Origin of the sequence: Mesorhizobium sp. BR-1-1-10 (assembly GCF_020165595.1) — a bacterium.
In the GTDB taxonomy this organism is placed as follows: domain Bacteria; phylum Pseudomonadota; class Alphaproteobacteria; order Rhizobiales; family Rhizobiaceae; genus Mesorhizobium; species Mesorhizobium australicum.
Genome location: NZ_JAIUIL010000012.1, coordinates 57672 through 114832, shown reverse-complemented (window position 1 = coordinate 114832; position 57161 = coordinate 57672). Strand labels below are relative to the sequence as shown.

At 63.2% G+C, this 57161-nt stretch carries 52 protein-coding genes and 1 other RNA gene; 18 read left to right on the top strand and 35 right to left on the bottom strand.

Going from position 1 to position 57161, the window contains the following annotated elements; all coding sequences use genetic code 11:
• Nucleotides 1-65: 65 nt before the first annotated feature.
• The 14 genes from LB555_RS24120 to mraZ all read right to left on the bottom strand — a co-directional run bounded on the left by LB555_RS24120 (nt 66) and on the right by mraZ (nt 15941).
• Nucleotides 66-1007, bottom strand: a complete 942-nt coding sequence (locus tag LB555_RS24120; protein ID WP_224683957.1) for a cell division protein FtsQ/DivIB — start codon at nt 1005-1007, stop codon at nt 66-68.
• Nucleotides 995-1921 (bottom strand): D-alanine--D-alanine ligase, encoded by a 927-nt coding sequence (locus tag LB555_RS24115; RefSeq protein WP_015317213.1) that lies wholly within the window; start codon nt 1919-1921, stop codon nt 995-997. The genes LB555_RS24120 and LB555_RS24115 overlap by 13 nt, the downstream gene beginning before the upstream one ends.
• A gap of 301 nt (nt 1922-2222) precedes the next feature.
• Nucleotides 2223-3188 (bottom strand): UDP-N-acetylmuramate dehydrogenase, encoded by a 966-nt coding sequence (gene murB / locus LB555_RS24110; protein ID WP_224683956.1) that lies wholly within the window; start codon nt 3186-3188, stop codon nt 2223-2225.
• A complete protein-coding gene (gene murC / locus LB555_RS24105) occupies nt 3185-4585 on the bottom strand; it encodes a UDP-N-acetylmuramate--L-alanine ligase (RefSeq protein ID WP_015317211.1) in 1401 nt (466 codons plus the stop codon). The genes murB and murC overlap by 4 nt, the downstream gene beginning before the upstream one ends.
• Nucleotides 4582-5709, bottom strand: a complete 1128-nt coding sequence (murG, locus tag LB555_RS24100) for an undecaprenyldiphospho-muramoylpentapeptide beta-N-acetylglucosaminyltransferase (RefSeq protein WP_224683955.1) — start codon at nt 5707-5709, stop codon at nt 4582-4584. Before murG ends, murC begins: the two co-directional genes overlap by 4 nt.
• A 1-nt stretch (nt 5710) precedes the next feature.
• A complete protein-coding gene (ftsW, locus tag LB555_RS24095; RefSeq protein WP_015317209.1) occupies nt 5711-6862 on the bottom strand; it encodes a putative lipid II flippase FtsW in 1152 nt (383 codons plus the stop codon).
• Nucleotides 6862-8262: a UDP-N-acetylmuramoyl-L-alanine--D-glutamate ligase gene (gene murD / locus LB555_RS24090; protein ID WP_224683954.1), complete on the bottom strand. Its 1401-nt coding sequence runs from the start codon at nt 8260-8262 to the stop codon at nt 6862-6864. Before murD ends, ftsW begins: the two co-directional genes overlap by 1 nt.
• Before the next feature lie 8 nt (nt 8263-8270).
• Nucleotides 8271-9353 (bottom strand): phospho-N-acetylmuramoyl-pentapeptide-transferase, encoded by a 1083-nt coding sequence (gene mraY, locus LB555_RS24085; protein WP_015317207.1) that lies wholly within the window; start codon nt 9351-9353, stop codon nt 8271-8273.
• A gap of 17 nt (nt 9354-9370) precedes the next feature.
• Entirely contained in the window at nt 9371-10828 is a 1458-nt protein-coding gene (locus LB555_RS24080) for a UDP-N-acetylmuramoylalanyl-D-glutamyl-2,6-diaminopimelate--D-alanyl-D-alanine ligase (RefSeq protein ID WP_140660916.1), read from the bottom strand.
• Nucleotides 10825-12279, bottom strand: coding sequence for a UDP-N-acetylmuramoyl-L-alanyl-D-glutamate--2,6-diaminopimelate ligase (locus LB555_RS24075; protein ID WP_224683953.1), 1455 nt, complete (start codon nt 12277-12279; stop codon nt 10825-10827). Before LB555_RS24075 ends, LB555_RS24080 begins: the two co-directional genes overlap by 4 nt.
• A gap of 54 nt (nt 12280-12333) precedes the next feature.
• Nucleotides 12334-14058, bottom strand: coding sequence for a peptidoglycan D,D-transpeptidase FtsI family protein (locus LB555_RS24070; protein WP_140822259.1), 1725 nt, complete (start codon nt 14056-14058; stop codon nt 12334-12336).
• Nucleotides 14055-14450, bottom strand: coding sequence for a hypothetical protein (locus tag LB555_RS24065; protein ID WP_015317203.1), 396 nt, complete (start codon nt 14448-14450; stop codon nt 14055-14057). Before LB555_RS24065 ends, LB555_RS24070 begins: the two co-directional genes overlap by 4 nt.
• 4 nt (nt 14451-14454) lie before the next feature.
• Entirely contained in the window at nt 14455-15471 is a 1017-nt protein-coding gene (gene rsmH / locus LB555_RS24060) for a 16S rRNA (cytosine(1402)-N(4))-methyltransferase RsmH (RefSeq protein ID WP_224683951.1), read from the bottom strand.
• Nucleotides 15468-15941, bottom strand: a complete 474-nt coding sequence (gene mraZ / locus LB555_RS24055; RefSeq protein WP_140714571.1) for a division/cell wall cluster transcriptional repressor MraZ — start codon at nt 15939-15941, stop codon at nt 15468-15470. Before mraZ ends, rsmH begins: the two co-directional genes overlap by 4 nt.
• A 406-nt stretch (nt 15942-16347) precedes the next feature.
• On the opposite strand from mraZ, the gene LB555_RS24050 reads away from it, so the two are divergent.
• Entirely contained in the window at nt 16348-17463 is a 1116-nt protein-coding gene (locus tag LB555_RS24050; RefSeq protein WP_140714569.1) for a cystathionine gamma-lyase, read from the top strand.
• A gap of 110 nt (nt 17464-17573) precedes the next feature.
• Here LB555_RS24050 and LB555_RS24045 read toward each other — a convergent pair whose 3' ends face one another.
• The 7 genes from LB555_RS24045 to LB555_RS24015 form a co-directional block, all read right to left on the bottom strand.
• The gene (locus tag LB555_RS24045; protein ID WP_140726094.1) at nt 17574-17876 is read right to left on the bottom strand and encodes a type II toxin-antitoxin system RelE/ParE family toxin; all 303 of its coding nucleotides are present in this window, start codon (nt 17874-17876) and stop codon (nt 17574-17576) included.
• A complete protein-coding gene (locus LB555_RS24040) occupies nt 17873-18148 on the bottom strand; it encodes a type II toxin-antitoxin system ParD family antitoxin (RefSeq protein WP_140615618.1) in 276 nt (91 codons plus the stop codon). Before LB555_RS24040 ends, LB555_RS24045 begins: the two co-directional genes overlap by 4 nt.
• Nucleotides 18149-18327: 179 nt before the next feature.
• Nucleotides 18328-18727: RNase P RNA component class A (gene rnpB, locus LB555_RS24035), an RNA gene on the bottom strand.
• A gap of 64 nt (nt 18728-18791) precedes the next feature.
• Nucleotides 18792-19529, bottom strand: a complete 738-nt coding sequence (locus LB555_RS24030) for a lytic transglycosylase domain-containing protein (protein ID WP_015317197.1) — start codon at nt 19527-19529, stop codon at nt 18792-18794.
• A 212-nt stretch (nt 19530-19741) separates the two neighbouring features.
• On the bottom strand, nt 19742-20497 hold the full coding sequence (locus tag LB555_RS24025; RefSeq protein ID WP_140615614.1) for an N-acetylmuramoyl-L-alanine amidase: 756 nt from the start codon (nt 20495-20497) through the stop codon (nt 19742-19744).
• Entirely contained in the window at nt 20494-21213 is a 720-nt protein-coding gene (locus LB555_RS24020; RefSeq protein ID WP_041163805.1) for a J domain-containing protein, read from the bottom strand. The genes LB555_RS24025 and LB555_RS24020 overlap by 4 nt, the downstream gene beginning before the upstream one ends.
• Nucleotides 21214-21373: 160 nt before the next feature.
• Nucleotides 21374-21586, bottom strand: coding sequence for a hypothetical protein (locus LB555_RS24015; RefSeq protein ID WP_224683947.1), 213 nt, complete (start codon nt 21584-21586; stop codon nt 21374-21376).
• A gap of 182 nt (nt 21587-21768) precedes the next feature.
• Here LB555_RS24015 and LB555_RS24010 point away from each other — a divergent pair, with 182 nt between their 5' ends.
• The 5 genes from LB555_RS24010 (at nt 21769) to LB555_RS23990 (ending at nt 28189) form a co-directional block, all read left to right on the top strand.
• A complete protein-coding gene (locus tag LB555_RS24010) occupies nt 21769-25419 on the top strand; it encodes a hydantoinase B/oxoprolinase family protein (protein ID WP_224683946.1) in 3651 nt (1216 codons plus the stop codon).
• 32 nt (nt 25420-25451) lie between these two features.
• On the top strand, nt 25452-26750 hold the full coding sequence (locus tag LB555_RS24005; RefSeq protein WP_224683945.1) for a DUF3419 family protein: 1299 nt from the start codon (nt 25452-25454) through the stop codon (nt 26748-26750).
• On the top strand, nt 26747-27412 hold the full coding sequence (locus LB555_RS24000; RefSeq protein ID WP_224683944.1) for a class I SAM-dependent methyltransferase: 666 nt from the start codon (nt 26747-26749) through the stop codon (nt 27410-27412). The genes LB555_RS24005 and LB555_RS24000 overlap by 4 nt, the downstream gene beginning before the upstream one ends.
• Before the next feature lie 163 nt (nt 27413-27575).
• A complete protein-coding gene (locus tag LB555_RS23995; protein WP_140615608.1) occupies nt 27576-27872 on the top strand; it encodes a type II toxin-antitoxin system RelE/ParE family toxin in 297 nt (98 codons plus the stop codon).
• A gap of 8 nt (nt 27873-27880) precedes the next feature.
• A complete protein-coding gene (locus LB555_RS23990; protein WP_015317189.1) occupies nt 27881-28189 on the top strand; it encodes a HigA family addiction module antitoxin in 309 nt (102 codons plus the stop codon).
• Between the two features lie 28 nt (nt 28190-28217).
• Here the strand turns inward: LB555_RS23990 and LB555_RS23985 are convergent, their stop codons facing one another.
• Nucleotides 28218-29597 (bottom strand): serine hydrolase domain-containing protein, encoded by a 1380-nt coding sequence (locus tag LB555_RS23985; protein ID WP_141907107.1) that lies wholly within the window; start codon nt 29595-29597, stop codon nt 28218-28220.
• Between the two features lie 288 nt (nt 29598-29885).
• Here LB555_RS23985 and LB555_RS23980 point away from each other — a divergent pair, with 288 nt between their 5' ends.
• Together LB555_RS23980 and LB555_RS23975 are read left to right on the top strand one after the other, a co-directional pair.
• Nucleotides 29886-30686: a GH25 family lysozyme gene (locus LB555_RS23980; RefSeq protein WP_015317187.1), complete on the top strand. Its 801-nt coding sequence runs from the start codon at nt 29886-29888 to the stop codon at nt 30684-30686.
• A gap of 402 nt (nt 30687-31088) precedes the next feature.
• Nucleotides 31089-32267, top strand: coding sequence for a lytic murein transglycosylase (locus tag LB555_RS23975; protein WP_224683943.1), 1179 nt, complete (start codon nt 31089-31091; stop codon nt 32265-32267).
• Nucleotides 32268-32367: 100 nt separating this feature from the next.
• Here the strand turns inward: LB555_RS23975 and LB555_RS23970 are convergent, their stop codons facing one another.
• The gene (locus LB555_RS23970; protein ID WP_224683942.1) at nt 32368-33588 is read right to left on the bottom strand and encodes an alanine racemase; all 1221 of its coding nucleotides are present in this window, start codon (nt 33586-33588) and stop codon (nt 32368-32370) included.
• A 307-nt stretch (nt 33589-33895) separates the two neighbouring features.
• On the opposite strand from LB555_RS23970, the gene LB555_RS23965 reads away from it, so the two are divergent.
• Nucleotides 33896-34813, top strand: coding sequence for a DMT family transporter (locus LB555_RS23965; RefSeq protein ID WP_224683941.1), 918 nt, complete (start codon nt 33896-33898; stop codon nt 34811-34813).
• 433 nt (nt 34814-35246) lie between these two features.
• Here the strand turns inward: LB555_RS23965 and metF are convergent, their stop codons facing one another.
• Both metF and LB555_RS23955 read right to left on the bottom strand, forming a co-directional pair.
• Entirely contained in the window at nt 35247-36158 is a 912-nt protein-coding gene (metF, locus tag LB555_RS23960) for a methylenetetrahydrofolate reductase [NAD(P)H] (protein WP_023769638.1), read from the bottom strand.
• Nucleotides 36158-37180: an ArsR/SmtB family transcription factor gene (locus LB555_RS23955; RefSeq protein WP_140726066.1), complete on the bottom strand. Its 1023-nt coding sequence runs from the start codon at nt 37178-37180 to the stop codon at nt 36158-36160. Before LB555_RS23955 ends, metF begins: the two co-directional genes overlap by 1 nt.
• A 175-nt stretch (nt 37181-37355) precedes the next feature.
• Here LB555_RS23955 and tsaA point away from each other — a divergent pair, with 175 nt between their 5' ends.
• The 3 genes from tsaA to LB555_RS23940 all read left to right on the top strand — a co-directional run bounded on the left by tsaA (nt 37356) and on the right by LB555_RS23940 (nt 39183).
• Nucleotides 37356-37880 carry a tRNA (N6-threonylcarbamoyladenosine(37)-N6)-methyltransferase TrmO gene (gene tsaA / locus LB555_RS23950; RefSeq protein WP_411970791.1) on the top strand — a complete coding sequence of 175 codons (525 nt, stop codon included), beginning with the start codon at nt 37356-37358 and terminating at the stop codon, nt 37878-37880.
• Nucleotides 37877-38191, top strand: a complete 315-nt coding sequence (locus LB555_RS23945) for a DUF2293 domain-containing protein (protein WP_140714547.1) — start codon at nt 37877-37879, stop codon at nt 38189-38191. The genes tsaA and LB555_RS23945 overlap by 4 nt, the downstream gene beginning before the upstream one ends.
• A 152-nt stretch (nt 38192-38343) precedes the next feature.
• Nucleotides 38344-39183, top strand: coding sequence for an SDR family oxidoreductase (locus LB555_RS23940; protein ID WP_224683939.1), 840 nt, complete (start codon nt 38344-38346; stop codon nt 39181-39183).
• A 39-nt stretch (nt 39184-39222) separates the two neighbouring features.
• Here LB555_RS23940 and LB555_RS23935 read toward each other — a convergent pair whose 3' ends face one another.
• Complete coding sequence (locus LB555_RS23935; RefSeq protein ID WP_015317178.1) at nt 39223-39852, bottom strand: MOSC domain-containing protein; 630 nt, start codon at nt 39850-39852, stop codon at nt 39223-39225.
• Nucleotides 39853-40032: 180 nt separating this feature from the next.
• Here LB555_RS23935 and LB555_RS23930 point away from each other — a divergent pair, with 180 nt between their 5' ends.
• The gene (locus LB555_RS23930; RefSeq protein WP_015317177.1) at nt 40033-40599 is read left to right on the top strand and encodes a methyltransferase family protein; all 567 of its coding nucleotides are present in this window, start codon (nt 40033-40035) and stop codon (nt 40597-40599) included.
• A 12-nt stretch (nt 40600-40611) separates the two neighbouring features.
• Here the strand turns inward: LB555_RS23930 and LB555_RS23925 are convergent, their stop codons facing one another.
• Together LB555_RS23925 and tam are read right to left on the bottom strand one after the other, a co-directional pair.
• Nucleotides 40612-41733, bottom strand: a complete 1122-nt coding sequence (locus LB555_RS23925; protein ID WP_015317176.1) for a beta-ketoacyl-ACP synthase III — start codon at nt 41731-41733, stop codon at nt 40612-40614.
• Between the two features lie 139 nt (nt 41734-41872).
• Entirely contained in the window at nt 41873-42658 is a 786-nt protein-coding gene (gene tam / locus LB555_RS23920; protein WP_015317175.1) for a trans-aconitate 2-methyltransferase, read from the bottom strand.
• 149 nt (nt 42659-42807) lie between these two features.
• Here tam and LB555_RS23915 point away from each other — a divergent pair, with 149 nt between their 5' ends.
• Nucleotides 42808-43584 (top strand): DpnI domain-containing protein, encoded by a 777-nt coding sequence (locus LB555_RS23915; protein WP_015317174.1) that lies wholly within the window; start codon nt 42808-42810, stop codon nt 43582-43584.
• Between the two features lie 320 nt (nt 43585-43904).
• On the opposite strand, the gene ettA is transcribed toward LB555_RS23915, so the two are convergent.
• Complete coding sequence (ettA, locus tag LB555_RS23910) at nt 43905-45554, bottom strand: energy-dependent translational throttle protein EttA (RefSeq protein ID WP_015317172.1); 1650 nt, start codon at nt 45552-45554, stop codon at nt 43905-43907.
• A 253-nt stretch (nt 45555-45807) separates the two neighbouring features.
• Between ettA and LB555_RS23905 the strand changes: the two genes are divergently transcribed.
• Nucleotides 45808-47094, top strand: a complete 1287-nt coding sequence (locus LB555_RS23905) for a sensor domain-containing diguanylate cyclase (protein WP_224683938.1) — start codon at nt 45808-45810, stop codon at nt 47092-47094.
• 169 nt (nt 47095-47263) lie between these two features.
• Here LB555_RS23905 and LB555_RS23900 read toward each other — a convergent pair whose 3' ends face one another.
• Entirely contained in the window at nt 47264-48271 is a 1008-nt protein-coding gene (locus tag LB555_RS23900) for a ribonuclease T2 family protein (protein ID WP_140615578.1), read from the bottom strand.
• Between the two features lie 185 nt (nt 48272-48456).
• Here LB555_RS23900 and LB555_RS23895 point away from each other — a divergent pair, with 185 nt between their 5' ends.
• The 3 genes from LB555_RS23895 to LB555_RS23885 all read left to right on the top strand — a co-directional run bounded on the left by LB555_RS23895 (nt 48457) and on the right by LB555_RS23885 (nt 52310).
• A complete protein-coding gene (locus tag LB555_RS23895) occupies nt 48457-49389 on the top strand; it encodes an alpha/beta fold hydrolase (protein WP_224683937.1) in 933 nt (310 codons plus the stop codon).
• A 99-nt stretch (nt 49390-49488) separates the two neighbouring features.
• The gene (locus LB555_RS23890; protein ID WP_224683936.1) at nt 49489-50664 is read left to right on the top strand and encodes a CaiB/BaiF CoA transferase family protein; all 1176 of its coding nucleotides are present in this window, start codon (nt 49489-49491) and stop codon (nt 50662-50664) included.
• A complete protein-coding gene (locus LB555_RS23885; protein WP_140615572.1) occupies nt 50661-52310 on the top strand; it encodes a thiamine pyrophosphate-binding protein in 1650 nt (549 codons plus the stop codon). Before LB555_RS23890 ends, LB555_RS23885 begins: the two co-directional genes overlap by 4 nt.
• A 64-nt stretch (nt 52311-52374) precedes the next feature.
• Here LB555_RS23885 and LB555_RS23880 read toward each other — a convergent pair whose 3' ends face one another.
• The 5 genes from LB555_RS23880 to LB555_RS23860 form a co-directional block, all read right to left on the bottom strand.
• On the bottom strand, nt 52375-52818 hold the full coding sequence (locus LB555_RS23880) for a CHRD domain-containing protein (RefSeq protein WP_224683934.1): 444 nt from the start codon (nt 52816-52818) through the stop codon (nt 52375-52377).
• Between the two features lie 188 nt (nt 52819-53006).
• Nucleotides 53007-53978 carry an ABC transporter substrate-binding protein gene (locus tag LB555_RS23875; RefSeq protein WP_015317165.1) on the bottom strand — a complete coding sequence of 324 codons (972 nt, stop codon included), beginning with the start codon at nt 53976-53978 and terminating at the stop codon, nt 53007-53009.
• Between the two features lie 39 nt (nt 53979-54017).
• Nucleotides 54018-55172, bottom strand: a complete 1155-nt coding sequence (locus LB555_RS23870) for an ABC transporter permease (protein WP_224683932.1) — start codon at nt 55170-55172, stop codon at nt 54018-54020.
• Entirely contained in the window at nt 55169-56047 is an 879-nt protein-coding gene (locus tag LB555_RS23865; RefSeq protein ID WP_224683931.1) for an ABC transporter permease, read from the bottom strand. The genes LB555_RS23870 and LB555_RS23865 overlap by 4 nt, the downstream gene beginning before the upstream one ends.
• Before the next feature lie 320 nt (nt 56048-56367).
• Entirely contained in the window at nt 56368-57159 is a 792-nt protein-coding gene (locus LB555_RS23860) for an ABC transporter ATP-binding protein (protein ID WP_015317161.1), read from the bottom strand.
• Between the last annotated feature and the right edge of the window lie 2 nt (nt 57160-57161).

Genomic DNA, 57161 nt, shown 5'->3' with positions numbered 1-57161 from the left:
GACATCCAGCACCGTCAGGGTGCCCGACCGGCGCGACGAGGCATCGCCAGAACCGCCAAGCCAGCTCATATCTTCGTCTCCGGCTTGCGCTTCAGGGTTTTCGGCTTCTCGTTGAGCGCGGCTTCGCGCTGCGTCGCCGCCTGCGGCGTCAGCTCCACGACCAGCCGGTCTGTCAGGCGCATGTCGACGGCGGCGATGTCGCGCGACAACAGTCCCTTGTCATGGTCCATCTTGACGAGTTCGGCGAGCGCCTGGTCCTCGTCATCCTCGGGCAACTTGATGGTGATGCCGTTGTCCAGCTTCAGGTCCCAGCGCCGCTCGCCAACACGGACATAGCCTTTGATGCGGCCGGCGAGGTCGGGATAGTGTTCGACCCTGGCCAGGAAATCGGGCGCCTTGGCGGGCGCGCCGGTGCCGATCAGCAGCGGCAGGAGCACCTGCTTGCCGCCCGAGAACGGCGCGATGACGGCGCCATCCTTCTCGATGACGGAGAGATCGTTGCCCTGCTGCCAGAGCGCGAAAGCCGCACGCTCCTCGACGCGCACTTCCAGCGTGTGCGGATAAACCTTGCGCACCGCGGCAACCTGGATCCACGGCAGGGTGGCGATACGCTCCCGTGCGGCTTCGGCATCGAAGCCGATCAGCGACGTCCAGCCATCGAGTTCCAGCCTGTCGAGAATGTCGATCTCCGAAGTCTGGCGGTTGCCGACCACCTTGACCTGGTCGACCGCGAAGCCGGTGCGGGCGGTGATGCTTTGAATGATGCCGTCGGCGTGACCACCCAGGTAGGCGCCATAGGCGCCACTCGAGACCAGCAGCACCGACGACATGATCGCGGCGGAGAAGCGCGGCGCCTGGAATTCACCATCGCTCAGACGCGTCAGGATGCGTACCGGGCGGCGAAGCACGCGCGGCAGAACGAAATGGTCCAACGACAATGGCAGGCCGAACAGCGACGGCCCGGCCGCGCCCCTCACCTTACCCTGTCCCCATTTCAACGCAGACACGAAGCGTCCTCCACCATCCAACTCAACAATTCACCAAACGAATGCCCGGCATGGGCGGCAATTTCAGGCACCAGAGACGTCGGCGTCATGCCCGGCTGAGTGTTGACCTCGAGCCATACAACCTCGCCATTTTCGGAGTGACGATCGTCATAACGGAAGTCCGACCGGGAAACGCCCCGACAGCCGACAGCTTGGTGAGCCTTGAGCGCCAGTGTCTGTATTTTTTGGTAAATATTCGGTGAAACTTTTGCGGGGCATTCGTGTTTTGATCCGCCCGCGACATATTTTGAATCATAGTCGTAGAAGGAATGGCCCGTCGGGATGATCTCGCAGACGCCAAGCGCCACATCGCCCATGACGGCGCAGGTCAGCTCGCGCCCATGGATGTAGCGCTCGACCATGACGGTATCGCCATATTTCCATTCGGACGACCCGATCACCTGCGGCGGGTGCGACTGCCCCTCCGACACGATGACGACGCCAAAGCTCGACCCCTCGCTGACCGGCTTGACCACATAGGGCGGCTTCATCGGATGCTTGTTCTGGATGGAGAACCGATTGGAGACCTTCGATTCAGCAACGGGGACGCCGACCGATTTGACGATCTTCTTCGCCTGCTCCTTGTTCATGGCAAGCGCCGAGGCGAGCACGCCGGAATGGCTGTAGGGAATGCCGAGATATTCGAGGATGCCCTGGATGGTACCGTCCTCACCAAAAGGCCCATGCAGCGCATTGAAGGCGACGTCAGGCTTGAGCTCGGCAAGCACCGAGCCGACATCGCGCCCGACATCGACGCGGGTGACCTGGTAACCCTCCTGCTCCAGCGCATCGGCACAGGCCTTTCCGGAAGACAGAGACACGGGCCGCTCGGACGAGAAACCTCCCAGCAATACGGCCACATGCTTGCTTTTCATTCCCCGTCATCCCCTCTCACCGCGGACCAAAAACACAAGATTTCCGCAACATTGAGTCTGAGTCTCCCGGCAGGTTGCCCCCCCAGACGGAAAACGCTGAAACGCGTCGAACGACTCAAATCAGGAAACGCTTCAGGGCAGAGAATCAGAGAGTTGATTCACTGGCAAGCACTTATGATTCCGAGAGATTCACTTTCTGAGAAAATGGATGCGAAAACCGTGTCGCTGAGTCTTTGCGGCAACGATTTCACGGTATTTCGATCCGGTTGAAGTTCACGCATCACGTGAACTTCAAGAGGCGCTAGAGAAGCTGGCCGAGGAACTCCTGGACGGCATATCCGGAACGGAAATTGCCGATGCGCTTGATCTCCCACTGCAACCGGATGCCGGAATGCTCGAGCACCCGCGCGCGCACCGTCTCGCCGAGATATTCGAGGTCGTAGCCGGTCGCCGTTCCGGTGTTGATCATAAAGTTGCAGTGCATCGGCGACATCTGCGCACCGCCGATCATCAGCCCGCGGCAACCCGCCTTGTCGATCTCCTTCCAGGCCGACGTGCCTTCCGGATTCTTGAAGGTCGAGCCGCCCGTCTTCTCGCGGATCGGCTGCACGGTCTCGCGATGGTTCTGCACCGCATCCATCGCCGCCTTGATCACCGCCCTGTCCTCGACAAAGCCTTCGAAAACGGCCGAAGTGAAGATCAGCCCGGCGGGCGCCGCCGAATGGCGGTAGGCATAGCCCATCTCGGCATTGCTCAGCGTTTGGGCGTTGCCCGCGCGGTCGAGCGCCCGCACCTCGACGACGCGCTCGCACGTCTCGACCCCGTTGGCGCCGGCATTCATCCTGAGCGCGCCGCCGATAGCGCCTGGAATGCCGTGATAGAAATGGAAGCCGCCAATGCCGGCCTCGAGCGCCACCGCCGCCATGCGCTTGTCTGGCGTGGCGGCACCTGCCTTGATCCTGATCGGGGAAACGACTTCGGCCTCGCCAAAGCCCTTGGCCGAAAGCCTGATAACGAAACCCGGAATGCCGCCGTCGCGGACCAGAAGGTTCGAACCGACGCCAACGATGGTCAGGGGTATCTCTTCGGGAACGGCTCTGAGGAAGGCCGACAGATCCTCCTCGTCCGCAGGCTGGAACAGCGCCTCGGCAAGGCCGCCAGCCCGGAACCAGGTGATCTTGTCCATCTCGGCATTCGGCGTGATGCGGCCGCGCAGACCGGCTAGCCGGCCGCCAAGTCTGTCGATCAGGGCCTGGCCGTTCATCATGGGGCGGCAAGCTCCTTCGGCAGCGCATAGGCCCACTGAGTGATATTGCCGGCGCCGAGAAAGACGACGAAGTCGCCGGGCTTGGCGATGTCGCGGATGACGGGCGCGATGTCGGCCGGTCCCTCGATGTAGCGGGCGTCGCGATGGCCGCCGGCGCGGATACGCGACACCAGCGCGTCCGATGTCACGCCGTCCATCGGCTCTTCGCCGGCGGCGTAGACCGGGGCGACCATCACCGTGTCGGCATCGTTGAAGCAGGCGGAGAACTCGTTGAACAGATCATGCAACCGGGTGAAGCGGTGCGGCTGGGCAATGGCGATGACACGCCCGTTGGTGGCGCTGCGCGCCGCCTTCAGCACCGCCGAGATTTCGACCGGGTGGTGGCCGTAATCGTCGAACACGTCGACACCGTTCCAGGAACCGGTGTGGGTGAAGCGGCGCTTGACGCCGGCGAAAGACGACAGGCCTTTCTTGATCGCCTCGGCCGACAGGCCGAGTTCGTGCGCGACCGCGATCGCGGCGGTCGCGTTGGAGACATTGTGGCGGCCGGGCATCGGCAGGCGCAGGCCCGAAATCGCCGTCTGGCCGCGCCCCTTGCGGTCGCGGATGATCACGTCGAACTCCGAGGTCGCCCCCGCCATGCGATGGTTGGTGAAGCGCACATCGGCCTGTGCGTTCTCGCCATAGGTGATGACACGCCGATCCTCGATGCGCCCGACCAGCGCCTGCACTTCCGGGTGATCGGTGCACATCACCCCGAAGCCATAGAAAGGCACGTTCTCGACGAACTGGCGGAACGCTTCGCGCACATTGTCGAAATTGCCATAATGATCGAGATGCTCGGGATCGATGTTGGTGACGACGGCGATGTCGGCCGGCAGCTTGAGGAAGGTGCCGTCGCTCTCGTCGGCTTCGACCACCATCCACTCGCCATCGCCCATGCGCGCATTGGTGCCGTAGGCGTTGATGATGCCGCCATTGATGACGGTCGGGTCGAGCCCGCCGGCCTCCAGCAGCGTCGCCACCATCGAGGTCGTCGTCGTCTTGCCATGCGTGCCGCCGATCGCCACGGCCTGGCGGAAACGCATCAGCTCGGCCAGCATCTCCGCGCGGCGCACGATTGGCAACAGCTTTTCACGCGCCGCCTTCAGCTCCGGATTCGACTTCTTGATCGCCGTCGAGACGACGATGACCTCGGCGTCACCGAGATTCTCCGCCTTGTGGCCGACGAAGCATTCGATGCCCTTGTCGCGCAGCCGCTGCACATTGGCGCTGTCGGCCTGGTCGGACCCCTGCACCTTGTAGCCGAGATTGTGCAGCACCTCGGCGATGCCGCTCATGCCGATGCCGCCAATGCCAATGAAATGCACGAGGCCGATGGTCTGCGGCATCTTCATGGGTGCGTCCCCTTCCTGAAATCCGATACTGTTTTGCGGGACGCAATAGCCTCTGTGAGGTCGGCGAGCAACCGCGCCGCGTCGGGCCTGCCGACCGACTTGGCCGCGGCAGCCATCGTCGCCAGCCGCTCCGGTTGGTCTATCAGGGCGCCGAGCAGTGCCGCGATGCGCTCGGGCGAAAGCGAGGATTGCACATGCACCTCGCCACCGCCGGCGGCCGCAAGGGCGGCTGCATTGGCCGCCTGGTCGTGGTCGAGCGCGAAGGGATAGGGCACCAGCAGCGCCGGCCGGCCGATGACGGCGATTTCCGACACGGTCGAGGCGCCGGAACGAGAGATTACAAGATGCGCCGCCGCTATGCGCGCCGCCATGTCGGTGAAGAACGGCGAGACCTCGACGGCGACGCCGAGCGTGGCATAGGCCGCCTTCACCCGCGCCACGTCGTCCGCGCGAGCTTGTTGGGTCACGACAAGGCGCTTGCGCTGTGCGTCGGAAAGCAGCGCGATGGCCCCTGGCATGGCATCGGAAAAGAATTGTGCGCCCTGGCTGCCGCCGAACACCAGCAGGCGGAAGGGCTCATCCCCGGTCGAAGCCGCGTAAGGCGTCCTGGCCGCTTCGAGCACAGCCGGCCGGACCGGATTGCCGGTCGTCACCGTTTTGGCGCCGGCCGCGCTTTCATCCTGCGGCAGGAAGCCGCCGGCGATCGCGTCGACACGGCCGGCCAGCGCCCGGTTGGCGCGTCCCATCACCGCGTTCTGCTCGTGGATCAGCGTCGGCACCTTGCGCCGCGTCGCCGCGTAGAGCGGCGGCAAGGTCGGATAGCCGCCAAATCCAACGACGGCCTCCGGCTTGATCCTGCCGATGACGGCGGAGGCCTGACGCACGCCGCTCCAGATTTTCCAGAAGGCGCCGAGCAGGGCGAAGGGATTTTTCGAGCCTAACGTCGCCGACTGGATCGGATGGACGGCCGCCGCAGGAAAATGGGCGGCAAACCGTTCGGCCCGGGTGTCGGTCGCCAGATGCACCGCCCAGCCGCGATCGAGGAGTTCATGCGCCAGCGCTTCGGCTGGAAACAGATGTCCGCCGGTTCCGCCCGCCGCGAGAAGGATAACGCCTCTGGCCATGTCACTCCGCCGGCATGGCGCGCTGCGGCAGGGTAAAGCCCATCTGCTTGCGCTTTTCCGGCCGCTTGCGCGTCAGCGCCAGCACCATCCCCATCGAGATGGCGATGGCGATCTGCGAGGAGCCGCCATAGGAGATGAAGGGCAGCGTCATGCCCTTTGCCGGCACCAGTTGCAGGTTGACGCACATGTTGATGACGGCCTGCAGGCCGAACACGGTGACCAGACCGCCGACCGCATAACGGGTGAAGTCGTCATGCTCCTTGAGCGCCGTGTTGAGACCGCGCAGCACGATGAAGGCGAAGATCGACATGATGAAGAAGCACATGATCAGCCCGAACTCCTCGCCCGCGACCGAGAAGACGAAGTCGGCATGGCTGTCGGGGATGACCCGCTTGACCGTGCCCTCGCCCGGCCCGACGCCGAACCAGCCGCCATTGATCAGCGCATCGCGGCCCATATCGACCTGGAACGTGTCGCCTTCGCCGGTGAGGAATTTGTCGATGCGCAGCGCGACGTGCGGAAACACCGTATAGGCGGCGAAGACGCCGCCGACGCCGGCAGCGCCCAGCACGATGATCCAAAGCCATGGCAGCCCCGCCATGAAGAACATGATGCCCCAGGTGCCGGTGGTCAGCATGGTCTGACCGAGGTCCGGCTGCGCCACCAGCAGCGACACGACCAGCACCAGGAGCAGCATGGCGAACAGATTACCCGGAATGTCGGGCTGGCGCTTGTGCTCGGCGAACAGCCACGCGCACATGATGACGAAGGCCGGCTTGAGGAACTCGGACGGCTGGATGGACAGGCCGGCAAGCGACACCCAGCGGCGCGCGCCCTTCACCTCGACGCCGACATAGAGCACCGCCACCATCAGCACCAGCATCAGGCACAGCATGATCAGCGACATGCGCCGGATCTGCCTGGAATCCAGGAACGAGACCGCCAGCATCACGCCGAGCGCAGGCACGGTGAAGATGATCTGCCGGGTGGCGAAATGGAAACTGTCGAGGCCGATGCGTTCGGCCACCGCGGGACTTGCCGCGAAGGACAACACGATGCCGAGCCCCATCAGCGACAGAAACGCCGCCAGGAACCAGCGATCGATGGTCCACCACCAGGTTGCGACCGGACTTTTGTCGAGACGGCTCTGCATTATCGTGCCCCTCCGATGGGTTTGACGCCATCCATAGCGCTCGCAGCTTGCCTGAAGGCTTCGCCGCGGACCTCGAAATTCTTGAACTGGTCGAAACTGGCGCAGGCCGGCGACAACAGCACCACCGCCTCGCCACTGTCGTCCTTGGCCGCGTCATGCGCGGCATGCTCGACCGCCGCCGCCAGCGTACCCGAGATCTCGTAGGGCACGGCCTCGCCGAGCGTCGCCGAAAAGGCGGGCGCCGCCTCGCCGATCAGATAAGCCTTGGCGATGCGCGGGAAGAAACCGCGTAGCGGCTCGATGCCGCCTTCCTTGGGCAGGCCGCCGGCGATCCAGTAGATGCGATTGAAGCTGGACAGCGCGGGTGCGGCGGCATCGGCATTGGTCGCCTTGGAATCGTTGACGAACAGCACATGGTCCTTGCGGCCAACCTGCTCCATGCGGTGCGCCAGACCCGGGAAGCTTTCCAGCCCAGACTGGATCTCGCCAAGGTTGAGCCCGACCTTGAGGCAAGCGGCGACGGCGGCCAACGCGTTTTGCGCATTGTGCTGACCACGCAGCGAGCCAATGCCTTCGAGGAAGGCTACCCGGCTGTAGCGGCCGTGCACGGCTTCCATCAGATTGGTGCCGTCGGCGAAATAGCCGTCGGTCAGCGGCAGGCGCTTGGAAATGCGGACGACCTGCCGCCCTGCCCGCTCCAGCCGATCGGCGATCTGCGCGCACCAGGAATCGTCGATGCCGATGATCGCCGTCTCGCTGCCCGCCACCAGCCGCTCCTTGATCGAAGCGTAGTGCTGCATGGTGCCGTGGCGGTCGAGATGGTCGGGCGTTAGATTGAGCAGGATGCCGGCCGTCGGATTGATCGAGGGCGCAAGGTCGATCTGGTAGGACGAGCATTCGACTACATAATGCCGGCCAGGCTTCGGCGGATCGAGCGTCATCACCGCACGGCCGATATTGCCACCCATCTGCGTGTCGCGCCCGGCGGCTTGAAGGATATGCGCCGTCAGCGCCGTCGTCGTCGACTTGCCGTTGGTGCCGGTGATGGCGATGAAGGGAGCATCCGGCGCACGCTGCGCCCGTTCCCTGCAGAACAGCTCGATGTCGCCGATGACCTCGACGCCGGCCCCACGCGCCAATTCCACGGTCCAGTGCGGCTTGGGGTGGGTCAGCGGCACGCCGGGTGACAGCACGAAGGCGGAAAAACCGGCCCAGTCAGCGCCACGCAGATCGCCGGTGGCGATGCCGGTGGCGGCCGCCTTGGCGACGCTGCCGGGATTGTCGTCCCAGGCCAGCACCTCGGCGCCGCCCTCGATCAGCGCGCGCGCCGTGGCGATCCCCGAGCCGCCGAGCCCGAAGAGCGATACACGCTTGCCAGCGAAGGATGCGGCGGGGATCAAGTGGCGGCCTATCTGAGCTTGAGGGTGGAAAGACCGACCAGCGCCAGGATGACGGCGATGATCCAGAAGCGGATCACCACCTGGCTTTCGGTCCAGCCGAGCTTTTCGAAATGATGGTGGATCGGCGCCATCAGGAACACGCGCTTGCCGGTCATCTTGAAGTAGCCGACCTGGATGATGACCGAGAGAATCTCGACCACGAACAGGCCGCCGACGATGACGAGCACGATCTCGTGCTTGGTGGCGACCGCGACCGTGCCGATCAGGCCGCCCATGGCCAGCGATCCGGTGTCGCCCATGAAGATCGCCGCGGGCGGCGCGTTGAACCACAGGAAGCCGAGGCCGGCGCCGATGACCGCGCCAAGCACGACCGCCAGTTCACCAGTGCCGGGCACGAAATGGATCTGCAGATATTCGGCGAAAACCGCGTTGCCCGAGAGATAGGCGATGACGCCGAAGGACGCCGCCGCGATCATGATCGGCACGATCGCCAGGCCGTCGAGGCCATCGGTCAGGTTCACCGCATTGCCGGCGCCGACGATGACGAAGCAGGAGAATGGAATGAAGAACCAGCCGAGGTTGATGATGAATTCCTTGGCGAAGGGGAATGTCAGCGACGACGAGAAGGGCGCCTGGCCATTGTGCATGATCGCCCAGGCGGCGATGCCGGCGATAACGAATTCCAGCGCAAGCCGCGCCTTGCCGGAGAAGCCGAGATGCGACTGCTTCGTCACCTTCAGATAGTCGTCGTAAAAGCCGATCGAGCCGAAGCCGAGTGTCACCAAAAGCACCACCCAGACATAGATGCTGGACAGGTTCGCCCATAAAAGCGACGAGCCGATGATGCCGGACAGGATCATCAGTCCGCCCATGGTCGGCGTACCTGCCTTTTTGAAATGGGTCTGCGGCCCGTCCGCGCGGATCGGTTGGCCCTTGCCTTGCCTGAGCCGCAGCGAATTGATGATGGTCGGCCCGAAGATGAAGACGATCAGGGCGGAGGTGATCAGCGCCCCGCCGGTGCGGAACGTGATGTAGCGGAAGACATTGAAGACAGAGACCTTGTCCGCGAAATCGACCAGCAGTGTGAACATGCGCTTTCGTCCCCCGACTAGGTCTGGTTGCTTGTTGTCGTTTCAGCCGGGAATTTGCCCAGCAGCGCATCGACCAGTTTTGCAAAACCGATGCCCTTCGACGATTTGATCATCACCACGTCGCCCGGCTTCAGCGCGGCGAGCAGCACCGGCTTCAACTCCTCGACGCCGGCGCGGTATTCCGTCCTGATATCGTCCGGCAGCGCTTCCGCCAGCGACCGCATTTCCGGGCCGCCGAGAAAGACCGTCCGCGTGCCGGTGCCGACGATGAGATCGGCAAGAGCGGCGTGCAGCTTGGCCGAGTGATCGCCGAGTTCGAGCATGTCGCCAAGCACGGCGATGCGCCTGCCCTCGCCCGTCACCGGCGTCGCGTTGAGCAGCGCCATCGCGGCCGCCATCGAGGCAGGATTGGCGTTGTAGCTCTCGTCGATCAGCGTGATCGAGCCCCCGGCCCGGCCCGAAATCGGGCCACCGGGATGCCGCAGCACGTGGCGCTTGCCGCGCCCGCGCTCGGCCGAGAGATCGGCCAGCGCCAATGCAACCTTGTCGAGATCGGCGCCAACCAGATGGGCGGCGCCAAGCACCGCCAGCACGTTCTGCACCATGTGCCGGCCGGGCGCGCCGATACGGGCGATGATATCGTGGCCGCTGATCCTGGCGGCGATGTCGGAATGGTCGGCATGCAACTCGCACTTGACCAGCTTGAAGGTCGAGCGCGCATTCTCGCCGAAGCCATGGATATGCTCGACGCTGGCAGCCTGTGCCATCTTGTACAGCAGCTTGAAACGCGCATCGTCGCGGTTGAGGACGGCAGCACCATCGGGCTCCAGGCCCTCGAAAATCTCGGCCTTGGCCTTGGCGATCTCGTCCAGGTTGCGGAAGAAGCCAAGATGCGCGGCCGCGATCATGGTGACGATGGCGACATGCGGCCGCACCATCTTCACCAGCGGCCGGATCTCATCGGGATGGTTCATGCCGATCTCGAACACGGCATAATCGCAATCGGCGGGCATGCGCGCCAAGGTCAGCGGCACGCCCCAATGGTTGTTGAAGGACTGCGCCGAGGCATGCACCTTGCCGACAGCCGAAAGCACGTGGCGCAGCGCCTCCTTGGTCGTGGTCTTGCCCGCCGAGCCGGTCACCGCGATGATCTTGGCTTGCGAGCGGGCGCGCGCCGCGACACCGAGCTTTTCCAGCGCAACCAGGACGTCGTCGACGACGATGATCGGCGCGGTCAACCGGCCAAGTGAGGGCAGCTTGCCTTCGGCCACCACCAGCACGCCGGCGCCGGCCTTGATGGCCGCGGTGACGAAGTCATGGCCGTCCATCGCCTCGCCCTTGATGGCGAAGAAAGCATCGCCCGGCTGCAGGCTGCGGCTGTCGATCGAAATGCCCGATATGCCTTCGGGCATGGGGCCGAGCGGCCGTCCGTCCGTGGCGGCAACCAGAGCTTCCGACGTCCACAGCAAGCTCATGCGGCATGCTCCCGGAGCGCGGCGCGCACTTCCTCGTGGTCGGAGAAATGCAAGGTTTCCGAGCCGATCGTCTGGCCTTCCTCATGACCCTTGCCGGCCACGATCAGCGTATCGCCGGCATGCAGCATGCCGACAGCCTCGTGGATAGCCTTGCGCCGGTCGCCGATCTCCATGGCGCCGGGCGCGGCCTCAAGAATGGCGGCGCGGATGGTTTCGGGCACTTCCGAGCGCGGATTGTCGTCGGTGACGATGACGACATCTGCAAGCCGTGTCGCGATCTCGCCCATGATCGGTCGTTTGCCACGGTCGCGGTCGCCACCACAGCCGAAGACGACCATGACACGGCCGGTGGTGAACGGACGCACCGAGGCCAGCACGTTCTCGAGCGCATCGGGCTTGTGCGCGTAATCGACATAGACCGGCGCGCCGCTCGCCGTGGTGCCGACGAGATCGAGCCGGCCCGGCGCCCCTTTCAATTTCTCCAATGCCGCCAAGGCTTTGGCGACAGGCGTTCCAGTGGAAATGGCCAGCCCCGCCGAAACCAGCGCATTCGCGATCTGGAAATCGCCGGCGAGCGGCAGGTCGATCTCGTGGATCACACCGTCGGCCTCGACCTCGGCACGCTGGCGATGACGCTCATGCTCGACCCGCTTCAGCCTGAGGAAATCGCCATGGCGGCCAACCGTCAGCACGTCGAGCCCGGCGGCCCGCGCCGCCTTTATCGTCGGTTCCGACCACGGATCGTCGGCGAAGACGATGGCGGGTGCGCCCTTCGGCAGCAGCGTGTCGAACAGGCGCAATTTGGCGCGATGATAATCCTCGATCGTCGGATGGTAATCCATGTGGTCGCGGCCGAGATTGGTGAAGCCCCCGGCCGAGAGCTTCACCCCATCGAGGCGGCGCTGGTCGAGCCCGTGGCTGGAGGCCTCCATCGAGGCGTGGGTAACGCCGGCATCGGCCAATTCCCTGAGCAACCGGTGCAGGGCGACCGGATCGGGTGTCGTCAGCGAACCATATTCGTTGCGGCCGGGCGCGACCACGCCAGTGGTGCCGATCGAGGCGGCGGCGTATCCCGCCTGCTCCCAAATCTGCCTGGTGAAGGCGGCAACCGATGTCTTGCCGCTGGTGCCGGTAACCGCGACCATGGTTTGCGGCTGTTTGCCGAAGTAGCGGGCGGCACTCAACGCCAGTGCCAGGCGCGGATCATCGACCGCCAGCACCGGAACCGGCAAATCGGCAAGGGCGCTGCCTTTGCCCAGGACGATCATGGCGGCGCCACGCCGGGCCGCATCAGCGGCGTAGCTCGCGCCATCGGCCTTGGTTCCGGCAAGCGCGAAAAAGACGACGCCCGGTTTTACCTGGCGGGAATCGGACGAGATGCCGGTGACCTCCAGATCGGCGGAAGCTGTTCCTTCGACTGGCAGGATACCGGCTAGATCTTTGAGCTTCATCGAGTCCCGTTCACCGCAACAAAATAGCGCGCAGTTGCCGGCGCGCCCTAAGAATCACTGATAGGAAACCAGCGTTGCACCATTTTCATGGCTGAAATCTGGCTTCACGCCAAGCATGGCCGCTGAACGCCTGATGATATTGCCGGCCATAACCCCAGCATTGTTGGCGGCGACGTCGGTCATCCCAGGCTTTTCCGGATGCGGGGCGTCGGCGATCGTGAACACCAGATATTGCGGATCGTCCATCGGGAAGGCGGCGACGAAGGTGTTGAAATTCAACTCCTTAGAGTACCGGCCGTTGATGACCTTCTCGGCCGTTCCGGTCTTGCCGCCGACGCGGTAGCCGGGAACGCGGGCGTTTCTGGCCGAGCCCTTTTCGGCGTTGAGCGTGTAGAGATAGCGCATGCCCTCGACGGTTTTGTCGGCGACCACTTTCTTGGCTGCCGCCATCGCGTCCTGCTGGCTGCGGACCAGGAATGTCGGCTCCATCAGATATCCGCCATTGACCAGCGCTGCGCAGCCGACAGCCGCCTGCAGCGGCGTCGTCGACACGCCATGGCCGAAGGCGATGGTGAACGAGTTGACCTGCTTCCAGACTTTCGGCTCGGTCGGGCGGGCGACTTCGGGCAGTTCGGTCTGCATCTTCTCCAGAATGCCGAGGCGGTGCAGGAATTCGCGGTGCGCCTCGATGCCGACCAACTCTGCCTCCCTGGCCGATCCGATGTTGGACGAATAGAGGAACACCTCCGGCAACGACAGCACGCGGTTCTTGCCGTGGAAATCGTGAATGGCCTGGTGGCCGACGCGGATTGGATGCGAAGCGTCGAAGCGGCTCGACATCGTCGCCTTGCCGGAATCGAGCGCCATGGCCGAGGTGAAGCTTTTGAACGTCGAGCCCATTTCATAGAGCCCCGCCGACATCCGGTTGAGCCGGTCCTTGTCCTGCGCATTGTAGGGATTGTTCGGATCGAAATCCGGCACCGAGGCCATGGCCACCACTTCGCCGGTCTTGACGTTGAGCACGACCGCGCCAGCGCCCATGGCGCGATAGCGCTCCAGGCCGGCGGCAATCTCGTCGCGCACCACATGCTGGACGCGCAGGTCGATCGAAAGCTTCACCGGCCTGAGATCCTTCGCCACCGCCAGGCCCGACGCCTGCAGGTCGCTCAGGCCCTGCTCATCGATATATTTCTCCATGCCGGAAATGCCCTGGTTGTCGATGTTGGTCAGACCGACAACGTAGGACGAGGTTTCGCCGCTTGGATAGAAACGGCGCTTTTCGGTGCGGAAGCCAAAACCGGGAATGCCGAGCTGCATGATGTCGGCCTGCTGCTTGGGCGTCAGCTGCCGCTGCAGCCAGACGAAGCCGGCGCCGCTCTTCAGCTTGTGATAGGTCTGCTCGTAGTCGATTTCGGGCAGCACCGTCGACAGCTTCTCGATCGCCTCGTCGGCATCGACGATGCGGCGCGGCTCGGCGAACAGCGACGCCGTCTTGATGTCGGTGGCCAGCACTTCGCCGTTGCGGTCGACAATGTCGGGCCGCGAGGCGGTCACCCGGCTCTGCGGCCCGCCCGACAGGTCGGGTGTCTGGAAACCGAGATAGACCAGCCGCCCGGATATGGTCGAGAAGATGCCGAAGAACACCGCCATCGTCATCACGATGCGCGCCTTGCCCTTGCCACCTGTTGCCTTGCGGGCGCCTTCGACCACGATCGATCTGTCCTCGCCCGTCCTGGCGCGGCTTACCGACGCGAAGCGCTTCAGCAGTTTGCCGATCATTGGGCGATGTCTCCGGTCACGACGGGATCCTTGTCGCCTGAAGGCGCCTTATCGGAATTGTCGGCCATGGCGCCCTGGCGCCCGTTCAGGATGTCCTGGATATCGAGGGCCTTGGCCGGCAGGTCGCCCAGGCCCACGATCTGGCGAGCACTGACCGGCTCCAGCGCGAGCTGCGATTTATAGAGTTCGGCCAGCTTCTGCAGGCGCGACGGCTGGGTGAGCAGGCTCCAGTCGGCCTTGAGCAGGTCGATCGTGTCCTCCTCGTAACGGATCTCGGCATGGATCTTCTGCACGGCCGCCAACTGGTCCTCGGCCTCGCGCTTGGCCTTGTAGGTCAGGGCCGCCGCCGAAACCATGACGGCGATCAGGACAATGTCGCTGGTACGAAACACGTGCTTACCTCTCTCCCGGCCGGTCGATGCCGGGAAGCTTTGGAAGGCCGAAAATCGAAAAATCGTCGCCGCGCGCCGGAGCCTCGGTGCGGATCGCGGCACGCAGCCTGGCCGAGCGGGCGCGCGGGTTGGCTGCAATCTCGGCGTCGCCTGCGGTCACGCCGCCACCAGCCTTGCGGAATGTCGCGGTGCGCGCCTGCGCCTCCGGCATGTGGCGCGAGCCGGTCATGGCGTCGGCGCGGTCGGCGATAAAGCGCTTGACGATGCGGTCTTCCAGCGAATGGAACGTCACCACGGCGAGCCGTCCACCGGGCTTCAGCGCGCGTTCGGCCGCGAACAGCGCCCTGGCCAGTTCGCCGAGCTCGTCATTGACGAAGATGCGCAGCGCCTGGAAGACGCGGGTCGCCGGATGGATCTTGTCCTTCGGCGCGCGTCCAATATGGGTTTCGATCGCATCGGCGAGTTCGAGCGTGCGCTCGAATGGGCGTTTTTCCCGGCGCGCCTCGATCATGCGGGCGATGCGGCCGGCGTGACGCTCTTCGCCGAGGAAGCCGAAGATGCGGGCAAGGTCGCCCGGCTTGAAACTGTTGACTACATCGGCAGCACTCAGGCCCGCCTGCGCCATGCGCATGTCGAGCGGTCCGTCGCTGCGGAAGGAAAAGCCACGCTCGGCCTGGTCGAGCTGCATGGAAGAAACGCCGATGTCGAGCACGACGCCGTCGACGCTTTCGACGTGTTCGTCGAGCGTCGAGAACGGCGCCTGCACCAGCTTCAGCCGGCCGCCGGATTGCGCCTCGAGGTCGCGGCCGGCCGCGATGGCATCCGGATCGCGATCGATGGCGACAACGGACGCGCCGGTCGCCAGTATCGCCTTGGTGTAGCCGCCGGCGCCGAACGTGCCGTCGATGACGATGTCGCCCTCCGCCGGCGCCAGCGCTTCCAGCACTTCGCCAAGGAGGACCGGAATGTGGCGGACCGATCCGCCAACGGCGTTGATATCATCGCCGTGGCCCACCGTCATTCCGGTCGCTCCCCAGCTTTGGCCTCGTGAGTCTTCGTCCCCTGCCGAAGCTGCAAAAGCCTGGCCCGCGCCTGCGCGCCGTAGGTCGCAAGCCGTCCCGGCTCCCAGATCTGAAAGAAATTTCCGCGCCCGACAAAGGCCACCTCCGCGGAAATGCCGGCATGTTCGCGAATGAAATCGGTCATGGTGATGCGGCCGTCCTGGTCGAGTTTCAGGAACGCTCCGTCGCCATGGCAGAAGAACGACATGTCGTCCGCAGCCTGCAGGAACGGGTCTTCCCGCGCGATGCGTTGTTCGTAGCGATCGAGCAGATCGAGCCCGCCGACATCCATCGCCGGCAGATCCAGGCACCGCAGTGCATAGAGTTCCGAATAGCCGCGCTTCTGCACCACGGCACGGAAATGCGCCGGAACGGACACCCGCCCCTTCGCATCGATCCTGCTCACCGTGTTCGACAGAAACCGGTCCATCACACGTTGCAGCCGCCTGCGCGGCCGCACCCCTCTTCATCGTGTCGCACGCGCCACCGCAGCGCTGCGTCTGCCCCGCACCAACCTCGTCCACACGGGCAAAAAACGGCAAACGCGCAGCCGCCGCGGCTGCCCGATTGGCGTACGCTTTACCCTGACGCGGAACGAAGGCTTTGATGTCGAAATGGGATACCATGGGGCACTATGGGCGTCAACGGGAATAGGGCTTCACAACATGCGCATCACGGCGACGAGAAGGCTTTGACGGCACGTCTCGTCTTTATGGTCTATTAAGCCTAACGAACCGTTTAGAGCCGCGCTGGTCCAACTGGAGGCGCCTTGCCGCGAGCCGCGGCCGGGCATAGCGTCTCCCCATATCACCGATCGCCAAGGGACTTGAAACTCGATGTCTGAAACTGCCAAATCGCGCGCTGCGGCCCTTCCTCATTTGCGTCGCAGCGGGTTTGCCATGGGCGATTCCATTCCCCTGCCACTGACCATGGCCGCCATCTTCCATGCACCGGGCGATGCCACCGGCTTCAACCAGTACGGCCGTTTCAGCAACCCGACCTGGGATGCCGTCGAACACATGTTGTCCCATTTGGAAGACGCGCCCTGCGTCGGCTTTCCCTCGGGAATGGCAGCGATCTCGGCGGCATTCTTTGCCGTGCTCAAGGCCGGCGACCATGTCCTGCTGCCTTCGGACGGTTATCACACCACCAGGGCGCTGGCTGATCGCTTCCTGAAACCGCTCGGCGTCTCCTACGATGTCCGGCCGACATCGACTTTCCTTGACGGCGGTTTTGCGGGCTATCGCCTGGCCTTCGTCGAAACGCCGGCCAATCCGGGGCTGGACATCTGCGATATCGCCGCTGTCGCCGAAGCCGTCCACAAGGCCGGCGCGCTGCTGGTGGTCGACAACACGACGATGACGCCCTTCGGCCAGCGTCCTCTCGATCATGGCGCCGATATCGTTGTCGCCGCCGACACCAAGGCACCCAATGGCCATTCCGACGTGCTGTTCGGACATGTAGCCAGCCGCAATGCGGATATCATCGCCGCCGTGACCGGCTGGCGCGAGGTCTCGGGCAGCATCCCCGGGCCGTTCGAAGCCTGGCTGGTGCATCGCGGCCTGGAAACATTGGATGTGCGCTTCGACCGCATGTGTTCGTCGGCGGAAGTGATCGCGCGGCGCCTGCAAGGCCACCGGGCGATCAACGGCCTGCGCTATCCCGGCCTCGAAGGCGATCCCTCGCACAATCTTGCCCGCGCCCAGATGGAGCGCTTCGGCTTCCTCATCTCCTTCGAACTCGCTTCCGAGCAGAAAGCCGAGGATTTCATCAACAATTGCGACCTGATGCAGGCCGCAACCTCCTTCGGCGGCGTCCACACCTCGGCCGAGCGGCGCTTGAAGCGAGGCGACGCGGTTCCGGCTGGCTTCGTTCGCCTGTCGGTCGGTTGTGAGCCCGTGGAAGAACTCTGGAAGGCGATCGAGGCCTCGCTGGACAGGATCAGCGACTGACAAATCGACCACGAGCGGGTCAGCGTTTGATGGGATCGCTGAACCGCCCTAACTCCTTGTTTTACGCAATTACGCGATTCCGCAAAGCACTAGCGCTTCTCCTGGATTGCTTAGGAGCCGAGGTCATTGGCTTCGATGTTACGACGACCATGCAGCACGCGAAGAACTTCGATCGCATCACCGCCGACCCGGTACAAGGTGAGATATTCGCCGACAATCAGATGGCGGATACCCGGCGCAATGTCGTCGCGTGGCGCACCTGAGAAGGGATAAGTCGACAATTGCTGCCATCTTGCCGCTAAACGATCAAGCAACCGGTCCGCTGCTGCCTCGTTGTTGCCCGCAATATGAAGCCAGATCGCAACCAAATCCTCTTCCGCACGAGCGCTGCGGTCGATTGGCAGCAACTTCATGCCGCGTCGTCAGATCGCAGACGCCTGCGGGCCTCCGCCTTGATTTCGTCCATCGAGGCAAACCGACCAGGCCCGCTGTCGATCCCCTCCTGCACCAGCTTGCGCAGTTCCTCAACCGTGTAGCCCATCAGGTCGCGGCGGTCCTTCCATTGCCTCAACGCATCGCGGATCACCTCGCTCGCCGAAGCGTATTCTCCAGCCGCGACCACATCGTCGACGGCCTGAGCCAACTCCGGCGAAAGCGTGATGCTGCGTTTGTCGACCTGACCCACGATAGGCTCCTGATGATGAGCCGTGATGGTACGATTTAATCGCACCAGTTTCAAGAAAAGTCGGCGGATATCTCTGTCTTGCGGCGGGGCAAATGAGCGCCATGCGTTGAATCAGAAGCTGCGCCCATGGGCGTAACCTTCTGGCACCAAAGGCTTTATCCCAGATGTCGTGGAGAGGAACTGCCAGCTGGCCTGTAAGCCGGGTTTTGTATGGCCCTCGCCCCTTGCGAGGCGAGAACGTGGCGGCCATTCATCTTGGGCGCATGTTGCCATGCGCCTCACGCAACCTACCCGGACGGTGGGCCGGAAACAGCCCTCGAGGGTTCCCCCTCGCACCGCCCCTATTCGGTCTTGCTCCCGGTGGGGTTTACCGTGCCGCTCCTGTTGCCAGTCGCGCGGTGGGCTCTTACCCCACCCTTTCACCCTTACCCCGACAAAGTCGTGGCGGTTTGCTTTCTGTGGCACTTTCCCTGGGGTCGCCCCCGCCGGCCATTAACCGGCACCGTGTTTCCATGGAGCCCGGACTTTCCTCACCCGCGGCCTTTCGGCGTTTGCGGGTGCGGCCGCCCGGCCAGCTGGCAGGGCGTATAAAGGGGTTCACACCGCAAAACGCAACCGAAAAAGCCGTCGTGCCCGGTTCTTGTCAAGCCGGTGCGCCGACAGCCGCCAACTGGACCTTGACCTTGCTGCAATAGGCCGCCGAAACCGGGTTCATGCGGGTGGCGCCATGGCCGGCATTGTATTTCAGGATGGTGCCGCAGGTCGTGCCGCCGCCGAGGTCGCGCGCCATGGCGAGGTACTTCATGCCGTATTTGATGTTGGTGTCGGGATCGAACAGGCCCTTGGCCGACCCGCTGTAACCCATCATGCGCGCGGTTGCCGGCTTGATCTGCATCAGTCCGATCTCGCCGGCGCCGCCGACCATATTCGGCCGGTAGTTGCTTTCGATCTTGATCACGGCCTGGGCCAGCGACACCGGAACCCCGTAGGTCGCCGCGTAGCGGCCGACAATCGCGGAATACTGGCCACCGCTCGTCACCGCCGCGGTCGCCGCAGCGAGGTTGCCGAGACCGATCGATGCCGTCGTCGTCATGTCCACGGTTTTGCGGCCGCGCTTTGTCTGCCTCTTGGCGGAGGATTTCCCTGCCCCGGTCTTACTTGCCTTGGTCCCACTTGCCTTGGCCCAGCTTGCCTTTTCCACTTTCGCGGAAACCTGCTTCGTCGTCTTGTTGCTTTTGGCCGAAATGGCCTTGCCTTTGGCGGATGCCGCGACGAGGCCCTGGTCGGCCCGTGGACTTAACGGCGCGGCGTCGGCCGCACTGAAGGCAAAACTCATTACCCCGGCAGCAAGAGCTGCCGTTAAAACGGTCAATTTCTGCATGTGATCCTGTTCTGTTGGGGCCACGCGAAGATCTTCGCGTGGCATCGCTTGATCAATATCGGAACACCCGGGGGGATGGACGTCCGACAAACTGTACGAAACGCCCTTTGAAGTCCGATTTGGCGCCAATGAAGGCGAGGCAAGTCACTTTCAGTGACAGTTTGTAACTTTATGACCAGCGAGGATTACTTGGACCCGCTCTTGACCTGAGGTCAATTCCTCGCGGAAGCAAGCAGTTTCTGCAGCGTGCGCATCGTCGAGCCGTCGGCGATTCCGTCGATCCGGCGCGGTCGAAAATGCCGTTGAAAGGCCTCAACGACAATTCGTGTCCGGTCGTCGAAAATGCCCGATATCTCGACGCCATAGCCATAAAGCGACAGCATCGACTGCAGCGTCTCCACATCGGCACCGCGGTCACCGGACTTCAGCGCGGCTCCGCGCCTGACGGGAGCGGCCGGCACGAGATGACCGACACCGGCCTTAAACAGCGCGGCCCATGGGAACTTCTCGCCGGGATCGATCTTGCGCCCCGGCGCCACGTCGGAGTGCGCCAACACCCGCTGGGGGGTGATCGCGTGCCGCGTGACAATCCCCTTGCACAGCTCGATGACCGCCGTGATCTGACGTTTCGGAAAGCCGGGATAGCCCAGTGAATGGCCGGGATTGACGATTTCGATGCCGATCGAGCAGGAATTGATGTCGGTGCGTCCGAACCAGGAACTCTGGCCGGCGTGCCACGCGCGATCGCTTTCCCGCACCATCTGCACGACGTGACCATTCTCATGGACGAGATAATGCGACGAGACTTCACTCGCCGGATCGCACAGCCAGGCTTCGGCCGCGGCCCCGGTAGCCATGCCCGTGTAGTGCAGCACAATCATGTCGGGCTTCTGCGCGTCGCGCCTTGGCCCGAAATTCGGCGATACCCTGACCTCGGCGCTTGGCTCGTCGGGCAGGAAGCCGCTCATGCGTGCCGCAGACCCCGCTCGATCATCTCGTAGGCGGCGTTGATCGCCGCGACCCTGGTCGTCGCGATCTTGATGAATTCCTGCGGCAGCCCGCGCGCGATCAGCCGATCCGGGTGGTTGTCCGACACCAGCTTGCGATAGCGTTTCCTGACCTCCTCGAACGGCTTGCCCCGCTCGATGCCGAGGACGACATAGGGGTCGCCGGCACCAAGATTGACGTGCCGCGCCATGATCGATTCGTAATGCGTCTCGTCAATGCGGAAGATCTCGGCGATACGGTGCAGGAAGATGCCTTCGCGCTCATGCACCAACCCATCGGCCTTGGCGATGTGGAACAGGCCATCGAGTATGTCTTCCAACATCACGCAATTGGAGTGCCCGGAGCCGCAGAGCTGCGCCATGCGCTCGGCATAGGTCTCGAAACCGGCCACATCCCGCTGGGCCAGATCGAACAGCCGCGCGACGTTGCGCGTCTCCTTCGGCGGCACTTCGAAAATTTCCTGGAAGGCGCGCACCTCATCCTGGGTGACGATACCGTCGGCCTTGGCCATCTTGGCCGACAGCGCGATCATCGCCACCGAGAAGGCGACGCGGCGGCGCAGGTCGGCATCGCCGGAGAAAACCGTGCGCACAGCTTCAACCACGTCGGCGACGCCTGACGTGGTTGAAGACGAAACCCGCGTGATGAAGTCGCCGAGGCGGTCCCAAATCGACATGGCCAGCTTCATAGAGCCAACCGGTCCCCGCTATCAAGCCAATAACGGCCACTCTCTATCGGGTCCGTGGCCACCGACGATCCACGGTCCCGAGCGCGGTCTCCACGAGAAAGGCCGGCATGAAGCCGGCCTTCCTCCCAAGACACCTACTGCTTACAAACTACTGCGCGGGCGCAGGAGCGGGCGTTGCCGGAGCCGGCTCGGCAGGCTTAGTCGAATTATCGGCCGGGGCCGCGGGCTTCATCGGCTGCTCGGCAGCCGGCGGATTGGTGCTCTGCGTGGTGGTGTTGTCAGTGCCTGTGCCACTGTCGCTGCAGGCGGCAACGCCCAGCAGGGCCAGGGTGGACACCGAAGCAAGAATGAGCTTTTTCATTACGTCTCTCCTTCAACACACGTTCACGTTGCGGTGAACGGTCGAAGGAGAAATGCCCCGGACGGCCATGGGTTTCATAACGTTGCGTTTCCGCCTGTAACATCAATGGCATGCAGGCGACATTGCTGCCGGCGCTTGGGCGCTTTAACAACGATAACGAAACGAATACCGGAGACAGCCGCATGACCGCGAAATGGGATTTCTGGATCGATCGCGGCGGCACCTTCACCGATATTATCGGCCGTGACCCGCAAGGCGGGCTGCATCCGCGCAAATTGCTGTCGGAGAATCCTGAAGCCTATGCCGATGCGGCCATTCAGGGTATCCGCGACCTGCTCGACCTTGAAGCGACCGCCGCGATCCCGTCCAGCCTGATCGGCGACATCAAGATGGGCACGACCGTGGCCACCAACGCCCTTCTGGAGCGCAAGGGCGACCGCGTGTTGTTGCTCATCACCAAGGGGTTTGGCGATGCGCTAGGGATTGCGTACCAGGCGCGACCGGACATCTTCGCCAAGGAGATCATCCTTCCCGAACAGCTCTATGAGCGCGTCATCGAGGTCGACGAGCGCGTGCTCGCCGACGGCCGCGTCGAGCGGCTGCTCGACATATCAGCCTGCCGGCCGGCCATAGAACAAGCGAAAGCCGATGGCATCGACGCCGTGGCGATCGTCTTCATGCATGCGTGGAAATATCCCGATCACGAGAAGGCGGTGGCCAAGGTCTGCCGCAAGCTTGGTTTCGGACAGGTCTCGGTCAGCCACGAGGTCTCGCCGCTGATCAAGCTGGTCGGCCGCGGCGACACCGCGGTGGTCGACGCCTATCTGTCGCCGATCCTGTCGCGCTATGTGCAAAGGGTGGCGGGAGAACTGGGGGTGGCGGGAGAACCGGGTGCGGCGGGAAAAAACAACGAATCCCCTCGCCTGATGTTCATGATGTCTTCTGGCGGGCTCACCGCCGCCGACATGTTCCAGGGCAAGGACGCATTGCTGTCGGGCCCGGCCGGCGGCGTGGTCGGCATGGTCGAGACGGCGAAGCTCGCCGGTTTCGACAAGGTCATCGGCTTCGACATGGGCGGCACGTCCACCGACGTCGCCCACCATGACGGCGAGTATGAACGGGCCTTCGACACGGAAGTCGCCGGTGTGCGCGTCCGCGCGCCGATGATGCGCATCCACACGGTCGCCGCCGGCGGCGGCTCGATCCTGCACTACGAGCCCGGCCGTTTCCGCGTCGGACCAGACTCCGCGGGCGCCAATCCCGGCCCCGCCGCCTACCGGCGCGGCGGCCCGTTGGCGGTGACCGATGCCAATGTGATGCTCGGCAAGCTGCAGCCCGACTTCTTCCCGTCGATCTTCGGTTCCAGCCAGGACGCGCCGCTCGACGCGGAAACCGTGCATGCGAAATTCGCGGCACTTGCCGCTGAGATCGGCGATGGCCGGCCGCCCGAATCGGTCGCCGAGGGCTTCGTCACCATCGCGGTCGAGAACATGGCCAACGCGATCAAGAAGATTTCCGTGCAGCGCGGCTACGACGTCACCGAATACCTCCTGAACTGCTTCGGCGGCGCCGGCGGACAGCACGCGTGCCTGGTCGCGGACGCGCTTGGCATGGAGGCCGTGCTGATCCATCCCTTCTCCGGCCTGCTTTCGGCCTATGGCATCGGCTTGGCCTCGGTGTTCGCCTCGCGCCAGCAGGCGCTGCTCAAGCCGCTCGCCGAAGAGTCCAGAACGGAGATTGGCGGCCTCGTCGCCACCTTGAAAAAGGCCGTTATCGCGGAGCTGGCGGCGCAAGGCATCGCCGAGGACGTGGTTGCCACCAGGCCGGTGCTGCACATTCGCTATGACGGCACCGATACGACGCTGCCGGTAAATTTTGAGAACGACTCGATTTTCCAAGCAAAGCGCGATTTCGAAATCGCCCACAAAGCGCAATTCGGTTTCGTCTATGACGACAAGCCGATGATGGTCGAGACCGTCGGCGTCGAGGGCACCGAAACCGGCCAGACCAACGCCGAAGCCCATGCGCCTGCCGGACCGGCAAGGGTCCATCCAGCCGCTTCCGAGACCCGGCTAATCTACACGGAAGGCCAGTGGCATGAAGCTGGCGTCTACCGTCGCGAGACCCTCGGACCGTCCTATCTGGTCGCCGGCCCCGCCTTGATCATCGAGCCAAACCAGACCATCGTCGTCGAGCCGGGCTGGCGGGCCGAAATCACCAACCTCAATCACGTCGTTATACGCCGCACGGAAAAGAAAGCGCGCGCCGCTGCCCTGGGCACGCAAGCCGATCCGGTGATGCTCGAAGTCTTCAACAATCTCTTCATGTCGATCGCCGAGCAGATGGGCGTGACGCTGCAGAACACCGCCTATTCCGTCAACATCAAGGAAAGGCTGGATTTTTCCTGCGCCGTCTTCGACCACACCGGGGCGCTGGTCGCCAATGCGCCGCACATGCCGGTGCATCTCGGCTCCATGGACCGTTCGGTCGAAACCATCATCCGGCTGAACTCCGGCGACATCCACCCCGGCGACGTCTTTGCCTTGAATGCCCCCTATAATGGCGGCACGCATCTGCCCGACATCACCGTGGTGACGCCGGTGTTCGACGACATCAGGAAAAACATCCTCTTCTGGGCGGCCTCGCGCGGCCACCATGCCGACATTGGCGGCACCGCCCCGGGCTCGATGACGCCGCTCGCCACCACGGTCGACGAGGAAGGCGTTCTGTTCGACAATTTCCGCATCGTCGACGGCGGAAAATTCCGCGAGACGGAGTTGCATACGCTGCTCACCGATCATCGCTACCCCGCCCGCAACCCGCACCAGAACATCGCCGATCTCAAGGCACAGATTGCCGCCAACGAGAAGGGTGTCGCCGAACTGCGCAAGATGGTCTCCCATTTCGGGCTTGATGTCGTCGAGGCCTATATGGGCCATGTCCAGGACAATGCCGCCGAGAGCGTGCGCCGGGTGCTGGAGCGGCTGCCGGACACGTCGGAATATGAGTATCCGACCGATACCGGCCAGGTCATCAAGGTGAAGATCACGGTCGATCGCCAAAAGCGCGAGGCGACCGTCGACTTCACCGGCACGTCGCCTGTCATGAAGAACAATTTCAACGCCCCTGAGCCGGTGGCGCGCGCGGCCGTGCTCTACGCCTTCCGCGTCATGGTCGAGGACATGATCCCGATGAATGCCGGCTGCCTCAGGCCGATCAACATCGTCATTCCCGACGGCTGCATGCTGAAGCCCGCCTATCCTGCCGCCGTCGTCGCCGGCAATGTCGAGACCTCGCAGCACGTAACCAATGCGCTGTTCGGCGCCATGGGCGCGATGGCCAATGCGCAGGGCACGATGAACAACCTGACTTTCGGCAACAAGAAGTACCAATATTACGAGACCATCTGTTCCGGCTCGCCGGCCGGCCATATGAACTCCGGCCGCGGCTTTGCCGGCACCTCCGGCGTGCACACCCATATGACCAATTCGCGCCTAACCGATCCGGAGGTGCTTGAACTGCGCTTTCCCGTGGTGCTGGAGGATTTTCACATCCGCGAAGGCTCGGGCGGCAAGGGCAAATGGAACGCCGGCGACGGCACCAAACGCACCATCCGCTTCCTCGAGAAAATGGAATGCGCGATTCTGTCCTCGCACCGCAACCGCCCGCCACGGGGGCTGGATGGCGGCGGCGACGGCGAAGTCGGCTCGACCAAGGTCCGCCGCAACGACGGCACGGTCGACGTGCTGAAGGCCTGCGACCAGACCGTTCTCGACGCTGGCGAGGCCGTCATCGTGACGACGCCGACGCCGGGCGGGTTTGGCAAGCTGTAAGAGAGACGTCAACAGGCTGTCACCGGCCTGTCATGACCCTGCGGTACCCGCTTGCGGCAAAGCAAATGGGGAATCACTTTGCCATGACGGACGTCTCCTCGGACCTGGTTTTTCGCCGCGGCAAGGAAGTTGGAAAAGCCGTCTACCAGAACCGCCCGCTTTCGAAAGCTGGCATTTCCGAGCGGCTGTTCGCCTTCCTGTTTTCCGGCCTTGTCTATCCGCAGATCTGGGAAGATCCTGACGTCGACATGGACGCGATGCAACTTGGCCAGGGTCATCGCGTCGTCACCATCGCTTCCGGCGGCTGCAACATCCTGGCCTACCTTACCCGTTCGCCGGCACGGATCGACGCTGTCGACCTCAACGCCGCTCACATCGCGCTGAACCGCATGAAGCTTGAGGCAGTCCGCCATCTGCCTTCGCAGAGCGACCTGTTCCGCTTCTTCGGCGCCGCCGACACCAGCCACAATTCGGAAGCCTACGACCGTTTCATCGCGCCGCATCTCGACCCGGTCAGCCGCCACTATTGGGAACACCGCAACTGGCGCGGCCGCCGGCGTATTGGTGTCTTCGACCGCAATTTCTACCAGACCGGCCTGCTCGGCCTGTTCATCGCCATGGGCCACCGCACGGCGAAATTGTTCGGCGTCAACCCGGCCCGCATGATGGAAGCCAGGAATATCGGCGAACAGCGCCGCTTCTTCAATGAGGAGCTGGCGCCGGTCTTCGACAGGAAGCTTCTGAAATGGGCGACCTCGCGAAAAGCCTCGCTGTTCGGTCTCGGCATTCCGCCGGCGCAGTATGATTCGCTGATCACCTCCGGCGACGGCACCATGGCCAGCGTGCTTAAGGCCCGCTTGGAAAAGCTTGCCTGCGACTTCCCCTTGGAAAACAATTACTTCGCCTGGCAGGCCTTTGCTCGCCGCTACCCGGAACCAGGCGAGGCCGCCCTGCCCGCCTATCTGGAAAAGCACAATTACGAGACCATCCGCGGCAATGTCGACCGCGTCGCCATCCATCACGCCAACCTGATCGAATTCCTCGCCGGCAAGGATGCCGGCGCCGTCGACCGCTTCATCCTGCTCGACGCGCAGGACTGGATGACCGATGACCAGCTCAATGCACTGTGGTCGGAAATCACCCGCTCCGCCTCCACTGGGGCGCGCGTCATTTTCCGCACCGCTGCCGAGCCCAGCCTGCTGCCGGGCCGCGTTTCCACCTCGCTTCTCGACCAGTGGGATTACCAGAACGAGGCCTCGCGCGAATTCTCGGCCCGCGACCGCTCGGCCATCTATGGCGGCTTCCACCTCTATGTGAAGCGCGCCGCATGAGCACGACGGAGCTGCCGGCCAGCCACGCCGAACTGATGGACGGCGTCTACCGCTGGCAGCGCCACATCTACGACCTGACCCGCAAATACTACCTTCTCGGCCGCGACAAGCTGATATCGGGACTGAACGTGCCATCGGGCGGCACCGTGCTTGAACTCGGCTGCGGCACCGGCCGCAACATCATCCTCGCCGCCCGCGCCTATCCAGACGCGCGCTTCTTCGGCCTCGATATTTCGGCCGAAATGCTGGAGACGGCAGGCGCCGCGGTTGCCCGCGAAGGCCTCTCTGATCGCGTCATGCTGGCAAGGGGCGATGCCACGGATTTCAACCCGAAGGCGCTGTTTGGCCAAGGCAGCTTCGACCGCGTCTTCGTATCCTATTCGCTGTCGATGATCCCGGGCTGGGAGAAGACGGTATCGGCAGCACTTGCCGCGCTGGCCCCGATGGGCTCGCTGCACGTCGTCGATTTCGGCCAGCAGGAAGGTCTGCCAGGCTGGTTCCGTACCTTGCTGCGCGGCTGGCTGAAAAAATTCCACGTCACGCCGCGTGAATCCCTGCGCGACGTTCTGGAATCGGAAGCCGAGCGAACCGGCGCAACCTTCCGTTTCCGCACGCTTTATCACGGTTATTCCTGGCTGGCTGTGATCAAGCTCGGCACCTGACATCGCAGACAAAACAGCCGTAGAACCCGGCGCGCTTTCGCCATCGGCGGCCCAACGCTCCAATTCCAAGGTCAATCCGGTGAACGCGATCAGCAGGGTTCGCCCTTCGCGATTGCAGAATGACCCAAAGGGTGGTACACTATCTCCATGCTGGAGATAGAAAGTGATCGTCGGGTTTCGGGACGGATGGCTGCGAGCCTTTTTCGTGGAAGACATCCATTCCCGCAACATTCCGTCCGATCTTGAAGGCCGGTTGTTCCGCAAGCTCCAGATGATCGATGACGCGACGACCGATCAGGATTTGCGCGTACCGCCGAGCAATCACTTCGAAAAGTTGCGTGGTAGTCTCGATGGCTTCCACTCAATCCGCGTCAACAACCAATGGCGGCTGATCTTTCGGTGGAATGGCGGCCGTGGTGAAGCGTCGGATATCCATCTCGACGATCATAGCTACAGATGAGACGACACATGTTGATGACCACACGCAAGCCGGCAACGGTGGGTGAAATCCTCACGGAAGAATTTATGCAACCACTTGGCCTGACACAGGCTGCTTTGGCGGAAGCGATGGGGGTTCAGCGCAAGCATGTCAACGAATTGTGCAACGACCGCCGCAACGTGACGGCCGCGACCGCGCTCATTCTGGCGCGGGTCTTTGGCAACAGCCCGGATTTCTGGCTCAACGTGCAGCGCCGCAGCGATCTTTGGCAGGTCATGAATTCACCCGAGGAGCGGGCGCGGATTGATCGCGCCAAGCCTTTGGCGACCGCGGCCTAGAAGAAACTCTACAGCAACCGACTGCCGCTTAATGCAGCGCCTTCACGAGCGCTCCCACCATTGCTTGCGGGCGGTAGTTGAACTTGGCCGGCGTTAGCCCGAGCCGCACCACCACCAATTGCTCAGACGGAATGATGGCGACGGTCTGTCCGTCATGGCCCTCCATCCAGTAAGTGTCCTTCGGCAGCCCGGCCGCGACGCCGGCGCCGGGGTTTTCCTCGTCGCCCGGCGCTTCGATCCATAACTGGCCCTTGCCGTAGACCTTCGAGGCGGATGCCGGCTCGCGCATCCATTCCACGAAGCCGGCCGGCAGGATTTGGTTGCCGTTCCATACACCGCCCTGCAGCAGGAACTGGCCGAAGCGGGCCCAGTCATGCGCTGTGGCGTAGAGATAGGACGAGCCGACGAAAGTGCCCTGCTCGTCGGTCTCGAGCACCGCGCTACGCATGCCGAGCGGCTCGAACAGCGCCATGCGCGGCCACGTCAATGCCTTGGCCTTGTCGCCGATCGCGTCCTGCCAGAGGCGCGACAGCATCACCGCCGTGCCACTCGAATAGGAAAACGTCTTGCCGACCTCACCGGTGAGGGGTTTGGTTGCGGCAAAGCCCGCCATGTCAGGTTCGAGATAGAGCATGCGCGTGACGTCGGCGACGTCGCCATAATCCTCGTTGAACTCCAGCCCGCTCGACATCGCCATCATGTCGGCAAGGCTGATCGCGGCGCGGCCGTCGGCCTTCCACGGCGTGAACAGGCCCTTGTTGTCGACCGTCATCTTCCCATCCTTGACCAGCGTGCCGACGATAGCGGCATTCACTGTCTTGGTCATCGACCAGCCGAGCAGCGGCGTCTTGGCCGAAAAACCGTCGCCGTAGCGTTCGGCGACGACGCGGCCGTTCTTGATCACCACGATCGCGCGCATGCCGGTGCCGGCCAGCGCGGCGTCCCCGACAATCTTCGAGACCTCGGGCTTCTGCGAGGCATCGACTCGCTCGCCCTCGGGCCACAGCGCGTCCTGATTGGTCGGCGATGGCGAGGCATGGATTGCCGTGCGCCGCGCCTTGCCGACATCGCCGTCGGGGACGGAGGCGCAGCCCAGCCCGTCGCGGGCAACCGCCTCGCTCTTGCCGAGGAAGCCGAGCAGGCCGGCCGAAACCGTCCCCCGGTTCTTGTCGACCGAGACCCGCATCAAGCGCAGCAGCGGGTGGCCCGGCGCCTGCACGTCGACTGCCAGCACCTCGTTGGCATCGCGCCCGGCGATGAAGACGTTGGAGCAGACGATCTTGGCCGAATAGCCCGAGCCGACGCGGATCAGTTCCGGCGGCGCGATATAGAGCCAGGCAAACAGCGCGGCGATAGCCAGCACGATCAGGCCAAGCAGCCATTTGACGATCTTGACGACGAACCGCATCCCTTGCCTCCCAGGCATTCGCCTGACGCTTATGTCATCGAATTGCCGCCATTGCTTCCGCAAAATCGGGCCTCTTGTCGAGCGCCATAAACCAGATATCAACCATGATCGGCGATCACAGGGATGCATGTCGCCCAAAAGCGCGCAGCGGTTTTGGGACACGACATGCATGAAAAACGAATATGCCAGGCGATGCGTGGGGCGATCGCCTGGAGGGGGCCAGACCAGCTTCGGCCATCAGTGCACAGACCCATCAGCGACCGGCTGATTCCGGCTTGGAAGTTGCGGATGCGCCGTCTTGCGGCCCTTTTCATGCTGACGCTGCTCGGCGCCTGCTCGACCGTGGACGATCTCTCGCCGTTATCGCCATCCGCGTCGAGCAGCCCGACGGTGGCCGTGCGCGCGCCGCGCTTTGCCGATTCAAAGCCGCATGAGTGGGACAGCGGTGCGCCGTGGAATTATGCCGTCCATGGTACCGACGTCTCCAAATACCAGACCTCGGTCGATTGGCCGGCGGCCAAGGCCAGCGGCATCTCCTTCGCCTTCATCAAGGCAACGGAAGGCGGCGATCGTTTCGATGAGTATTTCAGCGAGCACTGGGCGCGCACGAAAGCCAACGGGATTCCACGCGCGGCCTATCATTTCTTCTATTTCTGCACGCCGGCAGCCACCCAGGCGCGCTGGTTCATCCAGAATGTCCCCGTCGACCGCTCCGCCATGCCGCCGGTTCTCGACATGGAATGGAACCCGAACTCGCCGACCTGCCGGCTGCGCCCCGACGCCGCCACGGTGCGCGCGGAGATGACGACCTTCCTCGAAATCGTCGAGCGGCATTACGGCAAGAAGCCGATCATCTACACCTCCGTCGACTTCTTCGACGACAATGAACTGTCGACCTTCCGCGGCTATCCCTACTGGCTGCGCTCAGTCGCCGGACACCCGCGCGAGAAATATGGCAGCCACCCTTTCACCTTCTGGCAGTACACCGGAACCGGCATCGTTCCCGGCATGACCGGCAAGTCCGACATCAACGTCTTCAACGGCTCCGAATCCGCCTGGAACAAGTGGCTGCGGCAGAACACGCGCTGACGCCGTGGCAACGGCAGCAAGCCGCGGGAATGGGGGTTGCGGCAGATCACCCGTTGACACCGTGGCAACGGCAGCGAGGCCGCGGGAATGGGGGTTGCGGCAGAACACCCGTTGACACCGTGACAACGGCAGCAAGCCGCGGGAATAGTGATTGCGACAGATCAGCCGTTGACACCGTGGCAACGGCAGCGAGGCCGCGGGAATGGTGGTTGCGGCAGAAGACCCGTTGACACCGTGACAACGGCAGCAAGCCGCGGGAATAGTGATTGCGACAGATCAGCCGTTGACACCGGGCCTGCCGCCTGCTTTCGACACAGCCAGCGCTAAAGAGTGCAACCGCTGGTAATTCAGGGCGTTGCGCTTTCAGGCACGACAATGCCCTCTCGTTTCGAAAGGAAGCTGATGCGACTGCGTTCCCAAGCCCTCGCGGCGCTGTTCTTGTGCGCCACGGCCTTGCCGGCGATGGCGCAGGAATGCGGCGGCGATTTTGAAACCTGGAAGCAGGGTGTGGCGGCGGAAGCCAAGGCTGCCGGTGTCGGCGCGGTCGGTCTTGATGCGCTGGAGGACGCCAGGATCGACGAGAGGGCTCTGGCGCGCGACCGTGCGCAGGGCGTCTTCACGCAGACCTTCGTCCAGTTTTCCAACCGCATGATCTCGGCTTACCGGCTGAAGCAAGGTGCGGCGAACATGAAGAAATACGCCGACATCTTCGCCCGCGCCGACCAGCAGTTCGGCGTCCAGGCCCCCGTCATCACCGCCTTCTGGGCGCTTGAAACGGATTTCGGCGCCGTGCAGGGCGATTTCCATACGCTGAGCGCATTGGTGACGCTGTCGCATGACTGCCGCCGCCCGCAGCTTTTCCGCCAGCAACTGGTGCCGCTCCTGGAACTGATCGATCGCGGCGTGCTGCCGGCCGACGTCACCGGCGCCTGGGCCGGCGAGATCGGCCAGACGCAGATCCTGCCATCCGACTATCTCGCGCGGGGCATCGATGGCGACGGCGACGGCAAAATCGATCTGCGCGGCTCCGTGCCCGACGTGATCATGACCACGGGCAATAAGGTGCTGTCGCGCGGCTGGAAACGGGACGAACCCTGGATCCAGGAAGTGCGGGTGCCCGAAGAGATGCCGTGGGACCAGACCGGGCGCACCAACAAGCTGCCGCTGACGCAGTGGGCGCAGTGGGGCGTCACCAATCCCGACGGCTCGCCGCTGGTCGACAAGGGGCTGAAGGCCGGCCTGGCGCTGCCCATGGGCCGCAAGGGCCCGGCGTTCCTCACCTACGAGAATTTCGACGTCTATCTCGAATGGAACCAGTCCTTCACCTACGCGCTGACCGCCGCCAATCTCGCCGCGCGGCTGGCGGGCGCGCCGTCGCTCGACCCGCGCAATCCCGAGCCCGGCCTCACCAATGAGCAGATGAAAGAACTGCAGACCAAGCTCGAGGCCAGGGGCTACGACGTCGGCACCGTCGACGGCATTTTGGGCACCAACACCCGTGAAGCCATCCGCAAGGAGCAGATGCGCCTCGGCATGCCGGTCGATGGCTGGCCGACGCCGGAGCTTTTGGGAAAATTGTGAAGAGAGCGAGTAGTGGGTAGTGGGTAGTGAGTAGTGAGATATAGAGATTCCCTGCTGACGACTGACTACTCATGACTACTGACTACTCACCCCTTTTTTCCTAATCCGCCATCGTCTCCAAACTCGCGAACCCCACCGGCGCGTCGCCCTCGTCGAAGGGCGTCGTGACCTCGACGAAGGTGTCGGGATAGAAGCCGTTGAAGCGGGTTCTGAGCGACAGCGAGTAAGCGCCGATATGGCCGATCTCGATCCAGTCGCCGGTGTCGACGGTTTCCGGCAGCCAGAACGGCCGCGACAGGATGTCGACGGAATCGCAGGTCGCGCCGCAGACCTTGAACGGCACGATGTTCTTCTCATCGCCATTGCGCGTACGGATCGCCGGATCGGGAATGAACCGCGCCGGCAGCGTGATCTTGCCGGTCCACGAATCCGACAGCGACGCCCAGATACCGTCATTGATGTAGAGCCGCTTGCCCTTGCGCAACAGCACGCGCACGATCAGCGACAGGCAGCGCGCCACGACCACCCGGCCCGGCTCCGCCACCAACGACATCTGGTCGAACTGATATTCCTTCAGGTCGCCGGAGAGCCGCGACATGATCTGGCCGAGCGACGGCATCTCGATCTGCTTGCGGTTGGGATCATGTCCGTATTCGGCGGGAAAGCCGCCGCCGACGTCGAGCCCGGCAATGTCGAAGGTCAGCCGGTTGCGAACCCAGTCGGCCGAGGCCAGCGCCCGCTCATAGGTGTCGGGATCCTCGATCTGACTGCCGACATGGAAACACAGGCCGACCTTGTAGCCGGTGCGGTTCAACCGCTCGGCGAGTTCGACCGCATAGGCAGGCCCGGCGCCGAATTTCTTGGACAGCTCGTAGGCGGCATGGCCCTTTGTCTGCACACGCACGAAGACGCTGACCGCGCCCGGGTCAATATCGAGCGCCCGCACCACGCGGGTCAGCTTGGTGATCTCGTCCTCATGGTCGAGCGAGATGACGCGAATGCCGTATTTCTCCAAAGCCAGCTTGATGTCCGACTGCGCCTTGACGGGATGCATGTAGAGCATCTCCGCATCGGGCGAGACGGCGCGCACGGCGGCGAACTCGCCTGGTGAAGCGACGTCGAAGGCGGTGACGCCGGCCTCGACCAGCGTCTTCAGCACGATCTGCTCGCCATTGGTCTTGACCGCGTAGGCGGTCTTGCCGGGGAACATGCCCATGAATTGCTTCGCATCCGCCTTCAAGACCTGCGGGCGGAAGCAGTAGACCGGGTCGTCCGGGCGAAGCGCCAGTGCAGCCTCGCTTGCATTCTCGAATCGCTGCATGGACGAATCCTCGACTTCAGCTCGCACAATTAATCCAAGCTAGCGGCTAGCGCATGACCCCGAAAGTTAATTTCGACTTCGGAAGGGATCATGCGCCAGGGATGAGCCTTGCAAGCGTCCTTTGCGCATCTCTGGAGGCGCGCGGTGCTGCAACGAAAACAATTCTGTGTCTCGTGCTCCTGCGGCACAGCACTGGCTTTTGCCGAAAGGCTTGGCTGCCGGTCGGGTTTCGGGTGGCCCTTGCCGCCGAACCAGATATGGCTTCCGCCTGTCGGCTGGCATTCCGGCTGTCTGGGGTAGGATTTATATGGCAGTGACCGCTGCATCTGCGCCACGCGGACCGATGACGCTCAGGGACTGGGGGCAGTTGCTGTTGCTCGGCGCCATCTGGGGCGGCTCGTTCTTCTTCGCCCGCATCGCGGTGGCGGAACTCCAACCGCTGGTGCTGGTGCTGTTTCGCGTCGCCATCGCGGCGATAGCCCTGCAGCTCTATCTCGGCTTGCGCAGACCGTCCTTCCGCCTCGCTCTGCCGCATGCCGGCCTGTTCTTCCTGCTGGCCTTCACCAACAATGTCATCCCCTTCTCGCTGATCTTTGCCGGTCAAACCCAATTGGGGGCCGGCGTCGCCTCCGTCCTCAACGCCACGACGCCGTTCTGGACGCTGATCCTGGCCAACGCGTTGACATCAGATGAAAAGCTGTCCTGGAACAAGCTCGCCGGCATCGGGCTCGGTGTCGCCGGCACGGCCGTGATGATCGGTCCCGGCCTGCTGGCGGGGCTCGGCGGCCCTGTCTGGGCCAAATTCGCGCTGATCGGCGCCTCGCTTTCCTATGGCATCGCGCTGATGGTCGCCCGCCGTTTCAAGGGCGTGCCCTCGCCGGTCGTCGCCACCGGGCAGTTGACGGCTTCGACCATCATCATGATCCCGATCGTGCTCTTCGCCCATGGCCCGGCCGGCCTGTTCTCCGCCTCGCCGCCGGTGTGGGCGGCAGTGCTGGCGCTGGCGCTTCTGTCGACAGCCTTCGCCTACATCCTCTACTTCAACCTTGTCGCCTCGGCCGGAGCCACCAACGCCTCGCTGGTCACGCTGATCGTGCCGGCCAGTGCCATGCTGCTCGGCTTTCTTTTCCTTGGCGAGCGGCTGGAATTGTTCGAGATCGGCGGTGTGGTGCTGATCGGACTTGGTCTTCTGACAATCGACGGGCGAGTGTTCGGACGGCGTTAGAGCTCGGCATGTGCAATCGCGAAAGTCGAAGGCGACTTTCGCGAGGGTAGCGCTGCCATGACACAGCATCGACACGCCACCGCCATAATTTATTCACAGGCATGAAGCGGGTTTTGCCAAGGAGTTTCAACGGCTAACGGCGAAACCGAAGTCGCAAAATCCACAATCACGTCGCAATGCAGCACATTTTCCGCTTGCCTGTGGCACAAATGAACCTAGACTCCAGGGCATAGCTCTTTAAGAGGAGGCTATGTCATGGGACTTACGAGGCCAATCAACGCATTGATGATTTGTGCTGCGTTTGCTTTCATCGGCGCCCTCATTATGGGCGTCCTTCCCTGAACCCGCCAAGACGGGGAAGACCAGCAGCAAATAGTCCAACCGATTCGAAAGGCCGGGTTTTTACCCGGCCTTTTGCTTACCTGACTGACCCTCAGGCAGCAGCGGAGCCCGCCACCTCATGCGAGCGGATGCCGATCATATGGCAGACGGCGAAGACGAGGTCGGCCCGGTTCATTGTGTAGAAGTGGAAATCGCCCACGCCACGCTCGACCAGGTCCAGAACCTGCTCGGCGGCGACGGCGGATGCCACCAACGCATGCGTCTGTGGGTCGTTCTGCAGGCCGTCGAAACGCTCGGCCAGCCATGCCGGCACCAGCGCGCCGCAGCGCGCCGAGAAATTGGCGACCTGGGTGAAATTGTGCACCGGCAGGATGCCGGGAACGATCGGGATGTAGATGCCGGCGCGGCGCGCGCGCTCGACGTAACGTTCGTAGAGATCGTTGTCGAAGAAGAACTGGGTGATCGCCCGCGTCGCGCCGTTGTCGACCTTGCGCTTCAGCATGTCGATGTCGGTGGCGAAGTCAGGGCTTTCCGGATGCTTTTCCGGATAGGCCGAAACCGAGATGTCGAAATCGCCGGCGTCCTTCAGCGCCCCGACCAGCTCGGCGCCGTTGGCGTAGCCGTCCGGATGCGGTCGGTAGGCGGCGCCGACGCCTTCCGCCGGATCGCCGCGCAAGGCGACGAAGCGCTTCACGCCCATGTCGGTGAATTCCTGGATCACGGCGTCGACCTGATGGCGAGCGGCATCGACGCAAGTCATGTGCGCGGCCGGCGTCAGGCTGGTCTCTTTCAGGATACGGCCGATGGTGCGAGCCGTGCGCTCACGCGTCGAACCGCCGGCGCCATAGGTCACCGAGACGAATTTCGGCTGCAGCGGCTCGAGCCTTGTGACCGTATCCCACAGCCTTGCCTCCATCTCGTCGTTCTTCGGCGGGAAGAACTCGAACGAAACCCTGACCTTGTCGCCGATATCGGGCCGGCGGGAAAAACGAAACTGGTTCATCAGGCGATTTCCCCTATCGAGCTCACTCTGGTCTGCTGGCTGGCATTGGCAGGATCGGCGATCAGCAGGCGCCGGTCGCGGCCAAGCCAAAGCTTGACGGTGAGCCTGGCCTCGTTGCCGCCGCGCGGTTCGAACTCCTGGGCATCCTCGAGATCGAGGCCGGCTTCGGAGAACCACTCTCCGATCTGCCGGTCGGAAAAGCCCAGCCGCATATGCGCATGCTCGTCGCGCAGGAATTCCAGTGTGTGCGGCGCGAAATCGACGATGACGAGACGGCCGGCCGGCCGAAGCAGCCGCGCCGCCTCATGGATGGCGCGGGCCGGGTCGTCGAGATAGTGCAGCACCTGGTGGATGGTGACGAGATCGAAGGCATCGCGCTCGACCGGCGGCGAAAAGATATCGCCCTGCCGCACCTGCGCGTTCGAAACGCCGGCCTTGTCGAGATTGGCGCGCGCCACGGTCAGCATCTCTCGCGACATGTCGATGCCGATCCCCCGCCGGTAGAGCGGCGAGAAGATTTCGAGCAGCCGCCCGGTGCCGGTGCCAAGGTCGAGCATGGACTGGAACGGCCGCTTGCCGACCAGCTTCAGCATCGCGGCCTCCACCGCACGATCGGGCACATGCAGCGAGCGGATATGATCCCAGCTTGCGGCGTTCTGCGAAAAGTACGCGGTGGCGCGGTCCTGGCGCTTGCGCTTGACCGAGGTCAGTCGCTCCAGATCGCGCTCGATCTGCGGATCGGCGCCGCGAATGCCGGCAACCAGCCTCATCACGAAGTCTCGCGCCGAATCGGCGTCCGACAGGCGAAAGAAGGCCCACGACCCTTCCTGGTATCGGCCGATCAGCCCCGCCTCGAGCAGCAGCTTCAGGTGGCGCGAGACACGCGGCTGCGACTGGCCGAGAATTTCGGTAAGGTCGGAAACGGTGAGGTCGCCACGCGACAACAATGCCAATATGCGCAGGCGGCTGGATTCGGCCGCCGCCTTCAGCGTATCCACCATGGTGTCGAGCGAGACATGCATCAGCGTATTCTCTTTGAAAAAGATATAAACATATGTTTATGTCGAATTCGGCGACCTTGCAAGCGCTATGTCGCTTCCGGACCAGAAAATGCCGCATGCGTGATTTCCCGGTCCGGGTCAGCCCGAAACGTCTAGCGGTTTGAGACAATGGCAGGCACCAGCACAGAGACAGGCAATGACCGAACCGCGTGAGATGTTCGAGGCACGCGAAGGCGAGCAGAGACTGGACCAGGATCCGGCCTTGATGCCGCCGGATGCCGGCATCGTCTTCATCGGCCGTATTGCCTCGCCCTGGACCACCCGGGATAGCTGCCCGAAGAACATGCGCGCGGCGCGCGAGGCGGGACAGCCCGCGGCGCTCACCATCGATGCGCCCTATCGTGCGGGCCTGCGCGGGCTGGAGCGCGCCAGCCACGTCGTCATCCTGTCCTGGCTGCATCACGCGCCGCGGAATCTGATTGTGCAGAAACCCCGCCATGCGGCTGAAGCGAAAGGCGTATTCTGCCTGCGCTCCCCTGCCCGACCGAACCCAATCGGCCTGCACGTGGCCAAACTCGTCGGATTGGACATCGGCACCGGGCGCGTCGACCTCGACGCCATTGACGTGCTCGACGGCACGCCGGTCATCGACATCAAACCATATTTCGCCTCGACCGATGCCTTTGCCGAGGCAACCGTTGAGGGGCGCGGGCAGAAATGACCGCGCCCACCGGCCGCCGCCGCGCCATCGCCAAGGCTTTGACAGCGCTTCTGCCGCTGGCGCCTTATGCCGACATGGAGAAGATCCGCACCGATGCCGGCTCGGTCCATATGAAAACCTTGCCGCCGACGATCGCGGTATGGCTGGCGACGATCGCCCACATCCGCCACATGCACACCGATTACGAAAAGCTGCTGGCCGAGGGCTATGACCGCGACTCCGCCCGTTTCTTCGTCATCGAGCAAACCAACACCATGCTCACGCGCTGGCGCGCCACGCGCCTGCTCGACGCCGACGACGAGGAGGAATGAGGCCACTGCCGGGCAGATGGCGCTCTGCGTTTTGTTCAAAAAGATTCCCCCTCGCCTCTGGAAAATCACGGAACAGGCCGTATATGCCCGAAAGCGGAGAAGCCTCCGCTTCCATCCAGAAATTGCGCCCGCAGGGGCAAGGATTCCACATCATGACATCTAAGGTTTGGTTCATCACCGGATCGTCGAAGGGTTTTGGCCGCGTCTGGGCCGAGGCCGCACTGGCGCGTGGCGACCGCGTTGCAGCGACCGCTCGCGACACAGGCACGCTCGCCGATCTCGTCGATAGATACGGCGACAACATCGCCGCCATAAAGCTCGACGTCACCGACAAGAAAGCCGTCGATGCCGCTGTCGCCGAGGCGCACAAGCGCTTTGGCCGGCTCGACGTCGTCATCAACAATGCCGGCTACGGCCATTTCGGCGCCATCGAGGAAGTCAGCGAACAGGAAGCCCGCGACCAGATCGAGACCAATGTGTTCGGCGCGCTATGGGTCACCCAGGCCGCCCTGCCGATCATGCGGGCGCAGCGCTCCGGCCACATCATCCAGATCTCGTCGATCGGCGGCGTCAATGCCTTTGCCTCGCTCGGCCTCTACCATGCCTCGAAATGGGCGCTGGAAGCCTTCAGCCAGTCGCTCAGCATCGAGGTCGCGGAATTCGGCATCCATGTCACGCTGGTCGAGCCGGGCGGCTTCTCCACCGACTGGTCGGGAGCTTCGGCCAAGGTCTCCAAGCCGATCGAGGCCTATGCGCCCGCCCGCGCCAAGATGGCCGAGCGCCGCGCCAACTCGGTTGCTGGCGATCCCGAGGCGACCGGGCCGGCGATGCTGGCCATCGTCGATGCGGCAGAGCCGCCGCTGAGAGTGTTCTTCGGCGATGGCGGCCTGCCGATGATACGCCAGGAATACGCCAACCGCCTCGCCACCTGGGACAAGTGGGACCACGTCTCCGTCATGGCGCAAGGCGTCAACAAGAACCGCAAGGGCTGACACCCAAAATAATAGTTACGCCGCTAGTGGGCGGCGTAGCTATGCCTTGTAAATCCATTGCTCCGGCACACGCACCGAAATCTCTTCGCCGACCCTGACCACGCCGGGTTTTTCAACCCACGCGACAAGGCCACGCAGCCGCTTCGCCGTCTGCGGGAAGAGCAGCGCGGCTGCATCACGATCCGATGCATGGACATGCGTGGCGATGGATTGCCCGGCGACCCGGCACGGCTTGTTCTGCGCGTCGATTTTGATCGTCACGCCCCCTTGGAAGAACATCAGTGAGCCGGCCGGCAGCATCGACAGACGTGGCACGCCCCCGATCAGCATATTGGCGCCGATCCATTCCGGCTTGATCTCCTCCAGGCCCATGCGCTCGGCGACGATCGAAAGCTCGTCGGCGGCGACCAGCGACAATTGCCGCTCGTTGCGCATCTCCGTGCCGCGCGGATACCAAGGCTCGCGCCCACCGGAACGCCGCGTCATTCCGGAATGGAAGTCATTCGCGATTCCGTCGAAGCCAAGATGCAATTCCTCGACGGCTTTCGTCTCGAAATGATCGGACGGAGCGGCATAGAGCGCCACTGCCTTTGCCGTCAGCTTGCGGCCCGGGACGATGTCGATCGTGGGCTCGGCAGTTGGAAAAAGTTCTAGGTTTGTTTCCTGCATGCTGCTGGTCTAGAGGCCTCGGACAATACGGTCCAGTCTAAAGCGCTGATGATCCGATCACTGCGTTTGATGCCGATCACGACGTTATTACCGGAAATGCCGTCATGTTGCAGCGAGCGCGTCCCATTGCCGCCGCGCCGCCTATATATATTCGGCGCCAGTCGGGAGGAGGAGGTTCGCATGCAGGTTGGACAGGCCATCGCAGCGCTCTGGCTGTTCTGGGTGGTATCCTGGATCGTCGCTGCATCCTGGGCCGATCCAGCCCAAAAGCGCGCCACCATCGGGGCGGAGGCCCGCTATCGCGTCTTCTGGCTGGCCGGCACCGTCCTGCTGTTCGTTCCAGCGCACGGCTATGAAGGCAGGCTGAGATTGTGGACGCCGACCCTTGCCGAAGCCTGGGTCTGCGTTGCCCTGATCGCGGTCGGCATCGGCTTCGCATGGTGGGCACGCATCCATCTCGGGCGGTTGTGGTCCGCCACGGTCACAGCCAAGGCGGATCATCGCGTGGTCGACACCGGCCCCTATCGCCTGGTCCGGCATCCGATCTACACCGGGCTGCTGCTGGCTGTGGTTGCCACCATGGCGGCAAAGGGCACGGTCTGGGGCATTGCAGGTACGGCCCTGCTCATCATCGGCGTCGTCATCAAGGCGAGGCTGGAGGAGCGTTTCCTGCGCGACGAACTCGGACCCGCCTATGACGATTACGCCAGGCGGGTGCCGATGCTGGTTCCCTTCACGCCGGCCTAGCGCGGCATCACCTCAGAGCATTCTCAGCAGCGCGCCACCGATCGAATATCCCGCACCGAAGGCGCAGATCAGGCCGTGGTCGCCCGGTTTCATGTCGGCATGGTTCTCCGACAGCGCGATGATGGCTCCGGCGCCCGCCGTGTTGCCGAGCCGCTCCAGCACCATCGGTGCCCGGTCATGGCCGACCTCGTGGCCGAACGCCAGTTTCAGGATCATCGCATTCATGCGCGCATTGGCCTGGTGCAGCCAGAAGCGCCGCACCGCTTGCGGCGTCAGCCCGTGTTCGGCGAGGAATTCGACGATGAATTTATGCCCGGCGACGGTGACTTCCTTGAACACCTTGTTGCCGACCTGCTTGATGAGGTTGCCTTCCAGGTCGATCCTGTAGGGATCATCCTGGGCGGTACGGGTATGATAGCCGAGATTGGTGCGGATGTTGTTCGACATCTGCGTCCAGATGCGCGTGTCCAGCACCTCGAAGCGGCCCGGCCGCCTCTCACCCTGGGCAAGCCCCTCCACCACCATCGACACCGAAGCATCCCCGAAGATGAAATGCGTCTGCCGGTCGCGGAAATTGAGATGGCCGGTGATGATTTCCGGCGTCGTCACCAGGATGCGCTTGTGCGCGCCCGAGCGCACCAGATTGACCGCCACGTGCAGCGCAGCCGCGGCCGACGAACAGCCAAGCCCCATGTCGAAGCCCGCACCCCTCGTGCCCAGCGCCTCCTGCATTTCGATGGCGATCGCCGGATATGGCCTCTGCTGATGAGAGGACGAGCAGATCACCAGATCGATGTCCGAGGCCTCGACCCCGGCGTGGTCGATCGCCTTCCCAGCCGAAGCGATGCCGAATTCCGCCTGCAGCGAGAGCGCGTCGTCCGGACGCGCCGGAATGCGCGGCGCCATGCGGGTCGGGTCGAGAATGCCTTCACGCTCGACCACGTGGCGGGACTTCACACCTGAAGCATGAACGATGAAGTCGGCATCCGATTTCTGCAGCAGCGTCTCGCCGGTATCCTGGCGCCGCGCGTTCTCCGTGTCGACCCAGGCATTGAAGCTGGCGACCAGTTCCTCATTCGTGATGACAGGCTTGGGAATTTCAGCGCCGATGCCGCTGATGATGACGCGATGCATGTTTAAGTCCGTCCATCCGCGGGCGTTGCGGCTTGATGTGGGCGCCGAAACGTTTCGGCGCAACATTTTTCTCACTCGGCCGGTTTACGCCGGCTTAAACCAAGGTTTAGGCCGGCTTAAACCAAGGTTTTTCGCCAGCCTATCCCGCCCCCTTGGCGACGATGAAAATGCGGGGGAAACGCAGCAGCACCTTGCCATCGGCGGTCTTCGGATAGGCCTTGGCGACCTTGGCCGTGTAGCTGTCGAGGAACAGCTTGCGCTCATCGGCGTCCAGCGGATCGAGGAAGGGCTTCAGCCCTGTCGACTTCACCCACTCGACGATCGCGTCGGCATCGGCCAACGGATGGTTGTAGATGGTGTGCCAGATGTCGAGCCGAGCCGAGAGCGGCGACAGCAGGTCGTAGTAGAACGACACCGGCGGCAGCGGCGCACGGGCCGCATCCCTGATCTTTGCCGCGAAAGGCGCTTCGGCGGCGGTCTCCCGCATCAGGCGATGAGAATCCTCGGCCATATTGTCGGGCATCTGGACGGCCAGCGCGCCGCCGGGGGCCAGAAAACCCATCAGGCGCTGGAACACCGCCGGATGCTCCGGCAGCCACTGGAAGACGGCGTTGGCGAAGATCACGTTGACCGGCTCGGCCGGCTGCCAAGTCGACGCATCGGCGAGGTCGAAGCTGACATTGGGCAGCCGCGTCCTCGCCTTCTCGATCATGTCGGGAGAGGTGTCGAAGCCGCTCACTTGCGCATCCAGCCAGCGCTCGACCAGAAGTTCGGTCGAATTGCCCGGCCCGCAGCCGATATCGACTACCCGGCGCGGAAAGTCGACCGGCACTTGCGCCACGAGGTCACGCGCCGGGCGCGTGCGCTCGTCCTCGAATTTCAGATATTGGGCGGCGGACCAATCCCTACCTTCGTTTGTCGTCATATCCGTTTCCTATGATTTGATCCGACAATGCCGGTATCATTCGAAGCTAAGGGCAACTGGTCCCCTATTGCGTTGTCAGCCTCTTGATTGCTTTTGTCACCGAACGGTAAGCTTCGTCTTTCAACGTCTTCCGACAGTTTGGGGCCTTAATGAAATTTGGTTTCGAAGAGGCACAAACAAAATACAGCAGTGGTTCGCAACGAGCCAGAATTTGGACGGAGCAGTGGGTTTCCCGATGGATTTATTGCCCTAATTGCGCGAACTCGCGTCTGAGTCAGTTTCCTGCCAATCTGCCAGTTGCCGACTTCCTCTGCGGTAATTGCAACGATCAATTCGAGTTAAAAAGCCAAAGGAAGGCCTTCGGCGCAAAGGTAGCAGACGGAGCTTATTTTACCAAGATTGAGAGGCTGGCGTCCTCAACTAACCCGAATTTGATATTGCTCAACTATAGCCTGGGAACGATGGCGGTATTGAACGTTTGCATGGTGCCAAAACACTTCTTCATCCCAGAAATCATCGAGAAGAGAAATCCACTGGCCTCTACAGCCAGAAGAGCCGGTTGGATCGGCTCCAACATATTGCTTGGTCGCGTACCGCAATCGGGGCGAATTTGTATTGTTCGAGATGGGGTTCCGGTTCCAAAGGAAACCGTCATCGCACAATGGCAAAAAACCCTTTTTCTTCGCGAAGAAGACGCGGATGCTCGTGGTTGGCTAATCGAAGTAATGAAATGCCTCGACTTAATTGGCACGGTAGAATTTGATATCGAACAAGTTTATGCGTTCGAAGGACGACTGGGTGCCCTATACCCACACAACATGAATGTGAGGCCAAAAATTCGTCAGCAATTGCAACGCCTCAGAGATAGCGGATACCTCGATTTTATATCCCGCGGTCGCTATCGCATTAGGAGTAGTCGGCCGTGACGTCACAATGGGAGGGCTTGTCCAAATGGCGTGGTATCTAAATCACTACGAATGCTACAGATGCAGCGAGCACTGGACCGACGAATGGTCGTGCATGTGTGATGACGAATGTCCGAATTGCGGCGCGCGTCATGCAACGCCAATCGATAGTGAAGACCTTACCTTGCAAGTCTTGGCGGAAGCGGGCGAATTCGTAGTAGTAAGATCGCCCGACACTGCGGAACACAGTCCAGACTATGAAGAGGCCGGACGTTTCGCCAGCGAGGCACTGGCGAAACGATTTGCCCAGTTGGGAGCGAATTAGGCTAAGCCGGCAAGCCTTACCGCGTCAGCCTCTTGTAGGTCATGCGGTGCGGGTTGACGGCTTCAGGCCCGAGCCGGCGGATCTTGTCCTGCTCGTAATCCTCGAAATTGCCCTCGAACCATTCGACGTGGCTGTCGCCCTCGAAGGCGAGGATGTGCGTCGCCAGACGGTCGAGGAACATGCGATCGTGCGAGATGATGACCGCGCAGCCGCCGAAATTTTCCAGCGCGTCTTCGAGTGCCGCCAGCGTTTCCGTATCGAGATCGTTGGTCGGTTCGTCGAGCAGCAGAACATTGCCGCCGGTCTTCAGCATCTTGGCCAGGTGCACACGGTTGCGCTGACCGCCGGAGAGGTTGCCGACCTTCTGCTGCTGGTCGCCGCCGCGGAAGTTGAAGGACGCGCAATAAGCGCGGGTGTTGGCCTCGAACTTGCCGAGCTTGACCACTTCGGCGCCGCCCGAGATTTCTTCCCACACGGTCTTTGACGGATCGAGCGCGTCGCGGCTCTGGTCGACATAGCCGAGCTTGACCGTCTCGCCGACGCGGACAGAACCCGCATCCGGCTTTTCCTGGCCGGTGATCATGCGGAACAATGTCGTCTTGCCGGCGCCGTTCGGGCCGATGACGCCGACAATGCCACCCGGCGGCAGCTTGAATTCGAGGCCTTCGATCAACAGCGTGTCGCCGAAGCCTTTCGACAGGCCCTCGACCTCGATGACCACGTTGCCGAGCCGCTCGCCATGCGGGATGACGATCTGCGTATCCGTCGGCCGCCGCTTGTCGGCTGCATCGAGCAGATCCTGGAACGCCTGGATACGCGCCTTGGACTTGGTCTGGCGAGCCTTCGGGCTCGACTGGATCCACTCGCGCTCGCGGCCGATGGCGCGCTGGCGGGCGTCGTCCTCGCGGCCTTCCTGCTTGAGGCGCTTGGCCTTGGCTTCGAGGTACTTGGTGTAGTTGCCCTCATAAGGAATGCCGCGTCCGCGATCGAGTTCGAGAATCCAGCCGGTGACATTGTCGAGGAAGTAGCGGTCGTGGGTGATGATCATCACGGCGCCCGGATAGGCGCGCAGATGCTTTTCCAGCCACGCCGTCGTCTCGGCATCGAGATGGTTGGTCGGCTCGTCGAGCAGCAGAAGATCAGGCTGGCGAAGCAGCAGCTGGCAGAGCGCGACGCGGCGGCGCTCGCCACCCGATAGCTTGGTGACGTTGGCATCCTTGGGCGGGCAGCCCAGCGCTTCCATTGCCATCTCGACCTGCTGTTCGAGATCCCACAGGTTCAGCCGGTCCATCTCGTCCTGGAGCTTGGCCGACTCGTCGGCCGTCTCGTCGGAATAGTTCATCATCAATTCGTTGTAACGCTCGATGATGGCGGTCTTGGCCGCGACACCTTCCATGATGTTTTCGAACACGGTCTTGTCCGGATCGAGCGCCGGCTCCTGCGCCAGGTAGCCGACAGTGGCGCCTTCGGCGAGCCACGCCTCACCGCTCCAGTCCTTGTCGATGCCGGCCATGATCTTGAGGATCGTCGACTTGCCGGCGCCGTTTGGGCCCAGGATGCCGATCTTGGCGTCCGGGTAGAAGGACAGATGAACGTTCTCGAGCACCTTCTTGGTGCCATAGGCCTTGTTGAGGCCGGCCATGTGATAGATGAACTGGCGTGCCACGCGCGCTTTCCCTGAAAAATGACTGGATTTGTCGAATTGAATGGAGGTTGGCCGCTATGTAGGCGATGCGGCGCCGAACGGCAATCGCTTTTGCCATATCAGGCCAACCACACGGACAAGTGTGCACCGACAGCCAGGTTTTCAACCGGTCGATGGCGCGCGGAAATCTCCGGTTAACCCTTCCACGTCAAAACAGGACCGAAGTGGAATCGCTGGCTGGCCGCGATTTCGAAAAGAGAGCGGATCGACGGCATTGCTGAACAGTTTCCTGCTCCTTGCCGAAGCGATTGTCTACTTCAGCGTCATGGTGACGCTTTTCCGCTTCCGCAAGCGCATCGGCCTGGGCGTCTTCATCTGCGCACTCGGCGTCATGCATTTCCTGGAAACCTATCTCGCCAGCGTCTTCTACGTCGCGCTGCCGTTTGGCATGGTCTCGCCGGGCTCGGCGGTGCTGTTTTCGGGCAAGCTGGTGATGCTCCTTCTGCTCTACATGAAGGAGGATGCCGCCACAGTGCGGCAGCCGATCTATGGCCTGCTGCTCGGCAATGCGCTGATGATCGGTCTGGTCCTGCTCCTGCGCCTGCACGCCATCGCTCCGCTTCCCGATGGCCGGCTCCCCGATATCGGCTTCATCGACGAGATGGGCTGGCTGATGGTTTGGGGCACGACGCTGCTGTTCGTCGATGCCATCCTGATCATCCTGCTCTATGAGAAACTTGGACGCGTCCTGCGCAAGGCGCGGTTCGCACGCATCCTGATTTGCGTCGCCTGCGTGCTGACTTTCGATCAGGCGGGATTCTTCACCGCGCTGCATTTCGTTGCCGGCGCGCCGATCGCGGTCTTCTTCGGCGGCTGGTTCGCCAAGATGGCGGCAGCACTGACCTTCAGCGCCATGCTGGTCGCCTATCTCAAATGGTTCGAGGTCCGGGATGTCCAGATGCCGCGTGGGCTGACCGACATCTTCGAGACCTTGACCTATCGCGAACGCTACGAGGCGCTGGTCGAACATGTCGGCCGCGATGGCCTGACCGGACTGCTGCACAGGGGACGCTTCGATGCCGATGGCGAGGCCGCCGTCCAGTCCAGCCTGCGCACGGCGAGGCCGCTCAGCCTGCTCATCGTCGACGTCGACCACTTCAAGTCGATCAACGATCGTTTCGGCCATGCCGAAGGCGACAAGGTGCTGAAGGCGGTCGCAACCGTACTTTGCGAGGCGGCAGGCGTCGAGGACCAGGTGTTCCGGATCGGCGGCGAGGAATTCGCGATCCTGAGTTCGCGTCCGCATTCCGTCGCCAGGCTCTTTGGCGAAAGGGTCCGCACCGCGCTCAAGGCATCGGCCGCCACCAGCCGGTTCGAATTGACCGTCAGCGCCGGCGTTTCCACCGTCAGCGAAACGACGCAGTGCCTGGCCGACCTGTTCGCGCTCGCCGACCAACGCCTTTACAAGGCGAAATCGACCGGACGCGACCGCGTCGTCGGCGAACCCGGCGGGCATGAAGCCGACGCCGATATCGCCTGGACCAGGTCCGCGCAGATCTAGCCAAAGTCAGTCCAGACCCAACCTTGTCGCTACGATTTCCCCTGCCGTGCCGGCGCGCTGCTCGTCATGCCACTCATGCAACCCCCGCTGAATGAACACCGCCATGCCAACATAACAGCAGGCACGGCAAGCGAAAGCCCGGCTGGCTGCCTAAATCCGTGCCCGTGCGTTACTGGAACCCGATCGCGTCGACCGTGCCGGTCGGGCAACCGGCCTTGTTGGTCGGCACGGAGGCCAGCAGCAGATCCTTGAGCGAGCTGTTCGGACCGATCGGGCCGGCAAGGCCAAGCGTCAGTTCGCCGATCAGCCGCCGGCCGCTCGACGGATCGATAAGGCAGGACACACGCACCCGGTCCCCTGCTCCCGCGCCGAAGGACTGGTCGAAGGCGCTGCGGATCTGGTCCGCGGTCAGCTTGCCGCCGATATTTTTGGCGAAGAGGTCGCGCACGGGCGAGCTGTTGACCTCACGCATCAAATGAAGGGCGTCGGAAAAATACTCCTGCTGGCTTTTGCCATAGCAGGTGCCGTGCTTGATCCATTCATGCCGTTCCAGCTTCGAGGCGGTGCCCGGCATCACCCTGTCGAGTTCGGCGCGGGTCTCGGCATCGAGGTTGACCGGTGGCAGGTCCTGCCAGTGAGCCGGATTGTCATTGGCCTTGTCGCTGGCAGTAGCCTGGCAATAGAAATTGCCGTTCGGCTGCGGCCACAGGCCGTGCAGCGTGAAATTGGTGGCGTCGAATTCGCCAGGGCTTTGCGCCTTGCATTCGGTCTTGTTCGACTTGGTCTCGCAGAAGGCCGGCTGCCAGCTCAGCGCGAAAACATATTCGGGTTTTCCCGAGGCCGCCGGCTTGCCTTGCCCGCCCGGTGCCGCCGGCGCGGTCACCGCACTGCTGCCCGAGAGATGGCCGCAGCTGACCTTCACCCAACGGCGCTCGGGATCGGCGCCCGGCACCAGGATGAGGTAGTGGGTCGGAGCGTCCTTGTTGCCGGCCAGCAATTGATAGGTCTTGCCCGCATCGGTCGAGACATTGCCGGGGTTCTTGGCGTTCTTGATCGCCTGCGTCGCGGGACAGGCAGCGTCGGCCACGAAGGTGCCGCTCATCTTGACGTCGGCATGCGCCGCGCCTGCCAGCGACCCCGCCAGCAAGGCCAATCCGAAAACAACAGCAATGCGCATGGAGATTCCCCTGCTGGAAAGTGGGCGACAGACTGAAACTGTCTCCATGTCAGAATTGCGATATTTTGCGGGCTCGTGGCAAGAAAGATCGTCGCGGAAAAGCCGGCAGGCCCGATTGACGCAAATCAGGCGCCGGCGCACACGTTGGACATTGCAAGGGCGGAACCAGGGGGAGGCCAGCCGGCATGCCATTCAGCCAGCAGCGCGTGGTCCGCTCGCCGACCGGCGCCGACCTCAATCTGTTCGTCCGGCAGGCCGACAGCTCTCCGCGTGCGGTGGTCCAGATCAATCATGGCCTGGCCGAGCATGCCGGGCGCTACGACCGCTTCGCCGGTTTCCTGTCCGCTCGGGGTTTCCATGTCTATGTCCATGATCACCGTGGCCATGGGACGACCAGGGCGCCCGACGCGCCGCTCGGCAGATTCGCCGACAAGGACGGCCCGGCCAAGGTGATCGCCGATGTCGACGCCATCCGCGATCTTATCGCCCGCGAGCAGCCTGACCTGCCGGTGATCCTTTTCGGCCACTCGATGGGCGCGTCCGTGGCGCTGAACTACTTGTTACGGCACTCGAATCGGATCCATGCCGCAGCCATCTGGAACGGCAATTTCTCGCAAGGCTTGCTCGGCCAGGTGGCGCTCGGCATCCTGGCCTGGGAACGGATGCGGCTGGGCTCCGATGTCCCGTCGCGCCTGCTGCCGAAACTCACCTTCCAGGCCTGGGGCAAGGCGGTCCCCGACCATCGCACCTTGTTCGACTGGCTTTCGCGCGACGAGGCGGAGGTCGCGAAATACATCGCCGATCCGCTCTGCGGCTGGGATGCCTCCATATCGATGTGGCGCGATGTGGTCGCGATGGCGCTGAACGGTGGCAAGGATGCAGGCTTTGCCGGCATCCGGCGCGACCTTCCCGTCGCCATCGTTGGCGGCGAGAAAGACCCTGCCTCGGACTACGGCAAGGGCATCACCCATCTCGCGAACCGCATGCGCAAGATGGGCTTTTCTAATCTGGTTTCGAAGGTTTACGCCGACACCCGCCACGAGAGCCTGAACGAGGTGAACCGGGACATCGTCATGGACGATTTCGCCAACTGGGCGGACGCTGTCCTGAAAGCCTGACGGTTTGGCCCATCGCAAGAACCGTGACAGCCGCCGCCGGGCTTGATAGAGGCTCTGCTTTCGCAGCGATCAGGATGATTGCAGCAACCACGGTGATTTATGGCCGAACCCCCGCTGAAAGGCGTCCGCGTCGTCGAACTCGCCCGCATTCTTGCCGGGCCCTGGGCCGGGCAGTTGCTTGCCGATCTCGGCGCCGATGTCATCAAGGTCGAGAGCCCCGACGGTGGCGACGACACCCGCAAATGGGGTCCGCCCTTCGTCATGAGCCACGACGGCGAGAACCTGTCGGCCGCCTATTACCATTCCTGCAATCGCGGCAAGCGCTCCATCGCCATCGACTTCTCGACGCCCGAAGGCGCCGAGACGGTGCGCCGGCTGGTCGCGACGGCGGATGTGCTGATCGAGAACTTCAAGCTCGGCGGCCTGAAGAAATACGGGCTCGACCATGGCAGCCTGAAGGAAATCAACCCTCGCCTCGTCTACTGCTCGATCACCGGTTTCGGTCAGAATGGGCCTTATGCGCCTCGCGCGGGCTACGATTTCATTATCCAGGCCATGGCCGGCATGATGTCGATCACCGGCGAGCCCGGCCGCGAGCCGCAGAAAGCCGGCGTCGCCATCTCGGATATCTTCACCGGCCTCTATTCGGTCATCGCCATCCAGGCAGCACTTCGCCACGCCGAACAGACCGGCGAAGGCCAGCACATCGACATGGCGCTGTTCGACACGCAGATCTCGGCGCTCGGCAACCAGAACCTCAATTATCTCGTTTCCGGCAAGTCCCCGGTCCAGATGGGCAATGCCCATATGAACATCGCCCCTTACGAAGTGCTTCCAGTCAGGGACGGCCACATCATCCTGGCTGTCGGCAATGACGGCCAGTTCGCCAAGTTCTGCGCCGCGGTCGGGCTGGGCGATTTGCCGGCCAATCCCGATTTCACCACCAATCCGGCCCGCGTCGCCAATCGCGTGGAACTTCGCGCACGCATCATCGATGCACTGAAGATTTTTGATCGCGATCCGCTGCTGGCGAAGCTCGAAGCCGCCAGCGTACCGGCGAGCCCGATCAACACGATCGGCCAGATGTTCGACGACCCGCAGACCATTGCCCGCGGCATGCGGCTCGACCTCGACGACGGCCATGGCAACCGCCTGCCATCGGTGCGCGCGCCGATGGTGATGTCGGGCACACCGCTTACTTACGAACGCCCCTCGCCGCGCCTTGGCGAGCACACTGACGAAATCCTTGCCGAACTGGAGAAGTCTGGGAAATGAAGACCGGTGGACAACTGATCGTCGACGCCCTCGAAGCCAATGGCACCGACCGTATGTTCTGCGTGCCGGGCGAATCCTACCTTGCGGTGCTTGACGCGCTGCATGATTCCTCGATCCGCACCATCGTCTGCCGCCAGGAAGGCGGCGCTGCCATGATGGCCGACTGCCAGGGCCGGCTGACCGGCAAGCCCGGCATCTGCTTCGTCACCCGCGGACCCGGCGCCACCAACGCTTCGGCCGGCATCCACATCGCCATGCAGGATTCGGTTCCCCTCATCCTGTTCATCGGCCAGGTCGCCAGCCACGCCAAGGAACGCGAGGCGTTCCAGGAAGTGGACTATGTCAGGTTCTTCGGCGACATCGCCAAATGGGTGGTCGAGATCGACGACGCCTCGCGCATCCCCGAATTCGTCACGCGCGCCTTTGCCGTGGCGACGTCGGGCCGCCCCGGCCCGGTCGTCATATCGCTGCCTGAGGATATGCTGACCAGCGTCGTCGACGCGCCGGAAGCACTTCCGCACACGCCGGTCGAAACCTATCCCGGCGAGGCCGAACTCGACGCACTGGAAATGCTGCTTGCCGGTGCGAAGCGACCCTTCGTCATCCTTGGCGGCACGCGCTGGAACGCGGACGCGGTGGCGCGGATGCATGAGATCGCCGAGGCCTGGTCGCTTCCTGTCGGCTGTTCCTTCCGCCGCCAGATGCTGTTCGACCATCTTCATCCAAACTATGCCGGCGATGTCGGCATCGGCATCAATCCGAAGCTGGCAACCGCTATCAAGCAGGCCGACGTCGTTCTCTTGATCGGCGGGCGCATGGGCGAGATGCCCTCTTCCGACTACACGCTGCTGAAGAGCCCCTATCCCGACCAGGCCCTGGTGCATGTCCATGCCGATGCCGGCGAACTCGGCCGCGTCTACCGTCCGACCCTGGCGATCAATGCTTCGCCAGCGGCTTTCGTCGAGGCTTTCACCAAGCGCATGCCGGCCGGAACGCCATCATGGGCGGCCGAAACAGCCAAGCTGCATACCGCCTATCTCGACTGGTCGACTCCGCCTGAAAACGGTCCCGGCCCGGTCCAGATGGGACCTATCATGAACTACCTGGAAAAAGTGCTGCCGGACGATGCCATCCTCACCAATGGCGCCGGAAATTACGCAACCTGGGTACACCGCTTCCATCGCTTCCGCCGCTTCGCCACGCAAGGAGCGCCGACGTCGGGCTCGATGGGCTACGGCACGCCGGCGGCGGTCGCCGCCAAGGCGCTGTATCCGGAGCGCACAGTGGTCGCCTTCGCCGGCGACGGCTGCTTCCTGATGAACGGCCAGGAATTCGCCACCGCCGTGCAGTACGACCTGCCGATCGTCGTCATTCTCGTCAATAACGGTATTTACGGCACCATCCGCATGCACCAGGAACGCGAATATCCCGGCCGCGTCGTCGGCACCGATCTGAAGAACCCTGATTTTGCAGCACTTGCCCGCGCCTATGGCGGCCATGGCGAGACGGTGGAGAAGACAGCTGATTTCGCGCCTGCCTTCGAGCGCGCGCGAACCAGCGGCAAACCGGCGATCGTCGAGATCAGGCTCGATCCCGAAGCGATCACCCCGACCCGGACGATGACGCAGATACGCGACAGGGCTTAAGGGCCGGCAGAACAGAGGGCGGCGCTGTCCCGCCAGGCTTCAAGCGTTAGCCGCGCTTCGGGCTCTACATCGCCTTTTCGATCTGGCCGCGAATCTCGCCGTCCTTGTTGGCCGCCGTGTGCACATTGACGTAATACTTGCCGGCCTCGAGGTCAGCGGCCTGCGCATCGGTCAGCGTCGCCGACCCCTTGATCGGGCTCTTGAGCTTGCCTTTGAACGGGATCACCGGAGGCGCATTCTCGCCCGCCGCCGCCGGGCCGTGAATGTGCGCCGCTGTCGCCGGGCCGCTGAGGCCGGAATACTTCACGTTCCAGCTGAGCTTCTTCTTGGTGGTATCGAAGGTGAGACTGGCCGTCCCCTTGCCCTTCGTGGTGACGGCTGGGCTCTGCTGGCCGCCATCGAGGGTCGCCTTGTATTTTACCATCTCGGCCATGGCCGGTGATGCGAACAGGAAAGCGGTGGAAATGGCGAGCGCCGATAGCGCCGGCAGGAAGGAGTGAGCGCGCATGAAGGACCTCCGATTGATAGAGCGTGCGTCGCGGCTCCCCGACGCGCGCATGCTTCAATGCAACGGCTGGACGGCGCAATGTATCCCCGCACACGGTTTTGTGATTGGAGCGCATGGAAAAGGGGCGGTCGCCCGCCCCTTTGATAGTCAGACCCGGTCTCAGGCGCTGTTGATCGCGCCTGCGAGGCCTACTTGACCGCCTTGTCGGTGATGGCGGTGGTATAGGCGCCTTTCGGCTCCTTGGTGATGATCTTCTGGTCGAGCAGCGCCTTGGCGGTGCGTTCGTAGGTCGCCGGGTCGAGCTTGCCGTCGGCATTGTCGATCAGCTTGGCGACTTCGCTCATCATCCGCTTCTGGTGGTTCTCGTCCTGGCCGCCGCCGTCCATGACGATGCTTGCGGCTTCGTCATTGTTGTCGACCGCGTATTTCCAGCCCTTCATCGAGGCGCGCACGAACCGCACCATCTTGTCCTCGAAGGCCGGATCCTTGAGCTTGTCTTCCGAGGCATAGAGGCCGTCCTCAAGCAGGTCGTTGCCCATGGCCGAGTAGTTGAACACGGTCAGCTGTTCGGGCTTATAGCCGGCGTCGATCAGCTGCCAGTACTCATTGTAGGTCATGACCGAGATGCAATCGGCCTGCTTCTGGATCAGCGGCTGCACGTCAAAGCTCTGCTTCAGCACGGTGACGCCATCGGGGCCACCCTCCGTCTTGAGGCCAAGCTTGTTCATCCACGCGTAGAACGGATATTCGTTGCCGAAGAACCAGACGCCGAGCGTATGACCCTTGAAGTCGGCTTCGGTCTTGATCGGGCCGTCCTTCGGGCAGACCAACTCCATGCCGGCCTTCTTGAACGGCTGGGCGATGTTGACCAGCGGCACGCCCTTTTCGCGCGCGGCGAGCGCGCCGCCCATCCAGTCGACGATGACGTCGGCACCGCCGCCGGCGATCACCTGCTCGGGGGCGATGTCGGGGCCGCCTGGCTTGATGTCGACGTCGAGGCCTTCGGCTTCATAGAAACCCTTTGCCTTGGCGACATAGTAGCCGGCAAACTGCGCCTGCGTGACCCATTTCAGCTGCAAGGTCACCTTGTCGGCGGCCATCGCCTGGAACGCGGCCAGCGACATCGCGCCGGCCAGAACTGGAATAATAAGTCTTTTCATTTTTTTACCCTCTGAAGTTAGTGCCCAAACCCACCGCCCCTATCCACCACGGACAGAGGGATGCCAAAACGTGACGGCCCTTTCGACAAGGGCGACCACGCCATAAAAGACCGAACCCGCAAGTGCTGCAACTGCGATTTCGGCCCAGACCATGTCGATGTTCATCCGCCCGACCTCGGTCGAAATGCGGAAGCCCATGCCGACGACGGGTGTGCCGAAGAACTCGGCGACGATGGCGCCAATCAGCGCCAGCGTCGAATTGATCTTCAGCGCGTTGAAGATGAAGGGAGCGGCGGCCGGCAGCCTGAGCTTGACGAGCGTCGGCCAGTAGCCCGACGCATAGGTGCGCATCAGGTCGCGCTCCATATGGCCGGACGCGGCGAGCCCGGCGACCGTATTCACCAGCATCGGGAAGAAGGTCATGATGATGACCACCGCCGCCTTGGACTGCCAGTCGAAGCCGAACCACATGACCATGATCGGCGCCACGCCGATGATCGGCAGCGCCGAGACCATATTGCCGATCGGCAGAAGTCCACGCCGCAGAAACGGTACGCGGTCGGCGAGAACAGCGGTGATGAAGCCAGCGCCGCTGCCCACCACATAACCGAAGAGCACCGCCTTGAAGATGGTTTGCCGGACATCGGCGCCGAGCACCGGCAGCGAGCTGACGATGCGCGCGCCGATGGCGCTCGGCGGCGGCAGCAGGATGAAAGGAATGCCGGCGCCGCGTGTGACGGCTTCCCAGATGATCAGGATCCAGGCGCCGAAGATAGCGGGGATGACCAGACGCAGTGCGGTCCGGACCCATCCTGCCGTCGGCCGCAACCCCGAAAGCACCGCCACACAACGCCAGCCAAGCAGCCAGGCAGCCGCGAGCAGAAGGAAATACGGCGCCAGCGCCGTCCCTTCGAAACCTGAAATGCCCGATATCAGCAGCCAGGCGACGAGATGGGCGCCTATGAAGAGCATCACGGCCTCCGCCAGGGGCGTAGTCCTGACCATGGAGATCAGCGCCGCCAGCACGGCCACGCCAAGCATCAAGCCCTTCATTCCGAGATAGGGGTAGTCGATACTGGCCGTCGGATCGGCAAGCGCTGCCGCTTCCGGCTTCGACATGGCGCCGACCGCAATCGCGATCAGGCACAGCACGATCGCCAGCACAGCCTGCCAGGAAGGTTTCAGCCAGTTCATGCTGGCCTCCCACCCATGGCGCGGTCAACGACGCGGCCGGCGATGCCAACCACCATCACCAGCAGCGCCGCCACGACGGAGCCGGCGACCAGCGCTGACCAGATGTCGATCGACTGGCTGTAATAGGCGCCCGCCAACAGCTTGGCGCCGATACCGGCGACCGCGCCGGTCGGCAGTTCGCCGACGATTGCGCCTACTAGGCTTGCCGCCACCGCGACCTTCATCGAGGTGAACAGGAACGGCACCGAGGCCGGCACACGCAGTTTCCAGAAGGTCTGCGCGCGGCTGGCATTGTAGGTGTGCATCAGGTCGAGATGCATGATCTCGGGCGAGCGCAGGCCCTTCACCATGCCGACCGTCACCGGGAAGAACGACAGATAGGTCGAAATCATCGCCTTCGGGATCAGTCCGGTAATGCCGATCGCCGCCAGCACCACGATGATCATCGGCGCCACCGCCAGGATCGGGATGGTCTGCGAGGCGATGATCCACGGCATCAGGCTGCGGTCGAGCGTCGCCACATGGACGATGCCGACGGCGATGACGATGCCGAGTGCTGTGCCGAAGGCGAAGCCGAGCAGCGTCGAGGACAGCGTAACCCAGGCGTTGTAGACGAGGCTGCGGTTCGAGGTGATGGGCCGCAGAAAAGTGTTCTCGAAGAAATTCACCGCCACCTGATGCGGCGCCGGCAGCGTTGGCTTGGGCTGCGACAGCGTCTTGCCGATGAGTTCGCCGAACGTGGAGGTTTCGTTGGCACGCCGGTCGAGATCGCGCTGGAACGGCGCGTTGAGGATAACGGCGAAGACGTACCAGAGCACGACCACGCCCAGAAGGATGGAGGTTACGGGGATGATCTTGGAGCGGAAGCTATCCATGGGCGAAGTCTCCTCCTCTCCCCCACGGGGAGAGGGTAGCCGGAGCGAAGCGAAGGCCGACCACCTTCGCCTTCGTCATCCTAGGGCGGAGCAACGCGAAGCGTCGCGCAGACCCTAGGATCCATTCCGTGACGTTGGCCGAGGGGTATAAGCGGTCGAGAGTGTTCGCCTTCGAACGCACGGCGTAAGGTGCATCGGTCTGCACCGCTGCGGAACGTTGAGGTAACGGCATGGATCCTAGGGTCTGCGCCGCGTCGCTTCGCTCCTTGCTCCGCCCTAGGATGACGAAGTCGCGATGGACCGCGCGCTTGTCGCTCCCCTCAATCATCATAACTATGCCCTGCCCTCAACCCATCGCGCACCCGCGCGGCGATCGCCAGAAACTCCGGCGTCTCGCGGATGTCGAGCGGCCGCTCTTTCGGCAGCGTCGATTCGATGATGTCGCTGACCCGGCCCGGGCGCGGCGACATGACGACGATGCGCGTCGACAGGTAGACGGCTTCCGGAATGGAATGGGTAACGAAGCAGATGGTCTTGTTCGTCCGTCCCCATAGTTGCAGCAATTGCTCGTTGAGGTGGTCGCGCACGATCTCATCCAGCGCGCCGAACGGCTCGTCCATCAGCAACAGGTCGGCATCGAAGGCCAGCGCACGCGCGATCGAGGCGCGCTGCTGCATGCCGCCGGAAAGCTGCCAGGGGTATTTCTTCTCGAAGCCACTGAGGTTGACGAGGTCGAGCGTGCGCTTGATCCGCTCCGCCTGCTCGGTCTTGGACAGGCCCATGATTTCCAGCGGCAGCCCGACATTGCGCTCGATGGTGCGCCAGGGAAACAGGGCGGCGGCCTGGAAGACATAGCCGTAGGCACGTCTCTCGCGCGCCTGTTCCGGCGTCATGCCATTGACCGAGATCGTCCCCGAAGTGGGCTTTTCCAGATCGGCGATGACGCGCAGCAAAGTAGTCTTGCCGCAACCCGAAGGCCCGATGAAGGAGACGAACTCACCCTTGCCGATGGTCAGGTCGACATTGGACAGCGCCTGTACCGGCCCGTCATTGGTCTGGAAGGTGAGGCCCAGTTTGCTTGCCGAAACGACGGCTGGCGAAGGTCCCGTCATCG

Excerpts from the sequence above, each read along its gene's own strand:
- LB555_RS24115 (WP_015317213.1), bottom strand. The coding sequence starts at position 1,921 with ATGAAAAGCAAGCATGTGGCCGTATTGCTGGGAGGTTTCTCGTCCGAG.
- murB (WP_224683956.1), bottom strand. The coding sequence starts at position 3,188 with ATGATGAACGGCCAGGCCCTGATCGACAGACTTGGCGGCCGGCTAGCC.
- murC (WP_015317211.1), bottom strand. The coding sequence starts at position 4,585 with ATGAAGATGCCGCAGACCATCGGCCTCGTGCATTTCATTGGCATTGGC.
- murG (WP_224683955.1), bottom strand. The coding sequence starts at position 5,709 with ATGGCCAGAGGCGTTATCCTTCTCGCGGCGGGCGGAACCGGCGGACAT.
- ftsW (WP_015317209.1), bottom strand. The coding sequence starts at position 6,862 with ATGCAGAGCCGTCTCGACAAAAGTCCGGTCGCAACCTGGTGGTGGACC.
- mraY (WP_015317207.1), bottom strand. The coding sequence starts at position 9,353 with ATGTTCACACTGCTGGTCGATTTCGCGGACAAGGTCTCTGTCTTCAAT.
- LB555_RS24080 (WP_140660916.1), bottom strand. The coding sequence starts at position 10,828 with ATGAGCTTGCTGTGGACGTCGGAAGCTCTGGTTGCCGCCACGGACGGA.
- LB555_RS24075 (WP_224683953.1), bottom strand. The coding sequence starts at position 12,279 with ATGAAGCTCAAAGATCTAGCCGGTATCCTGCCAGTCGAAGGAACAGCT.
- LB555_RS24070 (WP_140822259.1), bottom strand. The coding sequence starts at position 14,058 with ATGATCGGCAAACTGCTGAAGCGCTTCGCGTCGGTAAGCCGCGCCAGG.
- rsmH (WP_224683951.1), bottom strand. The coding sequence starts at position 15,471 with ATGACGGTGGGCCACGGCGATGATATCAACGCCGTTGGCGGATCGGTC.
- mraZ (WP_140714571.1), bottom strand. The coding sequence starts at position 15,941 with ATGGACCGGTTTCTGTCGAACACGGTGAGCAGGATCGATGCGAAGGGG.
- LB555_RS24050 (WP_140714569.1), top strand. The coding sequence starts at position 16,348 with ATGTCTGAAACTGCCAAATCGCGCGCTGCGGCCCTTCCTCATTTGCGT.
- LB555_RS24045 (WP_140726094.1), bottom strand. The coding sequence starts at position 17,876 with ATGAAGTTGCTGCCAATCGACCGCAGCGCTCGTGCGGAAGAGGATTTG.
- LB555_RS24030 (WP_015317197.1), bottom strand. The coding sequence starts at position 19,529 with ATGCAGAAATTGACCGTTTTAACGGCAGCTCTTGCTGCCGGGGTAATG.
- LB555_RS24025 (WP_140615614.1), bottom strand. The coding sequence starts at position 20,497 with ATGAGCGGCTTCCTGCCCGACGAGCCAAGCGCCGAGGTCAGGGTATCG.
- LB555_RS24020 (WP_041163805.1), bottom strand. The coding sequence starts at position 21,213 with ATGTCGATTTGGGACCGCCTCGGCGACTTCATCACGCGGGTTTCGTCT.
- LB555_RS24015 (WP_224683947.1), bottom strand. The coding sequence starts at position 21,586 with ATGAAAAAGCTCATTCTTGCTTCGGTGTCCACCCTGGCCCTGCTGGGC.
- LB555_RS24010 (WP_224683946.1), top strand. The coding sequence starts at position 21,769 with ATGACCGCGAAATGGGATTTCTGGATCGATCGCGGCGGCACCTTCACC.
- LB555_RS24005 (WP_224683945.1), top strand. The coding sequence starts at position 25,452 with ATGACCCTGCGGTACCCGCTTGCGGCAAAGCAAATGGGGAATCACTTT.
- LB555_RS24000 (WP_224683944.1), top strand. The coding sequence starts at position 26,747 with ATGAGCACGACGGAGCTGCCGGCCAGCCACGCCGAACTGATGGACGGC.
- LB555_RS23990 (WP_015317189.1), top strand. The coding sequence starts at position 27,881 with ATGTTGATGACCACACGCAAGCCGGCAACGGTGGGTGAAATCCTCACG.
- LB555_RS23985 (WP_141907107.1), bottom strand. The coding sequence starts at position 29,597 with ATGCGGTTCGTCGTCAAGATCGTCAAATGGCTGCTTGGCCTGATCGTG.
- LB555_RS23980 (WP_015317187.1), top strand. The coding sequence starts at position 29,886 with ATGCGCCGTCTTGCGGCCCTTTTCATGCTGACGCTGCTCGGCGCCTGC.
- LB555_RS23975 (WP_224683943.1), top strand. The coding sequence starts at position 31,089 with ATGCGACTGCGTTCCCAAGCCCTCGCGGCGCTGTTCTTGTGCGCCACG.
- LB555_RS23970 (WP_224683942.1), bottom strand. The coding sequence starts at position 33,588 with ATGCAGCGATTCGAGAATGCAAGCGAGGCTGCACTGGCGCTTCGCCCG.
- LB555_RS23965 (WP_224683941.1), top strand. The coding sequence starts at position 33,896 with ATGGCAGTGACCGCTGCATCTGCGCCACGCGGACCGATGACGCTCAGG.
- metF (WP_023769638.1), bottom strand. The coding sequence starts at position 36,158 with ATGAACCAGTTTCGTTTTTCCCGCCGGCCCGATATCGGCGACAAGGTC.
- LB555_RS23955 (WP_140726066.1), bottom strand. The coding sequence starts at position 37,180 with ATGCATGTCTCGCTCGACACCATGGTGGATACGCTGAAGGCGGCGGCC.
- tsaA (WP_411970791.1), top strand. The coding sequence starts at position 37,356 with ATGACCGAACCGCGTGAGATGTTCGAGGCACGCGAAGGCGAGCAGAGA.
- LB555_RS23945 (WP_140714547.1), top strand. The coding sequence starts at position 37,877 with ATGACCGCGCCCACCGGCCGCCGCCGCGCCATCGCCAAGGCTTTGACA.
- LB555_RS23940 (WP_224683939.1), top strand. The coding sequence starts at position 38,344 with ATGACATCTAAGGTTTGGTTCATCACCGGATCGTCGAAGGGTTTTGGC.
- LB555_RS23935 (WP_015317178.1), bottom strand. The coding sequence starts at position 39,852 with ATGCAGGAAACAAACCTAGAACTTTTTCCAACTGCCGAGCCCACGATC.
- LB555_RS23930 (WP_015317177.1), top strand. The coding sequence starts at position 40,033 with ATGCAGGTTGGACAGGCCATCGCAGCGCTCTGGCTGTTCTGGGTGGTA.
- LB555_RS23925 (WP_015317176.1), bottom strand. The coding sequence starts at position 41,733 with ATGCATCGCGTCATCATCAGCGGCATCGGCGCTGAAATTCCCAAGCCT.
- tam (WP_015317175.1), bottom strand. The coding sequence starts at position 42,658 with ATGACGACAAACGAAGGTAGGGATTGGTCCGCCGCCCAATATCTGAAA.
- LB555_RS23915 (WP_015317174.1), top strand. The coding sequence starts at position 42,808 with ATGAAATTTGGTTTCGAAGAGGCACAAACAAAATACAGCAGTGGTTCG.
- LB555_RS23900 (WP_140615578.1), bottom strand. The coding sequence starts at position 48,271 with ATGCGCATTGCTGTTGTTTTCGGATTGGCCTTGCTGGCGGGGTCGCTG.
- LB555_RS23895 (WP_224683937.1), top strand. The coding sequence starts at position 48,457 with ATGCCATTCAGCCAGCAGCGCGTGGTCCGCTCGCCGACCGGCGCCGAC.
- LB555_RS23890 (WP_224683936.1), top strand. The coding sequence starts at position 49,489 with ATGGCCGAACCCCCGCTGAAAGGCGTCCGCGTCGTCGAACTCGCCCGC.
- LB555_RS23885 (WP_140615572.1), top strand. The coding sequence starts at position 50,661 with ATGAAGACCGGTGGACAACTGATCGTCGACGCCCTCGAAGCCAATGGC.
- LB555_RS23880 (WP_224683934.1), bottom strand. The coding sequence starts at position 52,818 with ATGCGCGCTCACTCCTTCCTGCCGGCGCTATCGGCGCTCGCCATTTCC.
- LB555_RS23875 (WP_015317165.1), bottom strand. The coding sequence starts at position 53,978 with ATGAAAAGACTTATTATTCCAGTTCTGGCCGGCGCGATGTCGCTGGCC.
- LB555_RS23870 (WP_224683932.1), bottom strand. The coding sequence starts at position 55,172 with ATGAACTGGCTGAAACCTTCCTGGCAGGCTGTGCTGGCGATCGTGCTG.
- LB555_RS23865 (WP_224683931.1), bottom strand. The coding sequence starts at position 56,047 with ATGGATAGCTTCCGCTCCAAGATCATCCCCGTAACCTCCATCCTTCTG.
- LB555_RS23860 (WP_015317161.1), bottom strand. The coding sequence starts at position 57,159 with ATGACGGGACCTTCGCCAGCCGTCGTTTCGGCAAGCAAACTGGGCCTC.